Origin of the sequence: Enterococcus sp. DIV0574, assembly GCF_051711125.1 — a bacterium.
Classification (GTDB): domain Bacteria; phylum Bacillota; class Bacilli; order Lactobacillales; family Enterococcaceae; genus Enterococcus_D; species Enterococcus_D gallinarum.
Genome location: NZ_JBIOMA010000001.1, coordinates 3,322,641 through 3,380,311, shown reverse-complemented (window position 1 = coordinate 3,380,311; position 57,671 = coordinate 3,322,641). Strand labels below are relative to the sequence as shown.

Below are 57,671 nucleotides of genomic sequence, written 5' to 3'. Positions count from 1 at the left end.
CGTGCCTTGGAAGAAATCATTTATTTTGCTTCTTATGTCGTGATCGAGCCAGGAAACACTAGTCTTGAGAAGAAACAATTATTGACTGAACGGGAATACCGTGAAAAACGTGACCAATACGGTCAAGAATTTTCAGCAGCGATGGGTGCTGAAGCCATCAAACAATTGTTGGATGGTGTGGATCTAGACGGCGAAGTGGCCGAACTAAAAGAAGAATTGAAAAATGCGACCGGACAAAAACGGACACGTGCGATCCGTCGTTTGGATATCTTAGAAGCTTTCCGTGCTTCAGGAAACAAACCAAGCTGGATGGTCATGGATGTTATTCCAGTTATCCCGCCTGATTTGCGCCCAATGGTCCAATTAGAAGGTGGCCGTTTCGCAACAAGTGACTTGAACGATCTTTATCGCCGTGTAATCAACCGGAACAATCGCTTGAAACGTCTATTAGACTTAAATGCACCGAATATTATTGTTCAAAATGAAAAACGGATGCTCCAAGAAGCAGTGGATGCCTTGATCGATAATGGTCGTCGCGGTCGTCCAGTTGCTGGACCAGGTAACCGTCCATTGAAATCTCTTTCTCATATGTTGAAAGGGAAACAAGGTCGTTTCCGTCAAAACTTGCTAGGTAAACGTGTTGACTATTCTGGTCGTTCCGTTATCGTCGTTGGTCCATTCCTAAAAATGTATCAATGTGGATTGCCAAAAGAAATGGCGATCGAATTGTTCAAACCATTTGTGATGCGTGAATTGGTTTCTCGTGAAATCGCGTCAAACATCAAAAATGCGAAACGTAAAATCGAACGCCAAGAAGATGAAGTTTGGGATGTCCTAGAAGACGTCATCAAAGAACACCCTGTTCTTTTGAACCGGGCACCTACGTTGCACAGACTTGGAATTCAAGCATTTGAACCTGTATTGGTTGAAGGCCGTGCGATTCGTTTGCACCCACTAGTCTGTGAAGCATACAATGCCGATTTCGATGGAGACCAAATGGCTGTCCACGTGCCATTGAATGAAGAAGCGCAAGCCGAAGCACGGATGTTGATGTTAGCAGCACAAAACATCTTGAATCCGAAAGACGGTAAGCCAGTTGTAACGCCATCTCAAGATATGGTCCTAGGGAACTACTACTTGACGATGGAAGAAGAAGGCCGCGAAGGGGAAGGCATGATCTTCCGCGACATGGACGAAGCAGTAACTGCTTGGCGCAATGGTTACGTGCATTTACACACCCGTATTGCGATCAATCCAAACACATTAGGAGACAAACCATTTACTGCAGAACAAAAAGAACGCTTGATGGTAACGACTGTTGGGAAAGTGATCTTCAACTCGATCATGCCAACAGAATTCCCTTACTTGAATGAACCAACAGATTTCAACTTGACAGTCCAAACACCAGATAAGTACTTTGTCGAAGCTGGAACAGATATTCCTGCTTTCATCAAAGAACAAGAACTAGTCGGACCATTCAAGAAGAAAAACTTAGGAAATATTATTTCTGAAGTCTTCAAACGTTTCCGCATCACTGAAACATCACGGATGCTTGACCGCATGAAAGACTTAGGGTATAGCCATTCTACAATGGCCGGTATCACTGTAGGTATCGCAGATATCATGAACTTGCATGAAAAACATGACATCATCGAAAATGCCCACAAACAAGTTGAAACGATCACGAAACAATTCCGTCGTGGTTTGATTACTGATGATGAACGTTATGAACGCGTAATCGGTGTCTGGAATGCCGCGAAAGATGAGATCCAATTGAAACTGATGGAATCATTGGAAGCGAAAAACCCAATCTTCATGATGTCTGATTCTGGAGCCCGTGGTAACATCTCCAACTTTACTCAGCTTGCTGGGATGCGTGGATTGATGGCTGCGCCGAATGGACAAATCATGGAATTGCCGATCATTTCAAACTTCCGTGAAGGACTTTCTGTCTTAGAAATGTTTATCTCTACTCACGGGGCTCGTAAAGGAATGACCGATACCGCCTTGAAGACAGCCGATTCTGGTTACTTGACTCGTCGTTTGGTTGACGTGGCGCAAGATGTCATCATTCGTGAAGAAGATTGCGGAACCGACCGTGGCTTAGATATTCAAGCCATTCGTGAAGGTAACGAAATCATCGAATCATTGGAAGAACGCTTGATTGGACGTTACACACGTAAATCAGCGATCCATCCAGAGACTGGTGCAGTCATTGTCGGACCAGATCAATTGATCACTGAAGACCTTGCCAAAGAAATCGTTGACGCAGGAATCGAAACTGTTTCGATCCGTTCCGTCTTTACATGTAATACAAAACATGGTGTATGTAAACATTGTTATGGCCGTAACTTGGCAACTGGTTCAGAAGTTGAAGTTGGTGAAGCAGTTGGTACGATCGCTGCCCAATCAATCGGTGAACCAGGTACTCAGTTGACCATGCGTACATTCCATACCGGTGGGGTAGCCGGTGATGATATCACTCAAGGTCTGCCTCGTGTCCAAGAAATCTTTGAAGCCCGTAATCCGAAAGGTCAAGCGGTCATCACTGAAGTTACCGGTGAAGTAATCGATATCTCTGAAGATGCGTCTACTCGTACGAAAGAAGTGACGATCAAAGGGGAAACTGATACTCGGACCTATACTGTACCATTTACCGCACGTATGAAAGTGGTTGAAGGAGACTTTATCCATCGTGGTGCACCATTGACAGAAGGATCAATCGATCCAAAACAATTGCTGCAAGTACGTGACGTCTTGTCTGTTGAAAACTATCTATTGCGTGAAGTACAACGCGTTTACCGTATGCAAGGGGTAGAAATCGGCGACAAACATATCGAAGTAATGGTTCGTCAAATGTTGCGTAAAGTTCGTGTCATGGATCCAGGTGATTCAGACATCTTGCCAGGAACATTGATGGATATCGCTGACTTTAAAGACCGCAACTACAACACATTAGTTGCCGGTGGGGTTCCTGCTACCAGCCGCCCAGTCTTACTTGGTATCACAAAAGCATCCTTGGAAACAAACAGCTTCTTATCTGCTGCATCCTTCCAAGAAACAACGCGCGTGTTGACAGATGCTGCGATCCGCGGGAAGAAAGATCCATTACTAGGATTGAAGGAAAATGTTATCATCGGTAAGATTATTCCTGCAGGTACTGGTATGGCTCGCTACCGTGAAATGGAACCAAAAGAAGTCACTGTTGCGAGTGAAAATGTCTATAGTATTTCCGACATTGAAGCGCAAATGGCTGCAGAAGATGCATTGAACAACCAAAACTAAACAAAAGCCCGCTGTTTCGCTAATGAAACAGCGGGCTTTTTTGTTAAAGGAAACGCACGATGACTAATGCTAAACTCAAACAAGGAACAAAGGGCAGCATTCGTAATTGGTTTCTGACAAACAGCTTATGCAATGAAAAAAACAAGAGCCCGCAGCAGCTAGCGATAATCAACAGCCACAGGAGTTGGTGAGTAGACAGCCAAGGCGCCCAACCACCAATCAAGAATAAGTCACCATCTCCTAGCTGTTCTTGCCAAACGAAAAAGAATAATGGCAGAAGCAGGAGGAAGTTCTGCCAATGAAAAGGCTGTGCGTTCATGAGATTGGTAAAAGCCAATAAAAACAAAGAAGGATAGAGAATCTCTCCCTTAACACTATAGTCGTAAAGATCTGTCAGAGTGAGGAGGTAAGCACTGTTCAACCAGACCAATGCCAGCCAACACTCCCCTACGGATGGTTGTAGGAAAGCAAGCCAGATCAGCCAAGCATAAACGCTTTTTGCCAATAAACTAGCAGCAGTGCAATCCAATAAAACTTGAGCATGCTTGATAAAAGGAAAAAATGCCTGTTGGGCCACGGAATAGAAAATAGGAGGTTTTCTATGAAAATCATCAAAATATTCGCTTGGATCATCTTGCCAGTAAGTGGTTTGAATAAACGCATATACCGCTGCACCTAAAATATACCCCCACATCAGATACACTGTCTCCTCCTCCTTTGCCTCATAAAGAAATACGTGAAAAGCTGAGAAATTTTCTCAAGTAGTAGGTTTTGGTGTACTTTTTTTTAGATTCATACTATGCTTGAAATAGAGAATTTAAAGGAGGAATCGTAATGAAATTTGAACAAACAAAAGAAGTGTTGAATCAACTCGTTGCTGACTTAAGTCAAATGGCAATGGTCGTTCACCAAACACACTGGTACATGCGAGGACCTGGCTTTTTAACTTTACATCCAATGATGGATGATTTTATGGATGATTTGAACGACCAATTAGATGTGATCTCTGAACGCTTGATCACATTAGATGGCTCACCCTACTCAACATTACGGGAAATGGCAGACAATACACAAATCCCTGATGAAATCGGCAACTGGGATCGTACGATCCCAGAACGTTTAGCTACACTTGTTGAAGGTTATCGTTATCTAGCTGACTTATACCAAAAAGGGATTGAAGTCAGTGGTGAAGAAGGCGATGATCCAACGCAAGATATCTTTATCGGTTTCAAAACGGATACCGAAAAACGTATCTGGATGATCCAAGCGCACCTAGGTGAAGCGCCTCAAATCGATCCAGCAAAATCACGTGTGCGTCATTGATTCAGTGAGCATAAAAAAGCGAAGACCTAAATCTTCGCTTTTTTTTATGCCAATGCCAGGGATTGTTTGGCGGCTTCGATCTGTTGTTTGACTTGGTCAAATCCGGTACCGCCGTAAGAATGCCGGTTCTTGACCGCCGTATAGGAGTCTAGTTTATCGTAAATGTCAGCTTCGATTACGGGCTGGACTGCTTGATACTCTTCTAGTGGGATATCCTGCAAATAAATGCCTTTACTGAGGCACTCACTCACCAATTTACCAACGATTTCATGGGCTTGTCGGAAAGGAATTCCTTTACCTGCTAAATAATCCGCCAGTTCAGTGGCATTGGAAAAGTCTTTTTCTGTCGAACGTTTCATTCGCTCATGGTTGACTTGCATCGTTTGGATCATTCCTGTCATGATCTGCAAGCTTTTCACAATGGTTTCGGTGGTATCGAACATGCCTTCTTTGTCTTCTTGGAAATCTTTGTTATAAGCCAAAGGCAGACCTTTCATGACCGTCAATAAACTAAAAAGGTTGCCATAGACACGTCCTGTTTTGCCGCGGATCAATTCCGCCATGTCAGGATTCTTTTTTTGCGGCATGATTGAACTACCTGTAGAGAAAGTATCCGTCAATTCCACGAATTGAAACTCATGACTGCACCAAAGAATCAACTCTTCACAAAAACGAGAAAGATGCATCATCAAAATCGCGGCATTACTCAAAAATTCCAGAATAAAATCACGGTCACTAACGGCATCCAGACTATTGCTGTAAATCGAGCCAAAACCTAATTCTTCCGCACTATAGGCACGGTCGATAGGGAATGTGGTGCCAGCCAATGCAGCACTGCCTAAAGGCATGATATCGATCCGAGTGAGACTTTCTGTAAACCGTTCTTGATCGCGGGTCAACATGCTGTAATAGGCTAACAAGTGATGGGCAAATGAAATCGGCTGTGCATGCTGCAGGTGAGTATAGCCAGGCATGATCGTGTAGATATTGCTTTCAGCTTGCTCCACTAGTACGTGACGGAACGCCGCAATCAAGTCGATGACTTCCTTTACCACATCCTTCAAGTACAAGTGCATATCCGTCGCAACTTGATCATTCCGACTCCGGGCCGTATGCAATTTGCCAGCGACGGGTCCAACTTCTTCATGTAAAAAGGTCTCAATATTCAAATGAATATCTTCGTTCTCAATCGAAAAGGTCAGTTCTCCAGCTGCTAATTTCTCTTGGATCGCTAACAAGCCTTGAATGATTTTGTTGCCATCTGCTTCATCAATGATCCCCGTGTGGATCAGCATTTTGACGTGAGCCAAACTGCCTTGAATGTCCTGTTTTGCCAATAATTGATCGAAAGGAATCGACGCTCCAAAGGCATCGATCCATGCTTCATTTTTGCCGTCGAAACGACCGCCCCATAATTTTGCCATTTTGCTCACCTCGAAAGAAACTTGACTTCACCCTCAAAAGGAAAAAGTCACCTCATTGACTAAATCAGTGTTTCTGTTAATTGCTGTTGTGCCTGAATCTCTGCGTGGACCTTGCTAGGCAGTCCCCATAATTTAATGAATCCGATCGCTGCATGTTGATCGAAGGTATCGGCAGACGTATAAGTCGCCAAGTTTTCATCGTAAAGACTGTTCTCCGACTTACGTCCTTCACAGATGACATTGCCTTTGAACAATTTCAAACGCACGACACCATTGACATAGACTTGTGTGCTTTTTAGAAAAGCAATCAAGGCATCGGTTAATGGATTGAACCAGAGGCCGTCATAGATCACTTGCGCCAGTTGCTGTTCGATGATTGGTTTGAAATGGGCCAACTCGCGAACAAAAACCAAATCCTCTAATTCTTTATGAGCTGTTATTAGAGCCATCGCTCCCGGACATTCGTAGACTTCACGAGATTTGATTCCCACTAAACGGTTTTCGATGTGGTCGATCCGACCAATACCATGTTCGCCGGCTAGACGATTCATTTTCATAATCAATTCGGCCAGATTCAGTGTTTCGCCATCCAATGCGGTAGGAATCCCTTGATCAAAAGTAATCTCAACGATCGTCGGTACATCAGGAGTATCTTCCAATTCTTGCGTAATGGCATAAGCGCCTCTAGGGGGAGTTGCCCATGGATCTTCTAAGACCCCGCATTCGCAAGCCCGGCCCCAAAGATTTTGATCGATCGAATAAGGGTTATCCAAATCGGCAGGAATCGGCACCCCTTTTTCAGCGGCATAGGCAATCTCTTCTTCCCGGGACCATTTCCATTCCCGAACCGGAGCAATGACTTTCAAGTGAGGGGCTAATGCGGCAATCGCGACCTCGAAACGGACTTGGTCATTTCCTTTACCAGTACAGCCATGAGCAACGGTAGTCGCCCCTGTAGCGATGGCTAATTCTACTAGTTTCTTGGCAATCAGCGGACGAGAAAGGGCAGAGACCAGCGGATAGGAGTTCTCATAGAAGGTATTCCCTTGTAAGGCAATCAATGCAAAGTCCTGAGCAAACTCTTCTCGGGCATCAATCGCATAGGATTCGATGGCACCCACAGCGAGTGCTTTGTCTTTGATCGATTGTGTATCACGGCCTTCGCCAATATCCAAACAGCACGCTACCACATCATATCCTTGATCTGTCAGCCATTTAATCGAAACAGAAGTATCAAGTCCACCAGAATACGCTAAAATTACTTTTTCTTTCATAATGATTAACTCCCATCCTTAAATTCAAGTAAGATGAAGCTATCGTAACAGAATAAAAATAAGAAATCAAGAGAAAAAGTAAATATTTATACATTGGATTCTTCTTGTCTTTAGCAAGGATATAGATACAGATTGATATAATAATAAAAACCAGAGATACTTATTGCAGGAAGTATACAAATTATGCGCAAAATGTGTATAAAAGTGCAGGCTGTTTGGTCAGAATAACAACTGAAAGTTTTCGGAAAAGAATTGAATGGAAATTTCAAAAAAACTGCGAAACACGTTGACATGTGGCGCTTAAGACGGTATTATGTTATATGGTATTGTTTGCCCCACGAGAGCCCCGGAAACTCAAGTGTATGTCAAACATTCGTGAAATTGAATTGGAGGAAAAAAATCGTGCGTACAACATATATGGCCAAACCAGGCGAAGTAGAACGTAAATGGTACGTAGTAGATGCAACGGATGTTCCTATGGGACGTCTTTCAGCAGTTGTGGCATCTATCTTACGTGGTAAAAATAAACCAACATTCACACCTCATGTGGATACAGGTGATTTCGTAATCGTCATTAATGCAGAAAAAATCAAATTAACAGGTAACAAAGCAAGCGATAAAATTTATTACCGTCACTCAAACTTCCCAGGCGGATTGAAATCAGTCTCTGCGGGAGAACTACGTGCTAAAAATTCTCGTCGTTTGATCGAAACTTCTGTTAAAGGCATGCTTCCTAAAAACACTTTAGGACGTAAACAAGGAATGAAACTTCATGTTTATGCTGGCGCTGAACACCCACATGCTGCACAACAACCAGAAGTATTGGACATCACAAACTTAATCTAATAGGAGGGAATTTCATTGGCACAAGCTCAATATATCGGCACAGGCCGTCGTAAAAATGCAGTAGCCCGCGTACGTTTAGTACCAGGTACTGGTAAAATTACTGTTAACAAAAAAGATGTTGAAGAATACATCCCACACGCTGACTTGCGTGAAGTAATCAACCAACCATTCGGCGTTACAGAAACTAAAGGATCATATGATGTTTTTGTAAACGTAAATGGTGGTGGATATGCTGGACAATCAGGTGCAATCCGTCACGGTATCGCACGTGCATTGCTACAAGTAGATCCTGATTTCCGTCTAGCTCTTAAACGTGCTGGCTTACTTACTCGTGACGCACGTATGGTTGAACGTAAGAAACCAGGTCTTAAAAAAGCACGTAAAGCTTCTCAATTCTCTAAGCGTTAATCATTGTCATATCAAGCTTTACGAGGTGTTTCTCAATTCGAGAGACGCCTCTTTTTTTGCTTTTGACCATACTTTTGACCATACTTTCAAAAGTTCATATATGCGGCATATTTTTCAGCAGTCTGTTCTTTAGTTTTTTCGGTTACATGAGTATAGATGTCCATCGTGGTTTTTATATCGGTATGTCCCATTCGCTCTTGCACTTCTTTAATGCTGACACCAGCTTCAAATAATAAGCTACAGTGAGTATGCCTAAAACCGTGAATAGTAATCTTCTCTAAATTGTGTTCTTTCAAAAAAGTTTTCATAAAATTATTCAGATAATCGAGATAAAGATGTTCATTATCAATGTCGGTAAATAGTAGTTGTTCAGGTTTGAGAGTATTAATTCCTAATTTGAGGTATCTTCTTTGTTGCTCTTTTTTCCAAGATAAAAGGTACTTAAGTGTTACCTCATCAATCGAAATAGTTCGCCGACTATGTTTTGTTTTTGGGGTCTGGAATATTTCTTTACCGTATTCATTTTTAGCCAACGTCTGATTGACTGATATGGTACCTTTTGATAAATCGCAATCTTTCCAACGCAAGGCTTGTAATTCTCCTTTTCGTAAACCTGTGAATGATAATAGTCTGAACATAGTAAATAATTGTATGTCTTCATTTTGTTTAAGGATATCTAGGAATTTTTTTAATTGCTCTTTCGTATAAAAAGGTGAGATATATTTTTCTTGATCAATTCTTTCAGATTTTCGTGGGCGTATAACATGGTTCATTGGATTAGTTGATAGAAGACCTATTTTGATACCGTAATCAATTATTCGTGTTGTTAATCCGATTAGATTCGAATACTTTTTATAGTATGAGAACCAATCATTTACCTGATATTGACAATAAGTAACGGTTATTTTGTCTAATGGGAGTGCTCCAAATTTTGGTAGAATATGTTTTTCAATCGCATTTCTTTGCACAAACAATGTGCTTTCTTTGACGGTATTTTTGTATTGTTCGTACCAGAGATCATAAATTTCTTTGAAAGTAGGAATTTCTTTTTTTTCAACAGAAAATCCGTTTTTTTCAATTTCTAGTTCCAGTCTTGATAAGGCTATTTTTGCTTCCTTTTGAGTCTTGAATCCTCTCTTAGTCGTGTATTTCTTTTTTCGTGTGATAGGATCGATCCCGAGATAAGTTTTAAAATACCATGCTTTTTCTCCATTTTTCTTCTTGTATTGTTTTATCATTGCCATATTTCTATCACTCCTGATCAAATTCCATTTCAGCAATTCCGTCATTGAACATTTCAATAAAATTGTTTTCGTCCATAAAATCTATCCACTTTTCTTTACCATTGTATTTAGGTACTCCGACATGAGGTCGAATTTGATTGTATGCATTAAGCGATACTTGTTTCCATGAGTCATTAACACTTTTTTCTAGTTTTGCATCATTCCAACGTTTAGCTGGTTGTCTTTTTTTATTTTTAGCTTTTTCATTCTCTAAAGCTTTCTCAATAAACATTTTATATCCGTCAGCGTTTTCTTCTAAGTATTTTTTGAATTCTGGATAAAGCATATAAATCTTCCCTTCCTCGAATGTATGTTCTATTTTTGCTAAAAAAATATATTGTCGGAATTGGCTCCAACGAGATACTTTGCCATGAATTGTTTAACAAATCGTTCGTATCTTAATTCGATTTCGTAGCTCTCTAAAAAATTCACATAATTAAATGAACTAGGATCAAAGTCCGGATTGTTTACTGTTACTTCAAGCATCTTCTCAATCATAAATTCTTCTGCTTCGTTTTCCATTTTTGAATGAAGTGCAAAAGTTTTTTGGTAAAGTACATAATTATTTTTATGTTTAGCTGCATGGCCTAATTCATGAAGTAGTCTCAGCGTTTTGACATGATCAGATAGACGAGCATCTAACACAATCGTATTTATCATAGCTATATACCTAGCATCAGAATCGAGCCTTGGCGTTTCTATAATAGTGACGCCAAGCTCGTCTATAATCTCATTTACTTCATTATTTAAATCCAAACAAATCACCTATTTAGTATCAGAATTATTCTCAAGATATGCTTCAATAATACCAGTCAAAACTTTACGGTCATGCTCAGTTAAAGGCTTGCCATCACTACTCATGACAGATTCAAGTGCTTCTTCGACAGTAAATGGGGGAGTCTTAGATAGACTTGTTGCAGGATTATCAGTTCTTCCTAGCAGATAGTCTGTAGAAACATCAAAATAATCTGCTACTTTCTGTAGCTTATCTGCTGAAGGCGTTCTTTTGTTCCATTGATAAATGGTATTTCTACCTATGTCAATTTCTTCTTCTAGCTGATAAATAGAAATATCTTTTTGTTTAGCGAGTTTTTTTATGCGCTCTAAAAGGTTCATACAAATCCATTCTCCTTTTAGCTTACTGTTATTTACAAAAAAAGTTAGGTATATCGATTGACATTTACAATATACGTTAGTATTATAAACACGTAAGCTAATTTAATAAGCCAATAAGCAATAAGAAAGATACCCGTTTAAAAATAAACAATTCGACGCTGCCAAACTAAGAATGTTGATTTTATAGGGATAATTCTGTGCTTATTTAACTATGAACACATTTTACAATATGTGTTAGTAAGTGTCAACGATATTTAGCGAATTTAATTAGCTTACAAATTATATGAGAAAGGAGATTTAATAATATGTCACAAGATTTTATTTTAAAGGTCAGAATCCAATTAGCTAAGTATAACAAGACGCAGAATTGGTTGGCGGATACTATCGGGATTTCCCGAGCGTACATGTCCGATATCATGAATGGCAAAAGAAAACCGGATAAACAAGTTAAGCCGATTGAAGAGGCACTAAGTGCATTGAAAGAGGGGGAAGATTGATGAAGATACGTATTCCTGATGATGTCGTTGCAGATCAGATTATTCCTCAGTTTGTTCAAATAGCAGTCTCTGAATTTGAAAAGAGGATGACGATGCTGACAAAGACCATGGAACTACCACCATACCCGAATAAGACTGAAGTCAAAACTATTTTAGGTATGGGAGACGACATGCTAAAAGATTGGATTGCAGATGGACTTCCGGTTATTCCTTGGAGTAAAAAGGAAGATCGATTTGACCGTGATGATATTAGAGCGCACATAAACAATATGAAGAGTTAGGGGCGTAATCATGCCATACACCTATTCACAAGAACTCTTAATCAACACTCTAGCGAAAGAAAAAGTTCGCGACCTGCAACAGGAGCTTTATGGCAAAGGCAGTGTAATAAGCGACAGACAGCGAGAAGCGCTGATTCGTGAATGTAGAGAGTACCAAGAGTTGCTTTATCAAAACAGGCTTAATCGTCAAATAGAAGTGAGGTGAGAAGGTGGGGGTTAAAAAAGGTAAAAAAAGATTAGCATTAACATCGGTATTAACGCTAATCATAACTTTTTTTCTAGATAGTTTTCTTACCTTCGGCGATATAGATTTTTTGATAATTTATTTACTTGTTTATTTGGTGGCAAATCTACATTTGTCAGAGTAAATTTTTCAGCCAATTAAAAATGTCTTCTCCAAAGTATTTAATTATGAATCCTAAGATTATTGTAATTAACGAAAATACTCTGGATGCAATCGTATCTAAAGATAGACCAAACCAAGCCAAAATTTTACTAGGTATAAGAAAAATTTCTTTTAGAGGATTAATTGGATTAAAACAAGATTTCATTCGATAGATATGTTCGTTATATGCGGTAATTAGATCGCTAGACAATTCACTGTAATTTGTAATAATTCGGCGAGCATCATATTTAGTGCTGAATCCGGAAGAATATGAACTAGGTAGTAATTCTCTTAACCTTGGCATCTCACTCATAAGATTTTTCAAAATTATTCTACGGGCATCTTCTTCGAATTCGCCGTTATACCTTATATCTACAGCATTTCGACGCTCTTTAAGTTCATTATCCGTTTCTTGAAACTTGGAGATGGTACTTATAAATTTTGATTTAGTCAAAAAATAATTCAGTATTTGATAACCATAAAATAAAAGATATAAAACGATAAAAACTGCAACCAATATTATTCACCTCCTTATCAATTATTTCAGCCTGTCACACTGATAAGGAAATTATACCAAAGGCTCGCACAACAAAAAAAAGACCGCGTGAGCGATCATTTCTTGTCGGTGCGGCCCACGAGGTAGTCGATAAAATATTTAGCTTATCAGTAAATTTAAATATTTTTATTTTTTAAAAGTAAATAATAAGCATACTCAAAGAAATCTTTGATTGCCAATTCATCATTGCGCATAGTGATGAATTGCTTGGCAAAATCATCATTTTCATCAAAAGATAAGGTTGCATACTTTTCAATCTTAAACAAAATCTTTCTATAAGATTCGAATTGTTTTTTTGTTTTGTCAGTCTCGTAAAGATGGAAGTATCCCTCAGCTATAGAAGCAAAAATATTAATTAAATCACCAACTATTTCTTTGTCAGGATTATTAAGAAAATCAATTAATTTTTCTGTATTTCGATTAGTAATTGGTGCAAAAAATTCGATTATTTTAGTTTGTAGATCTTGATGTAATTCATTCCACTCTTTTTGAGTACCGTCATAGAGCCCCATTAAATATGGGATATCTACCTCAAAAAAATCAGATAAAATTTCCCAGACTTCTTTTTTTCTGGGGGTTCGCTTAGAATTTTCATAATTTGTCAAAGAAGTTTTTGGAATTCCAGTTTCTTTACTTAATTCTGCAATAGTTAATCCTTTTTTTATTCGTAATTGTTTTATGCGATTCATTGCTAGTTCCCCCTTTTTAAAATCATGATAACAGAAATATATATAAAATAAAATCCTTTTTTGAGATTTTACGTGCTTGACAATCCTTTTTCGAGATTATAAAATCTTTTTGTAATCTCGAAATGAGACCGAAAGAGGAGGTGTACAAATGTTCGAGATTGATATAGAAATGGCAGCCAAAATAAGAGAACGACGAGCAAGAAAAAAACTAACTCTTAATCAAGCTTCTAAAGAAATAGGAATCTCTGCTAGAACGTTAGGAATGATTGAGAACGAAAAAATTAATTCAGTCAAAAAAACTGTCTATAAAAAGTTAGTCGATTGGCTCATAAATGAAAAAAAATACCAGGGAAGATAGCAGTGTTGTAAAGCACTGTTTGATAAAAATAAAAAGAAAGGGAATCGAAAGAATGACAAATTTAGCAATCACGAAAGAACTAGTCAAAGTGACTACAAACGAAAATGATGAACAATTGGTAAGTGCGAGAGATTTGTACAAGGCTTTGGAAGTCAAAAAAAGATTTTCTGCATGGTGGGAACAAAACTCGCACTTACTGATTGAAGGAGAAGATTTTACAAGTGTACTTTCAGGTACAGTTGTTAATAATGGTGCCGTTAAGCCGATTCAAGATTATTCATTAACTTTAGATACCGCAAAGCACATTGCTATGCAAAGTAAAACGCGAAAAGGAAGAGAAATTCGTTCTTACTTTATTCAAGTTGAAAAAGCTTGGAACGATCCAGAAATGATTGTGCAACGGGCTTTACAAATCCAGACACGTAAAATTGAAGCATTGCAACTAGAAAATGAACAACTCAAACCTAAAGCATTGTTTGCTGATTCAGTTAGTGCAAGTCATACAAGTATTTTAGTTGGAGATCTAGCAAAACTGATTAAACAAAACGGCGTGGAGATTGGTGCAGGAAGATTGTTTAAATGGCTTCGAGAAAAGGGATACCTTATTAAAAGAAAAGGTACAGATTGGAATATGCCTACTCAAAAATCTATGGAACTTGAATTGTTTGAAGTAAAGGAAACAATTGTTTCTCACTCGGATGGACACACTTCAATTAACAAAACACCGAAAGTCACAGGGAAAGGTCAAGTGTATTTTATCAATAAATTTTTAAATCAAGACATTGCATAGGAGTATTGAACCATGAAAAAAATCTACTGGATCCGGCGGACCGCATTTATCCTAACGATTTTTGCGCTTGGCGCACTAATCACGGGACAAGTACCTATGTGGGTTAGAATCGGCTATCCTACAGCTGTTATGTGGTTGTTAATGATCTATGACGAAGCTATGTTTGAGCGAGAAATGGAAAAAATATCTAATAAATGATGAAAAGGTGAGAGTGCATGAGTGAGATTTTACGTCTATCAGACAATGTTGAAAGAAACGAATCACATCTTTCATTACACAAAATAGATAGTGAGTTGATGATAGTAAGTCAAAATCAGAATGATAAAGAAACAGTAGCTATCTATTTACATGATTTACAAGCATTAGAATTGCTGTTACATCTAGCGAGTTATTTAGGTAAAAAAAGTGCTCACACCAGTTTCCGCTAGTGTGAGCCAAACAAAACTACAACAAAAAATCTATACAAAGGAAGTATAACAAAATGAACGAAAAAATTCAAAGATTAATTGAGGAACTAGCAGAAGAATGCAAGAAGGAAGATGTCGGCTTATCTTTAGCAACATTGAGTGTTACTGGCGAAATAGCATTAGCACAAGTGGGAAATAGAGCGCTTATCGCACTTGCTGTCCTCGAACAATACGATCAAGAAAAACAAGATTTACTAGAAAGTGATTGTACTTGTTATGGACATAGAACACTCAAACGAATGTTTGGAATTGATACAGAAGAGACATCAAACAACACCCACACATTCGTGACAGACGACCCAAACGATGTACTTGATATTCTTTCAAATATTTTGCGAGGTGAGTTTAATTGATTGATACGTTTGAAACTGCATTAGATCAATATTTGACAACACCAGGTTGGGGACAGCCGACTGAGGGAGAGGAGTCAGAAAATGATGAGTAAATCAACTCTTGAAATGACTCATGACGAATGGTTATTGGATCGTCGAAAGGGTATAGGTGGCTCAGATGTTGCTACAATCCTTGGGGTGAACAAATGGAAGTCGCCATATCAATTATGGCTAGAAAAGACTGGTCAAATCGATTTAGAACACAGTGAGAGCGAACCAGCGTACTGGGGGAATGTTTTAGAGGAAGTTGTCGCTAAAGAATTTCAAGAAAGAACAGGTAAAAAAGTTCGCCGAAGAAATCAGGTATTCGAGCATCCGTTACATCCGTTCCTGCGAGCGAACATCGATCGGGATGTTGTTGGGGAAAATGCTATTTTGGAATGTAAAACAGCAAATGCCTTTCTAGGTAAGGAATGGGAAGGCGAAGAAGTTCCTCTTAGTTATTTGTGTCAGGTTCAGCATTACATGAACGTTGTGAATAAAAAATATTGTTACATTGCCGTTTTGGTTGGTGGACAAAAGTTCATTTGGAAACGAGTTGATCGTGACCAAGAACTAATTGATATGATTACTGAACGCTTAGTTTGTTTTTGGGAGGAAAATGTTTTAGCTGGCAAAGAACCAGAAATAGATGGTAGCGAAGCAACGTCAGACTTTTTGAAAGATCGGTATTCAGAACTTGATGAAACAGAAACCACATTGCCATCTTCATTTGATGATTTAGTTGACCAAAAAAGAGAACTTAAGAAAGCAAAAAAGGAGATCGAAACAGCCATTCGCCAAGTGGATAACGAAATCATCAGCGCACTAGGTAAAAGAAATGCGAGTATCGGTATCGCTCCAAAGAACATTGTATCTTGGAAGTTAGTATCCACTAGAAGAATGAACATCAAGAAACTTGCTGAAAAATATCCTGAAGTAGCAAAAGATGATGAAATATACACCGTTATCGAATCACGAAGACTTACAGAAAAGGAGATCAAATGATATGGCAACAAACGAAGAACTAAAAAATCAATTAGCAGCAAAAGAAACACAGATCGTTGATCCAACGAAATTAGGCTTTAAAGCTTTGATGAACACACCATCGATGAAAAAGAAGTTTTATGATATCTTGCACGAAAAATCAGATTCGTTCATGGGATCGCTTATGACGCTTGTTGGCGGCGATAACTATTTATCACAAGCCGAACCGATGACGATCATTGCATCAGCTCTAAAAGCAGCAACGATGGATTTGCCAATCGATAAAAATTTAGGTTATGCCTACATCGTACCATTCAATCGCTACGAGAAGCAGGGACAAAAATGGATCACACATAACGAAGCACAATTCATTCTAGGTTACAAGGGTTACATTCAACTAGCACAGCGCAGCGGTCAATATAAGGCGCTTAATGCTATCGAAGTATATGACGGACAGCTGATTGATTGGAATCCACTTACAGAGCAATTTACGTTTGATTATAAAGCACGAAATTCAGATAAAGTAATCGGATATGTGGCTTTCTTCGAACTTTTGAATGGCTTTAAGAAAACCGTATTTTGGACAAAACAAGAAATCGAAAATCATCGTATCAAGCACTCAAAGGCTAAGGACAAGCAAAGTCTAACGGGTGCTTGGGCGGATAACTACGACGCAATGGCGATTAAAACAGTGCTTCGCAACATGCTTTCCAAATGGGGAATTTTATCTGTAGAAATGCAATCAGCAATCACTTCTGATGAGAAAGTCTTTCGTGTAGACGAAAACAACGATTTGATTGAAGAAACTGATTTATCAGATATGGAGCCATTACCTCATGATCTTAAAGAAGCAGAAAAAGTTGAAGACGATTCAAATGAATCGGCGGCTTTTGATGAATATAAAGCAACAAGCACGACAGGAGACGTGCAAGATTCATTATTCGATGATATGAATCCATCATTAGAAAAATAATATTGAGGGGATGATTCCCCTTATTAGATTAGGAGGCTACACATGGCAAGACCGAAAAAGAACGGTCTTGATTATTTCCCTCTCGATGTTGATATCTTCGAGGATGAGAAAATAGAGGCTATTGCCGGGGAATTTGGCACAAAAGGAGAACTTGCGGTTATCAAACTGCTTTGTGCGATATACAAGAGAGGATATTTCATTCTGTGGGATGATCTCACGCAAGCAACCCTTTTGAAACGCCTGCCCGGGTCAAGTAAGGAAATGATTAACCAGATAGTAAACCGCTTGGTTTCATGGGGATTCTTTAACGAAGAACTGTTTAACTCGGTTAGGGTACTAACTAGCGAAAATATCCAAGCCACTTATCTTGAAGCGACAAAAAGGCGGAAATTGCCAAAACCGACGAAATACATTATTAATGTAGACAATAATCAACAAACAAGCGCAGTTAATGTCAACAATAATCCACAAAGTAAAGTAAATAAAAGTAAAGTAAATAAAAGTAAAGCATCATCTATCTCTAATCTAGATCTTAATCCAGATAGTGCGCGCGTATTTTGGTTGAATCAGGTAAACCCTGTTGAAGCGCCGATGATTCTAGAGTCAATCGATTACTGGGTCAGTGACTTTAACGGACAAGACTTGATTGTGATTGAGGCGATTAAGGAAATGCTGAGGAATAATGCGAAAAGTTACAAATACCTCGACAAAATCCTGAAAACTTGGGAAAGTCAAGGACTTAATACGCTCGAAAAAGTTGCGAAATACTTGCAGGGGGATTACTCGAAAAAGCCTAAAAACAAGTATCAAGGTCTAGAATATGAGAATCTTGATGAGTACGAAGACCTATAATCGAAGGAGGTGTCAGAGTATGCAGTCGGTGGCTTTGGGGATTAGTCAATTGATCGATAAAGTGTTAATGAAACGAGGAGTCTGTCCAGAGTGCAATGAGCCGCTTTATAGTTGGCGGATGAAGAATCCAGACGGATCAGCTCGCTGTGCGCCAACATGCATGCAATGCGGATATTCCGATCTCAAACTCAAGGAAGATCAGCAAACAGCCCGTATCTACAACGAGAGCTTGAAAGCACAAGCAATCAGCTTTTTCAAGAACGGATCGGTCGTTAGTAATAAGTCGCTCTTTGATTGCAGTTTAAGAAATTTCAAGGTTGTTGATCAGGAGACGAAAATCGCACTAGAGGCAGCAAAACGTTATATCACGGCTGTTCTGTTAGGAAAGCCTGTACATCTAGTCTTAAGTGGAAAAGCGGGTGTTGGCAAGAGCCATTTAGCAATGTCGATCGCATGGGAAGTTTTACAACGATCAAATTATGCGAAGAAAATCTTGTTTATCAGCTATCAAGAGATGCTTGAACAGATTCGATTTTCATACAACAATCAAGAGTTACGGCGTATGATCGAGGGCTCTTTGGTTGCAGATATTAAGACTGCTCATCTAGTTGTGATTGATGATATCGGCGCAGAGCTTGGAAAATCTGCTGGAACAAGCCGCGAATTTGGAGCTAGTACGTTGAATTCATTTCTTGAGGCACGTCAAGACCGTGCAACAGTAGTTACGACGAATCTATCAAGTAAAGAGCTGAGCGAATCATACGGTTCAAGAATTGTTTCACGTCTATATAGCCATTCTGATGGTTTTAGCATCAAGATGAATCGTACTGCTGATAAACGAGTTCATGGAGTTAGCGCTTGAAACAACAGACCAACCAAGGTAGGAGGCACAAAAACTGTATGCAAAACTCAAAAGACCGTCAGCACAAGCGGTATAAGCTTCAACGAATTGTGGAGTTGGCGGAAAGCCCTGATTTTGAATCTAATCCAGCTGTACAGGAAGAATGGGAAAAGCTACGAGAGGAATTGTATTTTTCCCCTGACCCAGAGAGCCGCTTGATTGAGGTCCTTTACAATGACGAAGTCATTTATACCGGTGTGAAAAAAGAGGTCGAGAAAAAATGCTTGAAATCAAGAAGCGCAATAAATAATCTGTTGCGAACAGGCAAGATGGACAAACAAAAACGAACGTATCGTTGGAAAGAAAAATAACAATTCTAGCGCATGAGAAAGATTTTGAGACGCTTTTTTTTGAGAAATAGTATAAACACTCGAGGTCGCGGCTGCATTAGCGAGAAATGACCAAGATGCACTACGTGATGGTATTGGTGATGTAGTAGTGACACTGATTATCCTAGCATTACAGAACGACATGGACCTATACGAGTGTTTGAATTGCGCTTATGACGAAATCAAGGGGCGCACTGGACAGATGGTTAACGGAGTGTTTGTTAAGTCTAGTGATTTGTAAAATAACTAGGAGGCTGTAATTTTGAAAAAGAAACAAGTAACAAAGATGTTAAAAATACTCGCCCTAGTATCTATTGGCGTAGTAATAGGGCGAGTAGTGGATATTGAATTTGAATTCTGTGATTAAACTATCCTAGTTTTTGATCCACAACTAGGACATGTAACAGTGCTGGAAACACCGTTTGGTAGTTTTCTGCCGCAGTTGGAACACACCAAGACTTTACGGACAGCTCTAGTAAGCTCTCGCTTAATTTTAGCTTTACTAGGAGTTTTGATTTTTACCCTAACTCTAGCCATAAGTTAACTCCTTTCTGATTAATTATGAATAATGCTCAGTTGGTATTGGGTCACTATTCAATAATAAATGTAGCACAATATACAGAGTTGTGTTTTACATTAACACTACATGTTGTGTTATTTTATTTACAAATGTTACGAACGTATGTTTTCGGAGGTGCGAAGATGTGGAATGAAATTGAACAAATATTAACTGAAAAAGATATATCACAATATGAACTAGCGAAGAGAATGGGAGTTTCAACTGGAACCATTACAGAGTTAAAAAAAGGCAGAATAAAGAAGCCTAGTTTTGAACTGATTAAAAAAATCGCTGATGCTTTGGACGTTAGTATGGATAGGTTTAGATGATTCCACAAGTCCAGTGATCTGAAATAATTCAGGAAGCGGAAGAGAAAGGTAATCAAAAAAGGAGGATTATTATGGATAAATTATTTATACCAGTTGAAATAACAAATATGGAAGAATTAAAAAAACTGATCAATCGGGCCGGATACCAAATTGATCAGTTAAAAGATACTTTAGAAAAAATCGAAAAATTTAAAGCCCAAGCTGTTTTTTGTCCAAAGACCAGCAGCTTTAGACTTCATAGAGTTCCAAGAATCAAAACTTGAATTTTCTTTTATGAAAGAATCTAATTCATTTTCGTCAATTGATTCCATGTTAGAAAAATCAAAACCTGACTTTTCAACAAATTCATCAATGTTAGAAAAAATTTGACTAATGATGAACAAATTGAAATCCTTCGAGAATATTCTCAATGGGCTTTGGAACAGGAGGGATAAGCATGAATAAGCAAGATTTAATTAAAAAATACATCGCAAAAAATGAGGAGTTAAGACCAAACTGCCCTAACAGAAATAGAAAAAATGAAGAATTAAAACGCAGCATTTACGAAGAAATTATTGAGGATTTGGAACAGCTTTACGAGCAAGAAAAAGTAGTTGTCTCGAAATGACAGTTGCAGTGTCGGTGGTATCCGATGAACCGTAGACAATTTATCATCATAATGATCATGGTTGTAGTAGCACTCAGTTGCTTGACCTATACAATTATTGACCAACAGAAAAAAATAAATCAGTTAGAAAAACAATTACAAGAAGTACAACTGAAGTACGAAATTATCAAAAACGATCCGTTGGCTAAGGATGCGTTTGAAGCAGGAGGGTAACTAATGACTTTTATAGTGTTAGGCTTCGTAGCAGTTGTTGGGATTATTTTTGTAAGCATTATAATCGGTAAGTCTGTTGATGAAAAGGAGCATGATTTTATTGGGAAAGACGAAATCAAAAATCAAGAAGAAAAAGCGTAAACTGTTGGAGAAAGCACAGGCAAATGGAACAATAAGTAACAAATATCTAAAGAAGGAGAAGTCATCAAATGGAAACACCACAAATTTTTAGTTTTGAAGACAATCAAGTTAGAACAATTCTAGTGAATGATGAGCCATATTTTGTAGGGAAAGATGTGGCAGAAATTCTTGGTTATAAAAACACGAGTAAAGCACTTAAAGATCATGTCGACAATGAAGATAAAAGGGGGGAACGAATCGTTACCCCCTCAGGAGAACAAGTTGCCACCATAATCAATGAATCCGGACTATACAGCTTAATCTTAAAATCAAAACTTCTAAATGCAAGGAAGTTCAAGCGTTGGGTTACAAGCGAAGTGCTGCCACAAATCAGAAAACACGGTATGTACGCTAAAGATGAAATACTTGAAAATCCTGATTTGTTGATTGAAGTAGCTACGAAACTGAAAGAGGAACGAACGAAACGATTAATTGCGGAACAAAAAGTCGCTGAATATGAACCGAAAATCACCTATCTTGATACAATTCTAGCATCGAAAGATGCAGTGACTACCTCACAGATTGCAGCGGATTATGGGATGTCAGCAGTTAAATTGAATAAGCTATTGCATCAATTAGGTATACAGCGAAAAGTAGGCGGTCAGTGGTTACTTTACAAGAAGCATATGAATTGCGGATATACAAAATCTCATACAGGTGAAATTCTTCAAACAGACGGAACGAAAAAAATTGTGATGAGTACCAAGTGGACACAAAAAGGAAGGCTGTTTATTTATGATTTGTTGAAGGAAGAAGGCTATTATCCTCAGATGGACCTGTGGGAAACAGCATAAAAAAAGAACCTTCTAAGGAGAGTGACCTACATGATAGATGTGTGTATAGAAGGTTCGAAAAAAGGCTACAGAAAACATCAACAAACGTGGGGTTGTTTTTATACATGTATATAAAAGGGTCCAATAAAGGAAAAAGTAGCCTTTTCTATTAGATTAATAGATAAAATTAAATAGTCAATATTATTTAATAAAAAATAGGCAACCGACCACTGGCTGCCTGTACATAGAATATTTAATGGAATCAAAATCTTTTTTCATTATACCATATCTTGGAGTGATTTGTAATGATTAAAGAAGCTGATATCAAACAGACAAAGGCAAATGCAAAGGCTATTTTAAAACAGTATCGGGGATTGGAACGCAAGGCTGGACGAAGTCCGATAGATATTCGTTCCCCATTTATGAACGATATGCCTAAAGCACCAAAGCGTGGAAATATGGTTGAAGATGCATTGATTCAAAACATCGAAATAAAAGAGAAAATTCAAGCGATAGAATATGCGTTAAGTCGGTTAGGACTGATGAGCAGACAGGTATTATACTACACTTATTGTATGAAAGAAGTTATGACAAATGATGAGATTGCGGATAATCTCGGCGTCGCAACCCGCACACTGAATCGGATGAAGTCGGAGGCTTTGTTGGAGTTTGCGGATGTATTTGGAGTGGTTGCTTATCGCTGAAAATTTTGGCGTAAATGGCGTTTTTGGCGCAAATTTGGCGTTTTTGGCGCAGATTTGGCGCAAATAGTTCGATTTTAGATGTTATTATAGTAGTGTCAGAAGATTAGGAGAGACGGTTGTTGGACTACTCACAATAATTCAAAAACCGAAAGGGGGAAAGCTCCTTATCGCTAATCCTTCTTTGGCAGAAAACAGCAAATTAAACAAGAATGGAGTTGAGTTCACTCCTTATCTTCATTCTTGGCGTCTTTACATTATTTAAAGATTGAAAACTTAATAGATTGTGAACCTAGTGTAGAACGTTTGAACAGCGTGCTAGGATAGCATGGCATAAATCTGAATATGATTAAAGGTGCGATAGTGTCTTTGATTGTAGGTATGTTGCATGGTGACATGTGAGGAACTATTAGTAAAAGCTAATATCAGTTAAGTGCTATGTGGAGTGCACATGGATTGTAAGGTACAAGACTCTTGGGGGATACAATAGACGCTCCTGTGGAGAAGAATCTAAGTTAGGTGAAGTGTGAGAAGCTTGGCAGACCTTAGAAAACTCAAAAGACTCCCTTTGACGAGAACTGCAGAAATGCAGGTTTAACAAGAGAACTTGGTACAAGTAGCCTAAGTCAGTTTCAGGGATATTATTATAAAAACAGATGGGTTTATGTAATAAATACTTTAAAAGCTGAATGTTTAGGTGAACGTTGTTAGCCACCGTGCTAGACTATACATGAAAAGCAAAGAGAAGCTATTGGGTAGCTCCCGATAGTTCAGCCTCTTTGAGTATGTGACTGAATGCAGTGAGTGTGTATGAAGCAGGAAGAAAAGCCCACAATCTGTTAAGTTTTGAGTTTTTAAATTTGTCACTGTGGCGGAAGATCCGCACAATCTGGGCGTGAGAATTCACGAGATATAGAGTGTAATCAACGGAGCAGAGAGGTCCCAGTCCGTATTACTGAGGGGGGCAGTACCACTCCAGTGACATAGGGTTTATAGTTATCCCGACTGCCTGTCAGCGAAAACTTGTTACATAAGCCACACTGCGGAAACAGTAAGTGGCGAGCAACCTAGTATTGTTAAATATGTGTCAGATTGGCTAGGCGATTTGGCACAATTTAATCTAGTCTGAGAAAGAAAATTTCGATATAATATCCATTGTAGAAAAGTGAAAAGATGGTGGCTAATCTCTTAACAAAGGGGTGATGCCTATGGTTCATAGCTTTATCCCTAGAAGGGAGTAGGCATGTCTGTATTTGAAGCATTAACGCTGATGATTGCTTTTGCGACGTTAGTGTTGCTGATTACAGATCATAAGAACAAAAAATAACCATCTAACACTTTAGCAGGCGTAGATGGTTATCAAAACTATTTACTAAGCTACCGTCTTTTTAACGGTTCTACTTAGGGCGTGTTTGCAGCACGTCCTTTTTCTATGTCTATTATATCATGAAATAAAATAAATTCAATCAAGATCGCTTCGGCGGTCTTTTTTTGTTGTAAAGGAGCTTAGTGAATGAACAAGAAGAGTAGTCATGCAAAGAAATCAGAATCAGACTATTTTGGAATTTTAAGAGATATTCGTGAGTCAAAAGATTTGGGGGAGATTGCTGAATTGTTTATGACAATCATTGGAATCTGTGGATTGAAAATGGATGAAGTTTCTGCCCTTAATTATTACATTATTGAACGAACATTGAAAGCTAAACACAATGATCAGTTCTTAAGAGAGCGAATGGGTATTGATATCAATGATTTAGGTATCGATGGAATCTTACAAATACAACGAGCATTAGTAAATATCTACGTTGGTAAACTAAAGAAATGATTCCGATTGTCAAAACAAAAGCGGATCGGGCAAGGTTTTATGGATCGACCAAGTGGCGCAATCTAAGGCAGCAAATACTTGAGAGAGATCACTATGAATGCCTATGGTGTAAAGCAGAAGGCAGACTGACTACACAGTATGATTCGATACTGGAGGTTGATCACATCAAAGAATTGGAAACAAATCCAGAGCTTGCGTTTGATCCAGACAATCTAAGGACGTTATGCAAAGACTGTCACAACAAGCGACATGATCGAATGAACTATCGTGGCCAACCAAAGAAACGAAAGTGGGATGACGAATGGTGGTAAACGTAATAATCAAATCCCAAAATTAGACTGAATAACGAACTAAAGTGGGGATCAACATACCCCCGGTCGAATTATTTTGGGGTCAAATCCCAATCTAGGGAACCGGTGGAAGGGGTCAATTCTGCAAATGCGACGAATTTTTTGTACCCCTCCCCCCTCTACCCCTAAGTTAGTAAATATTGAAGGAAGGTGATTAGTTTGGATTCTAAGTTAGTTGGGACGAGAATGAAGCAAAAAAGACTCGAAAAAAAGATGACTCAAGTTGATGTAGCAACAAAAAGCGGGATTTCTAGTAAGTATTACGGAAGTATTGAGAATGGAAAAAATTCGCCGAGTATTGAAAAGTTAAGTGCTATTGCAAAGGTGCTTGGATGCAGTTTACATTTCTTACTAAATGATCGTATGGACGACATGGAAAATCGTGTGAAATTAGAAACTAACCGGCTTCAAGAAATTTTTGAAAAAATTCCTCGGGACAAACTTAGTTTGGTTGAAGGACTAATTACACAAGCTGCGCGACTAAGGGTCTTGCTAGATGATAATTGGAAGGACATCCTCGAAAACGGAGAGTATGAAAAATTCAAGCAAAGCGAAAATCAAATGGCATATGATAGGAAACGGCCTATTGTCGAGAATTACGATAATAGAGATAAAACATACCAAACTATTATCAAACAACTCACCGATTTATTACCTCCAAATGTGAAAGTAGATAAAAAAAGTAAGTTGCTTGGTAGGAAATAGAAATGCTTTCTAACAAGTATGTTGATCAATATATTCGTAAATGGAAATCTGGTGAGTTAATCCTTAACGAAAAAAGGATACTTCTTTTAAAACTAATAGAAAAAGAAATTTTACCTCGCAGCGATATTTATTATTTCGATGAGGAACAAATAAATAATTATATTGAGTTTAGTCAGGCTTGGTATTTTGAGTTGGATGAATGGGAAAAATTTATTTCCGCATTCATTTTTTTGTTTTACAAAGAAGATGATGAAGTTGTTTTTGATGAATTTGTCATCAATATGGGACGCGGTGGCGGAAAAAATGGTTTCATTTCAACTCTTTCAAATTACTTTGTCAGTTCACTTCATGGGATTGATTACTATGATGTTTCGATTGTAGCTAATAGCGAGAAACAGGCCAAACGAAGTTTTCAAGAATGCTATCGAGTTATTAATAAAAAAGGCAATGAAGATTTGAAAGAAGAGTTTGAAGCCTATAAAAGCAGCTTGACAGGTTTAGAAACGCAATCTGTTTTTGAGTATAAAACGAGCAATGCAAGTTCACAAGATGGCGGCCGAGAAGGTGCAGTAATCTATGACGAATATCATGAGATGGAAAATACAGATATTGTTGATGTATTTTCAGGCGGACTTGGGAAGGTAGATCATGGACGACAGTTCTTCATTGGTACCAAGGGATTTGTACGTGAGGGATATTTTGATATTAAATATCGCGAATGTGAAGATATTTTGAACGGTCTAACCGAATTTAAAGGGGTGTTTCCTTATATCTGTGAGTTGGATGCCATTGAGGAAATGGATAATCCGAAAAATTGGCCAAAAGCAAACCCAGCATTGCAACCACCTTTGAATAAGCGTGGAAAGCGTCTTTTTAATGAAGTTATGAAAAAGTACAAGAAGTTGGCTACTGAGCCTTCTGGACGTGCTGCATTTGTTACTAAACGTATGAATTTTCTTGAGGACAATATGGAGAATTCTGTTGCTACAAGGGAAGAGATGATGGCAACGAATCGTCCTTTCTTTGAGCTGGATACAGTACCAATCGGGTCAATTGACTTTGGTAGTGTTCGAGATTTTGCTACTTGCGGTTTACTATTTAAAAATCGTAAGAAATTGGAATATGCATTTAAGACATTTACGTTTGCGATGAAACATTTTTGTGACGTTCACTACGGATATTCATTGAAAGAGCAATTAGTTGGTAGTGAAAAACGCGCACCAATAAAAGCTTGGGAAAGAATGGGACTGATGAAAGTTATTGACGAACCATCTTTGAATCCTAAGTATATTGTTGACTGGTTTATTCAAGCAAGAGAAGAATATGGCGTGAGAGTAATTGTCATGGATAACTACAAGGCAGATATTTTAGGACCTATGCTTGAAAAAGAAGGATTTGAAGTAGTCCGATTGAAAAGGCCGTCTAACTTGCACCCATTATTAGCTCCTCGTGTAGAAGATGGATTTGCAAATCACAAATTTATCTTTGGTGATAATCCATTAATGCGATGGTTTACCAATAATGTATATGTAAGGGAAACGCAAGCGGGAAAACAATTCTTAAAAAAAGAAGAAATTAAGCGAAAAACAGATGGATTTCAAGCATTTGTCCACGCGTTATATAAAGCCACAGAGTTAGATGATCAGATTGATTATGACGAAGCTTTTGATATGCTTGATGGCATTGATTTTTAGAAAGGTGGTGAAATTATTTGGGAATCTTAGACATTTTTAAAAAGAATAATGAGATCGATTGGATGCTAGATTATGAGTTTGTAGAAAACTTAGCGCAACGATCTTATTTAAAAACTATGGCTAAAAATACTGTTCTTGATTTTGTCGCAAGAACGATGTCGACATTGGAAGTGAAATTCCAGGGTAAGAATAACACAACCGATTGGAATTATATCTTAAATGTACGCCCTAACTTGGATATGTCTGCCGCTACGTTCTGGGAAAAATTTTTCTATCGCCTTTTGGATGACAATGAAGTCTTAGTGATTTTTACTGATGATAACCAGATGCTAATTGCAGATGATTATTATAGACAAGAGTATGCGGTATACGAAGATACTTTTTCTATGGTAACAGTCAAAAACTACACATTTAAGAGAACGTATAAAATGTCGGAAGTTATATACCTTGAATACAACAACGAAAAGTTAGAGAAATTTACACAAGGGTTGTTTGATGATTACGCGGAACTTTTTGGACGTATACTGGAAATATCTATGCGTAACAACCAAATTCGTGCATCAGTCGGCATAGATGCCACAGGTGGTATTGGTGATGAAAAAGGAAAAGACGGGAAATCTAAAAGTGAAAGATTACAAGCGTTTATCGATAAAGTTTATAACTCTTTTCGAACCAACTCGGTAGCGATCGTACCAAAATTAAAGGGATTCGAATATGAAGAATATACCAACAAGCAGGGTGTGTCTAATCAGTCATTAGAAGAATTGAATAAAATGAAATCCTCTCTCATTGATGATATCGCCAACGCCATAGGAGTACCTACGGCGCTTATTTATGGTGAGAAAGCTGAACTAGATTCCAATATCAAAGCGTTCCGCCAATTATGTATTGTGCCGCTGGTAAAAAAACTACAAGATGAATTGATCGCAAAGATCATCAGTTGCCAAGAATATACAAACGGTGAACGTATCAAAATTAACAACGTTTTACCTAAAGACATATTAGAATACGCAACTCAGATTGACAAGATTGTTTCATCTGGAACGTTCTTACGAGATGAAGTTCGTGAGCCACTTGGCTTTGACCCATTGCCGAATGGAGAAGGACAGAAATTAATCATGACTAAAAACTATCAAAAAGTATTAGAAGGAGGTGAGGATGAAAATGACGGTGAAGATTAAAATTAACGGTCCAATCATTTCAAGTGATGACAAATGGTTTTATGACTGGTTTGATATGGAAGCAACTTGTCCAAAAGATGTATTATCTAAACTCCCAACAAATGGAGAAGATGTAGAAGTTACAATCAATTCATATGGTGGTTTAGTTGACATGGGGAATGAAATCTATACTGGATTACGTGCTTACAGTGGTAAAGTGATTGCTAATGTTGTAATGGCTGGAAGTGCGGCAAGTATTATTGCAATGGCTGCGACCCAAATAAAAATTAGCCCAGTCGGTCAAATCATGATCCATAACGTTTCTATGGGGTCACAAGGCGATTATCATGAAATGGACAAATCCAGCGAGATTCTACAAAAGGCTAATCTTTCTCTAGCTAATGCATATGTGGCTAAAACTGGTAAAAGTAAAGATGAAATCTTGTCACTGATGGATAAAGAGACTTGGCTCACTGCTGAAGAAGCTGTTGAGTATGGTTTTGCAGATTCGATTATGTTCGAAAATACAGAACGTCCACAACTTGTCGCTGATGGAGGTAGTGGATTGATTCCGTCTAACGTTATCAACGAAGTGAATAAACTTAGAAACCAAAAACCTTTTGCACAAGTTGTGATTGATGAAGAAAAAATGAAACAAATTGTGGATGATAGTATTGAAGATTTAAAAACAAATACAATTATTCAAGGAAAGTCTATCCAAGAGTGGATGGATGAAAAACAAAATACTAAAAACGCGGGACCAACAAATGAATCTCCATTTGCTAGGTTTCTTTTTTAATACAAAAAATGAGGAGGACATAAAATGACTATTAAATTATCACAAGATTTTGAGAACGCAAAAAAAGCATGGATTCAAGCTGTACAAAATAACGAATCAACTGAAAAAGTTGGGGAACTTTACGGTGAAATGTTGGATCAAATGATTTCAGAGGCGAAAAAAGCCGGTGAAATTGCTGCTGAATCATACGCTGCTGGAACTAAATTAGATGCAAAACTCGCTGCCGAACAACGTAAATTCTTCAATGAAATCAACAAAGAAGTTGGTTACAAAGAAGAAACACTATTGCCACAAGAAACAATTGACACTATTTTTGAAGATGTTGTTTCTGAACATCCGTTGTTAGCTGCAATCGGTGTGAAAAATGCTGGATTACGCTTGAAATTCTTGAAATCTGAGACAAGCGGTGTAGCTGTTTGGGGTAAGATTTTTGATGAAATTAAAGGTCAGCTAGATGCTGCGTTCAGTGAAGAAGAGTCAATTCAAAACAAATTGACCGCATTTGTAGTCTTACCAAAAGATTTAACGCAATTTGGTCCAGCGTGGGTTGAATCATTTGTACGTTTACAAATTCAAGAAGCGTTTGCTGTAGCTATGGAATTAGCTTTCTTATCAGGAACTGGTAAAGATCAGCCAGTCGGGTTAAATCGACAAGTTCAAAAAGATGTATCGATCACCGGTGGTGTGTATCCAGAAAAAACACCAGAAGGGACTTTGACAATTGATCCTTTAGCAAATGGAAAAGAAAACCTTTTGGAAATGGGGAAAATTAAGAAATTTCATTCCGTAAAAGAAAATGGGAAACGATTAAACACTGCTGGAAAACTTTGTTTGGTAATCTCGCCAGAAGATGCCACAGATTTAGATGTCGCTTTTACAATTGTCACTAATGCTGGATTGTATGTTAAGAACACACCATTCAATATTCAAATTATCGAGTCAGAGGCGCAAGCAACTGGTAAGTGTTTGAGCTTTGTAAACGGGCGTTATGATGGCTATGTTGGTGGTGGTGTGTCAATCAAGAAATTTGATCAAACACTCGCATTGGAAGATCTAGACTTATATGCTGCTAAGACATTTGCATATGGTAAAGCAAAAGATAATAAAGTGGCGGCTGTTTGGACACTTAATATTACCGGTGGTGGTTCGGGGGAGTAATTCCCCCAACAATTGGCGAAGTAACGCCAACGACTGATGGGGCAGTCATTAATCTTTCATAAAGGAGTGGGACTATGAACGATAAAAAATATATCGATGAGTATAAAGCTCGGTTTCGTATTTTCCACTCGTCAGAAGATGCAGACATCGGCGAACAGCTTGAAAGTGGCTTTTCTGATATTAAATCACTGATTGGTACTTTTGATCCTAGTGAGTACAAAAAAGGGAAAGAGTTAGTTTATGAACGAACTCGTTATTTGAGGAACGAGGCGCTTGAATACTTTTATGACAATTTTCAAACTATGATCATGGACGCGTCAATTGACTTGGCAGGTGATCAAGTTGCCGATTAAGTCAAAATATACACGACCTGAAATTGTGGCCGGTGATTTAAATACGCCGGTTACCTTTTTTGAAGTCATGCCAAACAAAGGACCCGAACCAGGCGAACAAGAAAGTAAGAAATTGTTCAACTGTACTTGTTTAGTCTACAGTCCTTCTTCTAAGGATAGAGATATTCTTAGTGGAAAAGGCACAAAGAAAGCTGTCACAATAAAGATTCGAGACCCATTCACAGACTATTTGCCAGACAATGGCCATAAAGTAGTCTTGGATGATTATCGATATAAAGATGATGTCTGGGATATTGTAGATTTTGCGCCAGATATTGAGAATAACGATTTCCTTAAAATCATCTTGGGGGTGACCTCATGACATTTTCTATCAATGGTGTAGATGATATCTTAAAAAATCTAGAATCTAAATTAGGGGAAAAACGAACTACAAGAGTCGTGAATAAGGCTCTAAGAAAATACGGTGAAACACTCAAGAAGGATGTTGAAGAAGCGACAGCATCTTATATGGACACAGGAGAAACACACGATACAGTCATCGTTTCAAATGTGAAAAAAGGTCCTCCAAAACAAGTTCAAGTCGGTTGGGGGCAAGGATCAAGATGGCGTTTAGTCCATTTGAGCGAGTTCGGATATACTCGTTTTGGTAGATATATCAGTCCTCGTGGGAAAGGAAAACTACAAGCTGTGGCAGATAAAACAGAAACAACTGCTTTGCAAGAATTACGAACTGATTTGGAGGAATTAGCACAATGAAAGATATGATGATGGAAGTCTACAATGCTTTGATCGCTAATCCTCTGATTGAAGAAAAAGTCACAGCTGAACAAATCAAGTTTTATGAAGCGCCCGAATCATTTGACAGATCAAAAGCGTTTATTATTATTGATACTTTTAGCGGTCCGCCGACACCTGCTTACTTTGCTGCGAATAAAGAATTGTCGCAGAAGTTCAGCTATCAGATCAATGTTGAATCAGCTAGTCGTATGCTGACTAAAGAAATTGCAAAAGCTGTCAAAGACACAATGTGGGAATTTGGCTTTTCTCAGTTATCAGGTGGATTAGACGAGTATTTCCCGGAAACAAAACGTTTTGTTGATGCAAGACGATATCGAAAAAATACAAAAATTTATGACACTGATTATTGATCGGTGTCTATTTTATTAGGAGGAATTAACTATGGCAGTTCCATACGGATTTTCAAAAGCAACAATTTTACGTTTAGGTGATGATTTGAAACCAGCAACGAGTGCTGAAAAAGTTGAAATTAAAGGCGTTCCTCGTGAAGGAGCGACCGCCAGTTTTGAAATTACCGGTTTAACAAAAACACCAGTTAAAGTGTTTGGATCGAATATCGCTTATTTCTTAGCACGAAAAGGATATGGCGATGTTGCAGCAAATTTAGGCTTGTTAGATGTACCATACGAGCTTGACCATGAGATGGCAGGACACAAGAGGTCTAAAGAAGAAGGAGGAATTCCTTTAGTCGGTAATGACACTGAGCCACCGTACTATGCAATTCTATTGGAATCAGAAGATGCCTCAACTGGTGATGTTTTGGGTACAGGGATATTTGCGGCAACATTTGGTCGTGATGCTTATAAAGCTGCGACAATTACAGATGAGGATTTTACGCCAGAACCTGACGAGTACGTTTGTACGCCAGTTGCTAAAAAATTAGATGGCATCGACAAACCACAAATCGTTGGCTTTGCACAAGGTGATGCCGAAATGACAGAGCTTAAAAGCTTATTGTTTGGAGAAACAACGCCGGGGGAGTAACGGTCCCTGTCGTTGGAACAATTACACCAACCAATGATGGGGCCACAGTCGAATTATCATAGAAAGGAGCAAATGAAGATGGCAGATACATTTCGAATTTACAAAGGTGATACTAAAATTGTTGAGGGAGCAAGTCCTTTATCGATTACAGGTATAGAGCCAGCTACAGAAGTGGCAGCCGGGGAGTATAAAGCAACAAGGGTACAAAATGGTAAAGAATCGGCAAAGGTCGATATTCCAGCATTTACTGTTAAGTCCGCAGAGACGTTTAGTGCTGATGTGGATGTAAAACCGACATCCTCTAACACCGTTGAAGAAATCAAAACGTGGTTAACAGCACATCACATTGATTATGCTGGAAAGACCGTTAAAGCAGATCTATTAGCTTTAGTACCGAAAGACTAGTCGATGTGACTAGTCTTTTTATATTGATTTTAGGAGGATTTATTGATGACTGAAAGAACAATCAAATTACGCTTACGAAATGCTAAAGGTGACGTTGAAGAATTTTTTCAAGACTTCGTACCTTTTTCGAAACGATTAGATTATATCCGACTAGAAAAGGAATTGGAAAACCGCAAAGACGAAAGCGGAGAATTGATCAAGCCGACAGAGTCGGACTACATGGAACTACAAGCAGAGTTTGTCGCTAGCTTATTTAACGATAAGAAAGTCAATAAGAAAGCGATTCTGGAAGGATTGGATACGCAAGACCTTGACGTGATTTATGATATTGTCCGTTATCGTGTTCTTGGTTTTTCAAAGGAAGAGGACGAAGCGTTAAAAAAAGCTCTGGCAGCGGAAATGTCAGCTGGTCAGAATTCTACGACTTAGAAATTAGCTTTATTCGTGATGTAATTTCCGCTATGCCGTCCATGACAATCAAAAATCTAATGGACACTGAGTGTTTGGACGTAGACGAGATTCTGCTGAGTTCAGAATCAAAAAAGAAAAAAACGAAAAAACGAAAAGAGATACGTCCGATGAGCGAATTGATCAAAAATATGAGAGGAGGTAACTAATTTGAGCGGTGCTGCTACACCATTAGGTAATATGGTCATTAAGCTAGGACTTGACGATGCGGACTTTGGACGTGGAGTCCAGAATGCAAAGAAACAAGTCACCTATCTTGCAAAAGAAATGCAAGCAAACATGAAGATCGCTGATATGGCTGGAAATCAGCTAGGGAAACTAGGGACTCGTTACGATGGTTTGACGAAAATAATTGGCGCACAAGAAAAACAAGTTGCCTCACTCAAGAAAGCTTATGATGAGTCTTTTGTCGATGGGAAAGCCACCGATTCCACAAAGCGGTTAGCAGCCCAATTGCAAGATGCAAATGGAAAACTAGCTAACTATAAACAGCAATTGATTAATACTGCCGGGCAGATGGCTGAACTACAAGTGCGAACTACTGGTGTCACTGGTCAAATAGCCAAAGTTAGTGCTGAAATGGTCAAGCATGGTGATCGTATGCAGTCGGTTGGATCAGCAATGACTAAAGGATTGACTGTACCGATTGCAGGATTGGCAACGGTGGTAACAAAAGCAGCTATTGATTGGGAATCCGCATTTGCTGGTGTAAAGAAAACAACCGATGAGGTTGTGGATTCTAACGGTAAGGTTGTTTACAGTTATGACGATTTAGAATCTAGTTTACGCAGTATGGCAAATGAATTACCAGCAACACATACTGAGATTGCAAATGTTGCTGAAGCAGCAGGGCAATTGGGGATTCAAACAGAAAATGTTTCGGCATTTACTAAAGTAATGATCGATTTAGGTGAGTCAACAAACATGAGTGCTGAAACAGCTGCTACTGAGTTGGCTCGTTTTGCAAATATTACTCAAATGTCACAGGACAAGTTCTCTAATTTAGGATCTGCATTAGTAGATTTGGGTAATAACTTTGCTACAACTGAATCAGAGATATCTGCAATGGCATTACGTTTAGCTGGTGCTGGAACACAGATTGGGATGTCCGAAGGTGACATCTTAGGCTTTGCGGCAGCCTTGAGTTCCGTTGGTGTTGAAGCAGAAGCAGGTGGATCCGCTTTTTCTAAAGTAATGGTTCAAATGCAGTTAGCTGTAGAAAAAGGATCCGGAGCTTTTGAAGAGCTAAAAGGTCACGCTGAGGACCAAGGTGTTTCATGGGAACGTCTAGTTTCTGCTGTTCGTAATGGTGGCAAAGAATTAACTGGTGTTTCTAAAGAGATGGGCTTCACATCGTCTGAATTGAAGAAGATGTACAAAGAAGCTGATAAATCCAAAACTTCATTGGAACAATTTGCTGATGTTGCTGGGTTAACAAGTGAGCAGTTTTCGAAGATGTTCAAAGATGATCCCAGCACGGCAATCATGAAATTTGTTGAGGGACTTGGTAAGGCTGAAAAAAATGGTACTTCTGCTATCAAAGTCTTAGACGACATGGATATTAAAGAAGTGCGACTTCGTGACAGTCTATTACGTGCGGCGAATGCTTCTGATGTTTTCTCTGGCGCAGTCGAAATGGGTAACAAAGCGTTTGGCAAAAATAACGCTCTTGCTGAAGAAGCAGGTAAAAGATATGAAACAACCGAATCTAAATTGAAAATGCTGAGAAATGAAGCAACCAATGCTGCAATTGATTTAGGTGGACCTTTTGTTGACGCATTGCGTGACGGTTTAGAATCATCTAAACCGCTAATCAAAGGCCTAGGAGATTTGGCTAAGAAATTTAGCGATATGGATCCTAAAGCTCAGCGAACGATTATCAAATGGATAGGCTTAACAGCTGCCGCTGGTCCGTTGCTATCAATTACAGGTAAAGTTACATCTGGAATTGGCAAGCTCGGTGGCTCTTTTGTTGATCTTTCAGCAAAAATGGCTAAGAAAAAGGCCATTGCAGAATTTACAAAACAGTTTGCTGACGGCGCAGTAGATGTGGATACTTTATCAGTTGCGTTAGGCGGAGGAGCTTCTAAGTTCAAGTTATTCGGTGGTGCTGCTGCAACTGCTAGTGGAACAGGCGGTTTAGGTGCAATGACAGCTGCTTTAGGACCTTTGGGACCAGCAATACTTGGCATTGTCGGTGTAGGTGGAGCGTTGGCTGTAGGCTATGGTGCATGGAAGTTGTTTGGGGAAGAGGCTTGGAATTCTAGTCAACGTGTGAAACGTTGGGGATCAGATGTGGGTTCAGCCACAGACGAAACATTAACAAAAATCCAAACGAACACACAAAAAGCATCCGGACAATTTGGTTTAATGGCTGACGGGTTTTCTACAGATTCTGAAGCGATGGTTTCAAACTTTGAAAAGATTGGTCAAACGATTGAAGATAGTTTGGTTAAGAAAATAACTGGGCTGGACAGTCTTTTAAAAGAGTTGCCAGAAAGCGTTAGTGATTCTTTAAAGCAGATGGTCACAGATGAAAAAGAAAGTGCTGAGGGCGCTCTTAAGACGGTTCAAGAGAATACTGAAAGAATCACCGAGATTAAGAAGAATGCTTCAAAAAATAATCGAGAAATAAGTGCCAGTGAAGCCAAAATCATTCGTGATCTCGCAAAAAATACGACACAAGCTTATGTCGAAACACTTGATGTTTCAGCGAAAGAAAAACAAAAAATTCTTTCTGCCATGACTGGTGATGTAGCAAATGCGACTGAGGAAGAAGCGAAATTATGGTTACAGTCACTCGGTAAGCAAAGACAAGCCGCGCAACAAAATGCAAAAGCTAGTCGCGAAGAAAAAGAGAAGTATTTAGAAGAGCTTGGTTATAATCTTGACGGAGAGTTTGCTCAAAAGTACCTGAAAGCTTGGGATGAGATAAACGCCACTACAACACAAGGTTTTGACCAGCAAATGGCAACTATATTAGAGAAATATCCTGAATTACAAAATGAAGTAGCTCTTGCAAATGGGCAATTGATTAATGGTACAGACAATGCGGCACAAGCATTAATTGAAAGCAATAAACGTATTGTTGAGAACGCAAGAACATTATCATCTGAATTGGCAAAGAATGCTGAGGCAAATGCTGAGAAGATGGCTTGGACTGCTTCTGAAGTAAGTGCATCAGGCAAGAAAGCAGCACAGACATGGAATGACTTAGTCTTTGATGAAAAAACAAGTGAATTAAAATCCAATGTTCGTGAAACAGTCATTGAAGCAACCAAGGATTCAAAAACATGGAATGATTTAAAATTAGTTGTTCACGATGCAGATTTGGATTCAAATGCTAAAAAAGTAATTGGGGAAGCTGCGATTGTCAATGGATACTGGGATGGGATGGCTTGGGAAGATAAACAAGCTATTTTGGAAGATGAATTTAGCCAAACAATGTATAAGGCATTGGATGATTCAGGTAAATGGAATGAGTTAAGCATTGATGCCAAAACCGCGTTGTTATATTCAAATACTCCAGAAACAATGGCTGAAACTATGTTGAATTTAGGGTTGTGGGATGATTATCAACCTGAGATAAAAGATTTAGACGCTAAGAACTATAAATTTCTTACTACTCTGAGCGAGTCAGAAGATAAATTGAAAAATTGGAATGACTTACCAGACGAAACAAAAGAGCTATATGCTGATAACTACGATTTCTTGACTAAGATTTATGAATCCGAAGATTCGTTTAATCGATGGAATCAACTACCGAACAGCGATAAAAAGTTGTTAGCTGATAATACTGATTTTCTCAATAAGATACTTACCTCTGAATCAAGTTGGAACCAATGGACGGCGCTACCTGAAGCGGAAAAGAAAATTTTAGCGGATAATACCGACTTAATGACAAAAGTATTTTCTTCTCAAGAATCCTATAGTGCGTGGTCAGCGTTGCCGGACAATGTGAAACATATGCTCGCAAATAATGAAGATATATTATCTAAAGTTCGAGATGGAACAATATCTGTTGAAGATTATAACCAGAACGTACTTCCAGCCTTGAAAAAATTATTGGGGGACAATAGTGATATCATTCAAAAACTATCACAAGGTGAAAGCAGTTTGAATTCTTATGATAGTAATAACCCAGCGATGAAGATTCTAAACGGTGATTCGTCATCTACTCAACAAGCTGCTAAAACAGGCGGTAGTGCATTAAGTATTTACGATCGTAATAATCCAGCCATGAAATATTTAAAGGCAACGGATAATGCGAGTGGCCCAGCATACCAAGCAACGGAAGGTGTAAAAGCCTTCAGACAACAAAGAGACCATACCGTCACATTAACCAGTATTGTTAAAAATGTGACACAATGGATCACTGAAAAGATTTCCGGACACGCAACAGGAACAAATTTCCACAAAGGCGGACACATGATGGTCAATGACCAAAAAGGTCCGCTCTACAAAGAACTAATTGTTGAACCAGACGGCAATGCCTATATTCCAGAAGGTCGGAATGTCATTATTCCTAATGCGAAAAGAGGAACAAAAGTATATACCGCAAGACAAACAAAACAAATGATTCCACAGTATAAAAATGGTGTTGGAGTTCCTAGAGATGCTACATTGATTCGCAATTTGCAGTCTGTTCGCAATAGTGAAAGCACACAAACAATTACTGTTGATAATAGCGATTTAGTGCAATTGATGCGTCAAATGCTAAATGCAATTAGTAGATTAACTCCAGAAATAAATGTGTATCCACAAAACTGGGATACTAAAAATGATATTCGGCGAACTGCGCAAGAATTGGCTTTATTAACTCAAATCGAAGGGAGAGGAGCATTAGAATGACCTATGGATATTTTGAAATTGACAATCAAAAGTCAAGTGATTTTGATTTGTATATCGATACAGAGATCTCTTTTGCCTCTCCTGGGGTTAAAGGTGAATTTGTTGAAGTAAGTGGTCAAGATGGTGAGCCGTTTTTGACAGACGGCAAATTAAAGAATGTAAACAAGAGCTTTCCGGCATACTTAATACCTACAGAAGTATCTCAGCAGCAACGAGCAACAGAGATATCGAACTGGCTTAAAAACAATGTGGGATGGAAAGAGTTATTTTTTAGCGGAGACAAGGAATATATTTATCAAGCAATTTATACAGCCGAATATGAGGTAGAAGCGAATATTGTTGAACATGGAAAAACCATACTAACGTTTAGCGTTAAGCCATACAAGTTTTTAAAGTCTGGCCTAGTTGAACAAGTTCTATCAACATCGATTACCAACCCTACTAATCGAATTTCAAGACCTAAAATCACGATCAGAGGGACAGGCAATATAACACTACAAATAGGATCGTCAACATACAAATTAAGAGGTGTAGATGGCGGTGTAATTATTGATGTATTGTACGATCAAGTGAAGTCTCTTGATGGTACTCGCCCACAGTGGAATAAGATCACTACTTATCCTTTGCCTGGGATTAATCCTGGACTTAACAATGTGCTGACTACTGGATCAGTAACTGAGATGAAAATTGTTCCTCGCTGGGAGGTGATTGTGTGACCTATCCAATTTTGTATGAGGCAAACGAAATAGATTTTTTTAGTTTGGGTTTAGGTCCAATCAAAACAGCAACAGAAGCTTTTGTCACAGAAGAAAGAAATGGTACCTTTATTCTTGAAGCTAAAGTGTTAGTTGATGATGAAATCTATCCGTTGTTGCAAGAAAACCGAATAATCAAAGCTGATGCAAGTCCGACACTAACTGATCAACGGTTCAGAATCAAACGGATTGTGCCAAATCATGACGGACAAGCTAAAATCTACGCAGAACACGTTAGCTACTTGAGTCAAGAATTACCAATGAAGCCAGAAGTATTTATCAGTGGAAACGCAAGTGCAGCTTTAAATGCTTGGAAGTTAGCAATTTTAGACAACAATCCATTTATTGTGGACTCGGATATTGATACAAGCAACAAAACGAATTGGCGAATCGACAAAGTGGAAAATCCTCGACAAGCCTTAGGCGGCGTGGAAGGTTCTATCTTAGATGTTTGGGGTGGTGAATATCGTTTTGACAACTATCACATTAGTTTGTTAAAGAAGCGTGGAACTACCGCCAACACTATTCTAGCATACGGTCGTAATATTACGGATTTTGAACAGGAACGTAATATCATGACGACTTATACAACAATTTATCCGTATGCTATTTATACGGATGACGATGAAAATGAACAAATAGTTACTATTGATGGATATGTAGTTGATTGCGAGAATATTAATGAATACCCAAACCGTAATGTGTTGCCAGTTGATTTTAGTAATAAATTTGAACATGATGAAGTTCCAACCAAGGTAAAACTAAAACAATTGGCTCAGGATTATATCAAAAATAATGATATTGGTATTCCAAAGACATCAATTAAGGTGTCTTTTTTGGATTTGGCACAGACCGCTGATTATGCTGATATTGCTACATTGGAGACTGTCGAGCTATGCGATGATGTTCGAGTATATTATGAAAAGTTAGGTGTAGACACGACTGCTAAAGTGATCAAAACAAAGTGGAATGTGTTGCGTGATGCCTATGATGAAATAGAAATCGGTGAAAAACGTACTACTTTATCATCGATCATAAATGACACTCAAACATCGATCAAAGAAATAGGAAATCAAATGGATTCAGCAATTACTGCTGCGAATGGAAAGAACATGATTTTCCATGGTCTCTTTGGTAAAAATGGTGAAGGAGAACCAACAGCAACACGTGTCGGGGATATGTGGTACAAACCAAGTGGTGAGGATATTGAATTTTATATTTGGGATGGAACTGTTTGGACATTCATTATGTCTACAGCGAAGTTTGATGAAATCGCTAATAAAGTGAGTGAGGTAGAAAGTGATACAAAACGAGCTGTTGAGAAAGCAAATAATATTCAAATCAATGTTAACCATCTTGTCTCTGATATTTCTGCGATGAATCGGGATATCAGTACAATCAGTTTTAAAGCAAGTGAAGCATATAGTAAGGTACGATCCGTAGAGGGCAAGACTGTTTCAATAGAAAAGTCAGTTGATGGTTTAAAAGGAAGGATCACGACAGTTGAGACTACATCAACAAGTACAACAAAGAAACTCAACGAGTTAGAAATCACAGTAGATGGGCAAAAGCAGACTCTTGCTACTATGCAAACGACAGCTAATAGTGCGTTAAGTAAAGCTAGCGTTCTACAAACAACAGTTGATGGTGTAACCCAGACTTTGGCAAGTGTCGAACAATGGCAAAACAATTTTCAAGTTGGTGGTAGAAACTGGGTTAGTGAATCTGAATCTCCAAAATTTAGACCATATCAAGGTGCTTCAATTACTCATTCAATAGTTCAAGTTCCTGAATGGAATGCAAAAAATGCAGTTAGGCATGTTGTTACGGGCGGTACTGGTACAATTTGTGGTACTCTTCCCGGAAATATTATTACTTATGTTAAAAACAATACGAGCTATGTTCACTCTATATATGTTAAGAACAATGGAGACAAACGTATTAGGTTTAGTAATAATTTAGGTAAGACTGATTATGTTGAACCAGGTCAATCTAAACGTATTTCAATGGTAGCTAAACACCTTGAGAATTCAGCAGCAATGCAATTTGTACTATATCGATCCACGAATGCTGACAGCCTAGATTTTACCGTATGGCGTGCTCAGATTGAAGAAGGAAATCAGTTGACTGACTGGTCTCCAGCACCTGAGGATAAGGCACAAATAACCAAAGTTAACGAGATTGAGACAACAGTAGACGGTGTCAAAACGACAGTATCTTCTGTAAAAACAACAGCAGAGTCAGCTCTCTCAAAAGCTGTTCAAACTGAAATAACAGTGAACGGTTTAAAGACAACTATTTCAAGTGTTCAGACTTCAGCAAACTCAGCACTGACAAAAGCTACGCAGCTTGAAACTACTGCTAATGTTATTAGACAGACAGTTACAGAAATTCAAGGAAATATTACGGATATCACAAACAAATTTCCTAATCCAAACTTCAAAAAACAAGAGCCAAAGCCAGCTGTTGAAGGAACAGGAATTCACATAGTTTATGATAGTCAAGGAATGACTATTAATAATAACGGAGGAACAACAAGAAACAGAGCTTACTGGGGATCACCACCACTTTCCTTAGAAATCGGGAAAACATACAATATTAAAATGTATGTAAATGTGGGGGTTAACTCTGGGAGGAAACCCATAGAGGTAGGAACAAGTGAAGGAGAAAATTTTACGTTCTCTCTTCCTAATACGAATCCTGTATGGATATATGGAACAATTAAATTGACAAAATGGACTGACTTGTCATTTTGGCTGCCACCAGCAACTACGATTAAGATTCGTCAGTTATATATTTATGAGGCAAATACTAATATTACTTCATCACAGATTACCCAACTATCAGATACAATTAATTTAAAAGTTTCTAAAAATGATGTTGTTAATCAAATCAATATATCTAATGAATCAATATTGATTGCTGGTAATAAGATTCACATTACAGGTCAGACATCAATTGATAATGGAGTGATCAAAACCGCTCAAATTGCGGATCTTTCAGTATCGACAGCTAAAATTGCGAACGCAGCAATTACTGATGCAAAAATTGCGTTTGTCGATGCTGCAAAAATTACAACGGGCTATCTTTCTGCACAACGGATTCAAGCTCGATCAATTACTGCAGATAAATTAGCAGTCAATGCGATTCAAGTTGGTTTTAATAATTATAGCCAGAATTTAAAGATAGACCCTTACACCTTAAGTTTCTTCAATAAAAATCAATTAAGTGGAAAGTTAACCAGTGAAGGAATGGAATTTTGGCATGGAACAAGAAAAATAGGAAGAATAGGTGAAAATTCAAAAATAGGAAATGAAACTATCCGTGGTATTGCAATGAACTTAGAGCATGAGGGGGATTATATCTCCTGGTCTTATCGAAAAGCTCAAAACGATAGTGCATTTTCTTCTTTATTCATGCTTGATCCTCGTGGAAAATTTTCAGGAAAAGCAGGAATTCATATGGATGCAGATGTTCATATGATCAAAGTTAAGCCAGGAATTCCTAGTGCAAGAGAGTTTTTACGATTTGGTGTAGTGAATTATAATAATACCTTTTATTCTGCTCTATTAAACGATAGTGGAAAAAGCGGTGTAATGTTTGGTAGCGGTTATTTGTATTTTCTGCATAATAATGTTGTATTACCTGTGGAAGATATAAGAAATATTGTTCGTGCATTAAAAGGATTAGGCACATTACAACTGCCAACTTCTATTCGTACTTCTGGTCAAGGTAGCGGAACAGTAGCGTCTTTTAAAACAGTAAAATTATAAAAGGAGATAGGAGAATGAAAATTACATTGAAGAATAATGAGTTAGTACCAGCAATCAACTTTTTGGAATCTATCGAATTATCTACAAAAGATAGCCGACACCGAACAAAGTTGATAAAACGTATTCGAGAAGCGCTCATAGAATTTTCTGACGAGGAGAAGTCTTTGATGGAAAAATTCAATTTGCTTGATGAAAACGGTCAACTCAAAGATAGCAAAGAACAAGACACAAAAGATGTAGCTATATTTAATAAGGAACAAGCGATATTGCTTAATGAAGAAGTTGTGATTGAGGGAGGGATGTATGCCCGAAATTTTGATGAAATACCGCGTATTTTAGAGGAGTATGACGGAATGATATCTGGAAAAGATGCCGAGATCTACGATCGTTTGTTAGATGAGTTTGAAAAGGAAGCTGTTGAATAGATCAGTATTAAAAAAGGAGGAGTTTATTATGGCGTTAAATACTAAAAAATCAATCAGCATTACAGGAGAATCGAAAATTAATGGGCAGCAAGTTATTTACTTGAATGCGGATGTTACAACGGATAGTGCTGGAAATACAAATATTAACCAATCGATTACGGATCAAAATCTATATCGGCAGAATCGTGTGGAATGCCGCAAAGACGTGGATGATTTTCAAGAAAGAGTTTGGGCAATTGAGGATGAATTATTAAATGAAGTGGAGGAGCAGGCGTAAAGCTTGCTCTTTTTAGTTTATGAAAGTAGGTGGCACATGTTAAACGTAGGGGAGTTAGCAACTTGGGCTGGCTGGATTATGACAATTATTGGATTAGTTGCATTTGTCATCAAACCGATAATGTCAAACTTTACAAAAATAACGGAAAATCTAACGAAACTAGGGCACAATCTTGATCTTCTAACAAAAGATTTAGAGTCAAGTAAATCTGATCGAGTAGCAATACATGATGAATTAAAGAAGCATGATGAACGACTAGACAGACACAACGAACGACTAATTGAACATGGCGAACAATTAAAATCTTTATGGAAAGAAAGAAGGAAGTAAAAATGGATTTGAATTTCTTGCAAGAGTATTTAGTACCAGTGATCGTAGTAGCGTGTTTGGTAGTGGGGTATTTGATCAAATCAACGCCGGTATTTGCAGCAGTGGCCAATAACTACATTCCATTGATTGTTATCGTCTTAGGAGCGATCCTAGGAGCAATCATTAACGGGCTGACAGTTGAAGCCATTGTTTACGGTGCGGTGAGCGGGATTGCATCCACAGGGATGCACCAATTATTTGTACAACTTTTAAATTTAAGTAGTGATGATCAGAAACCCGATTATGGCGATGGACAGGAGTTTACAGAACGGAGAGATGAAAAGTGAGTGGAAGTATCAGAAAATTTATCGAACGCATGAATTATTGGTGCCAAACAGTTAGCCTTGGCTATGACCAAAGCAATCGGCAAGATTTCCGAGATGGTGGAGAAACGGACTGTTCGGCATTAGTGATCCATGCATTGAAAGAAGCAGGTTTTGATATAGGATCAGCTACATATACCGGCAATATGCGCTCTAATCTGACAAAACGTGGCTGGAAAGTTGTAGCAAACAATGGTCGACCTCAAGCAGGAGATATCTTGTTAAATGATGTGCACCATGTGGCTGTGTATATCGGCGGTGGGAAATTGGCGCAAGCATCGATTGATGAGAGAGGTCGAATCACAGGTGGTCGTGGTGGAGATCAGACAGGATGGGAAACCAATGTCCGCTCCTATTACAACTATCCGTGGAATTGTTATTTGCGGTATGTTGGCACACAAACAAGTACCAAACCGACTTCAAACGGTTGGATTGCGGAAAAGGGACACTTTAAACTGAATACTGCGATCAAGCTTCGAAAGGGACCATCAACGAGCTATGGCGAAATTGCGACAATATGCGCTGGTTCTGTGATCATTTACGATGCGTATAAAATCGATCCAAATGGTTACGTGTGGATTCGTCAAAAACGTGGAAATGGTTATGGCTATATGGCGACTGGTAGAAGTAAAAACGGAAGACGTATTGACTACTGGGGAAGATTTTATTAAGAACAGAAACAAATAGCCCGCTTCGGCGGGCTTGTACATAGAAAAATATTTTACTGTGGATAATTAGATTGTATCTGATATGTTTAAGGCATTACAGCAAGTGCTTAACAATAGTAAAATACCTTGGTAAAAAATTGCTTGAAAAAATAAAAATTTTTCCAAAATGTATTTTTCTTCATTAAAAATTGATATATAATTTTGTTGAAAAATATTTAAGGAGAATATTTTGACTACACAAGTTGTTTTACCTAATAAATTTACAAAATATGAATTAAATAATTTTCTAGGGAATATTATTTCAGAAAATTTAGAACCACTGGACAATCAATTTATTATAGATTTGACTAAACTAGAATTCATTGATACAGGTGGTGTGGCATGCTTATACAATATTTGTATGTGGTTAAAAGAAGTTGTTTCAGTAGAAGCCATTTTTAAAATAAACACTATCAATCCAACATCCGAAAATAAATTGTCTATGTGTTATCTTGAAGACTGTGGTTTTTTTTCTCATTTTTTTGATGGGGAAAACTTTTTTGGTGTCGGTAGAATGAGGTCAACTACGTTACCAATTAAGCTTTTAAAAGTATCAGATAGCTACCAGTGGAATCAATTTACGCTTAAAGTCTGGCTTCAATATTGTACAAAAAGAAATGCGGAGTTTTCAAACATTCAGGTAGGTATTGAAGAAATCTTCAATAATATTAAAGACCATTCATCTCAAAATATTGGTTGTGTTTTTGGTCAATTTTTTCCGAAAAGAACAAGCCATCAAATATGTATAACTATTTCAGATTTTGGTAGAGGAATTCCAACAGTGATGAGAGAAAAATTTGGATATCAGGATGATTTAAAATTGTTACTTATGGCTTTGAAAGAAGGTATTTCTACAAAATCAATCCCACGAAATAGAGGTGCAGGGTTACCTAATGTAATTAGAAGTTTGACTAATGCGAGTGTTGGCACTGTACATATTCTGTCAAATCATGCTAATGTTGTCATCAAAGATGGAGAAATCTCAAAAATTTTTAGACATCAGAATTACTATCCGGGTACTTTTTTCGAGGTATCAATTAATATTGATAATGAAAAATTGTATGAGGGTGAGGAAGAGGAGGAATTTGAATGGTAAAAATCAGTATTATGAAAGAATTAAAGTCTTTTTCAACCAATGATGATGGCGATATTTTATTTGAGATTTTAAAGAAAAATTTGGATGATGGGAATAAGGTAGTAGTATCGTTCGAGGGAATACACGGACTGAATTCTTCTTTTGTTAATTCGGCGTTTATTCAGTTATTAGACTTATATTCTTTTGACTTTATTAAGCAAAATATAGGATTTGAATCTACAAATAAGCAAATTAATAAATTGATTTTAAGCCGATTTGCGTTTGAAACATCTAAATGTACTGTGTAAAAAAAATGAAGTGAATGTAGCATTCTATCCCACTCTTCGGAGTGGGTTGTTTCGTACCTTTAGCTCAGTTGGTGAGAGCAGACGGCTCATAACCGTCCGGTCGTAGGTTCGAGTCCTACAGGGTACATAGTATATTATCAAGTCCATGCGAACAGAAAGAGAACACAAAAAAGTTTCCTTACTCAATTATGAGTGGGAAGCTTTTTTTGTTTGTATTCAAAAGTTACTTTACTTGTAGTAACTATGTTTATACTATAGATTAGTAGGTGCGTGCAATACTCTACGAGGAGTATTAGGCGGTAATACTTGGGGAAGTGTGCCTAGTACTCCTCGATTTTTTTATTTTAGCATTATTTCAATGTAATAGATATTATGGATTAGAAAACCGTCATAAATTTGTTGGGTTTGGTCAATAGTTACATAACTTGTATAAAGCAGTTAGCCGTAGTTAGGACTATTTTTTTCAAGTATACTCTCTTCGATAGCTTGTATACAATCTGTAATTACTATTGAAAACAGAATGTGTGTTTGGTATAATTCTAATGTAATCCTCAATAGATTATATCTGCTATAGGAAGTCTAGAAAAACTCTTGTTTTTCAGACTTCCTTTTGTTTTAATTTAATTAGCAGATAAAAAAGTAAAAGTGGGGATATTAATTGTTGAAATTTGATGATTATCCAGAAAGCTGTCCTCCAGCCGAGGCTATCCCAATTGATGGAGTTTTTTTCAGACTATGTAAGGGAGAAAGCTTCTGCAAAGAAGATTTTTTGACTCATTTTGAATCTGGAAAAAGTTTTCCGGATCATAAATTATGTGAAGCTATGGCATTATCTTTTTTTGATAGTTATAAACATGCAGAAAGTTTAAAAAAAAGATATAGAAAAAAATTTAGAACACACTCTATTAAACCTGTTGCAATCATCAAGGATTACGGGGTAGGAGCTTTAGAAGAAAAGTCAGGCCATCTTAATTTATGGGAGTACAGGAACATTGATATTTTTGCCGACTTAACGAAGGAGGAAAATGGAAAAGATGAATAACCTAATATTTTCAGATATGGAATATATTTTCATTTTTGACTATTATGATTTTCCATTGTTTTTCATTTCTCAAAGTCGGAAAAATAGTAATTACTATTTATTCTATTCTATAAATGACGATGTATATTTTTTCAGTGAGCTATCTGCTTCTGATATTAATTACTTATTTAGTAATCCTAATGGATATGATATTCTTCATTATCTTAAAAAGAAGTCTAAATTGAAATTTGTTGTGATAAATAATGATTCTTTTGCTGTCAATAATTTAAATGAATATGTGAACATCTTTAATGAGGATGTTAGCGAGGCATTGCCTTTAGAAAAGTATCCAATAGAGTTTGAGTTTGTGAATAAACTAAATTTTGAAGACATAAGAAATAATTATAAAAGTTATTTTCCAAATGTTTATGCTAATGATCAATTGACATTACGCATAAAAAATAAAGAAAATAGTAGTTCATTAAATATTGATATTGTTTATAGTGCTTTAGAATTTATAAGAAGTACATGGCAAAATATAAGTAACAGACACGCAGAGTTTGGAACCGTGAAAACACTCTTGATGTCTGCACCTTCAAAAGGATCACTTAAACTTGAGTTTGAATTAGAAAAAGAACAACAAACGGGATTATTCACTGATGAGGCATCTTTTTCTGAACTAATTGATTTTGTGGATAATTTGAATTATGTACCAATGTACGATGAAGAAGAACTATTAAATGAAAGAAAGCTCATTGAAGAAACTGATAAGTTGTACAAAATAATTGAAGAAAATGATTTATCAATTGATTTAATTTCCAATCAAGTAAAATTAGGTAACATAAAAAAATCGGCAAATATAAAAAGAAATTTAGATGTCATGCTTTCGAAAGTGAATAATCTGATTGAGAAAAGAAATGTGTTAACTGAGGACATTGAGATAGAGGGAGAGGTTTTGGCTGCAAATATAAGTAAAAATTATTTCAAAATTAGATCTCTAGTACAAGGAGATATTTCTGGTACATTTGAAAGACAGTTATTTAAGAAAATAAAGACTTCTGAGATGCAGATTATCGTTTCCAAAAGTATTCATGCTCATATTACTAAAGAACAAACTACTGATATTGATACCAACAAAATGAAAATAAAGTATACATTAAATTCTTTTACTCAATAACGTATTTTCTTTCCACCCCATCCCACTCTACGAGTGGGTATTTTTGTTTCTATAAAAGCTATAAAAAACGTCTATTTTGTTAAAATAAGTATTGAAAATTGCGAAATCACGTTTTAAAATATACTCAGCTGAGATTTTTTCATTTTGACCTTCTTTCACGAATACCTACCTCTTCAGAGGTAGGTATTTTTGTACCTTTAGCTCAGTTGGTGAGAGCAGACGGCTCATAACCGTCCGGTCGTAGGTTCGAGTCCTACAGGGTACATAGTATATTATCAAGTCCATGCGAACAGAAAGAGAACACAAAAAAGTTTCCTTACTCAATTATGAGTGGGAAGCTTTTTTTGTTTGTATTCAAAAGTTACTTTACTTGTAGTAACTATGTTTATACTATAGATTAGTAGGTGCGTGCAATACTCTACGAGGAGTATCAGGCGGTAATGCTTGGGGAAGTGTGTCTGATACTCTTCGATTTTTATATTCTATCATGATTACTATTTAATAGATATTATTGATTAGAAAACCGTCATAAATTTGTTGAGTTTAATCAAGTAGGAGTTTTTTTGTTTAGCTATGATGTATTCCCAGAATATTTTACTGAGAACACTATATTGTTTAAAATGACCATACTTTGACCATACTTTTTAGGGTAAAATGGCATATGTTAGAAAAGTTAAAACCACAAAAATCTTATTATATCAATATTTAGAGATGTTCAGAATTGGTTAGAAGATAACCGGATTAAAAACCAGGTCTTAAGAAAGCACGTAAAGCTTCTCAATTCTCTAAGCGTTAAAAAAAGCTTCATATCAGTACTTTCAGGCGTTTCGCAATTCACTTTGCGAAGCGTCTTTTTTTGAGTTGACACCATTGTTGACACCATTCCGGTCTGACTCTTTTTGAGACAATTTACGATAGGCAATTTCTCCAATGGGCATTTGAATCACATTTGGTGTATTCACATAGGTTCTGGTAATGTTGGTATCACTGTGCGTCAATGCCTCAGAAATCTGTTCCAGAGCCACACCAGATTGTTTGGATAAAGTTGCCCCAGTATGCCGTAACTTATGTGGAGTCGCATGGGTAAGGTGCTTATGTCGTCGCTCAATGGATTTCATACGGTAGTTCAAATAATCTGTATGAAGTCTTTGATTGATATTCCCTTTATCATCAAAGAAGGTAAAGAGTAGCTGTTCTTCGGTTTGTTCGATTTCAAATTGAGATAGTTCTTCTTTTTGTTGGACTTTCCACTGTTGAAGTAATTGCTTTAGTTCATTTGGAATATGGAAAATTGTCGTTTTATTCCCTTTTGTGCTTTTTTCATTGCCAAATTTATCCAAGGCTTTACCAATCGTAATCTGGGAAGTAGTGAAATTCACGTTCTTCCATTTGATGGCATAAGTTTCTGATTTGCGATCAGATAAAAAGAAGGTAGTCAGAAATAATACATAGTCCTGTAAAGTCAGTTGCCCACTTTCATAATCGTTTTGGACGGCAGTTAGCCATTCTTGAAGTTGTTCAAAGGAGAGGTATAAATCTTCTTCTTTTTTAGCTTCTTGCAATTGGTTTTTCTTAGTAGCGTTAATCCGTTTGAGCGATTTTTCTAGTTTATTCCGTTCAATGTATTCAAGCTCTTCCGCCCAATCGAAAATAGAATTAACGTAGCTACGTAGTATTTTGAAGTTTGCGTATTCGGCAGCCTTTTGTGTCATAATTTTTAAAACAAAGGCTTTGTTTTGATTCAGATAGTTCAACGTGTATTTTCCGAACATGGGTAAGATGTGAAGTCGGAAAATATCTTTTGTATTCGCAATTGTGACAGGAGTAGGAGACTTCGTGTTTCGAGAAGTTAAACCAGCTATATAAGCATCAATCCAGATATCTTCATAGAAATCTTTGAACAGTGCTTCGCCACCTAGTTCAAAAGCATTCTTTTCTTTGTTTTCCCGTAGCGCTTTAATCTTGGCATAAAAATCGATTTCTGCTGCTTTTGCCTCCTTTCTAGTTTTGAAAGTTTTGGAATAAAGTTTGTTTACACCTATCATCTCTTGGATATCTTGTGGATAGTAAAGCCGTAAACGGTAAGTCTCATTTTCTGTTTTGCTAATTGCCATAGTATTTCCCTCCGAGTTTGCGAGCCGAAATCAAATACTATATATGGAGTATAACGATGTCGGAATTATTTTGCTAGGCTTGCAAGCCATTGATCAATGGCGATACGGTCAAATCTATTTGAACCGTGGATTTGAATAAGGGGCAAGCCCTCTTTAATCCAGCCATCTAACGTATTATTGGAAACTTGTAGATAGTTACAAGTTTGTTTTTTATTCATATAGCGGTGTTGCAGGTTTTCCTGTGTCTTGATTTTTTCGATTTCAGTTGTGATTAAATCAGATAGTTGAGTAGAAATGATGCCCATCTGATCATCACTGAGTAAAATTTTCATTTCGGTCATATTCTCACTTCCTTTGAATTTTGCGTAGGGAATAATGAATTATTTTTTTATCTTGGTATAGCGAACAGTGCTTTCTTGAAAATCCATCACTTGTTCTGGATTCCCACCTTCATTTATCGCACTGTAAAATATTGGACGTCTTACAAGATATTCACTGGTATAAAGTACCTCTTGATTTGTGATGTCAAAAGGTTGATCCACGAGTTGCTTTGTGACGCTGGGTACTTTTAGGTTACGGGATTTGAAGAATGCCTTCTTCTTATGCTCTTTCAAATCTAAGTCCTTATCAAAGTATTTACTAATATAGCGCCCGCGATTTTCGATGCTATCTACATCAATCTTGTTGATTTTGATAAATCCATGTCCCCAGATGGTTGTAAGGCGATTGATAGAGATAAAGGGAAAATCAAATAAAATGATATGGTAATGGATAGCACCTCGTTCTTGTTTTTCCCACGTGGCTAGGTATTTTAGTTGTGCTTTTTTTATGTGATAGAGTTCGTAGTTTAGTCGTTTGATAAATTTTTTGAATTCATTATTCGCATAGGCAATGTCTTGAATGTTTTCTCTGAAAGTGAGGGTTAAAAATTTTGTCTGATTGTCAAAGTTCATATCTACGAGTCGGGCAATTTCAAAACGCATATTTTGATAGTATTTTTGTTTTCGTTTTAAGCTGTCGTATTGTCCTTGAGCAGATAATTCATCATAGTTTTTTCTTTTATCGCTAGTTGGATTTTCTTCTTCATAAAGCCAAGCTAATTCTTTTTTTCGTTTTGGATTGGTTTCATTTTTGTCTGATTTTTGTTTAGGAGTAATGATTGCTTCATAATCATAAATTTCAAGGTACGTGGGAGTTTCAATGATTTTTTGATTATAAGCTTTCAAAAATCATCACTCCTTGATGTATATACAGTTGTCAAAGAACCATCATTTTTCGCCTGATGTTGTTCTATAAATCAAGTTAAGGGGAAGGGCTGCCAGCAGTCCTTCCAGCTTATGAGTTTATTGGGCGGTCTTAACGGACAGAAACGGCTCTGTGGCGCTGCCCCGCCATTTCGTCCTAACCACCCAACAAACTCATAGGAAAATTAGTTTTGCGTAGTGGACCCTTGTTTTTTCGGAATCAAGGTTGTCGAATCTGCCGTTGCTGATAAGCCATAGCTGATAAATTGACCATTCACACGCCCCCACGGACTAATGACTAAATTCGAAAAGGTTACAACGGCTAATCCCTGTTGATCCAATTCTTCTTTTGTAATGACTGGATTTTCCGACTTGACTTTCACGCTGATTTTTTCGTAGCGAAGTTTGGGTAGGAGGCATTCATAGCTCCAACCTAGAATTTCGCCATCCTTTTGCCAGCGAGAGACATTAACGACTTGGTATTCTTTTTCGAGTTTTTCTTTTGGTAACATGAGATCGTTGATTTTAATTGGCATAATAGCCCTCCTTGTTATATACGAAAATTTATACGTTGGTTTTAAAAAAATAGATGGCCATCTACGATTTATATTTTATACGTTTATTTATACGAAGTCAAGAGATTTTTATAAAAAATATATACGAAATTTTATACGAGTGGTATAATAGAAAAAAAGTGACAGGGAGGAAGCAGAATATGTTTGGTTTAGTGCAACCTGATAAAGTGAAGGTGGGACAAAGGATCAAAGAAATCAAAGAGGGAATGAATCTCTCTTTTACAGAATTAGGAAATCGATTAGGTTTAAAGAAGCCAACGATCAGTTCTTATGTTCAAGGATATGCGTTAGCCCCTGAAAGTGTCATTAATCAGTTGTCCAGCATCAGCGGAAAACCTGTAGGTTGGTTTTATTTTGGGGACATTGAAGAATATATCGCAGACTACTTGCGATTGAAAGGACAGGCAGCGATTGTTCAAGAACATCCCGAAGTTGTTCGAAAGATCAAAGAAGAATTTTATACTGGTGAATATAAAAATCCAGATTGGGAAAATGAAGTCGGGTACCCTTGCGAAGAATTCATTGACGATTATTTTTATGAGTTGCAACAAGAGGTTATCAAGGAAGAAATCCAAAAATTGACATCCAATGAGATTGAGAACCTACCATTTGTCAGTGAACTATCCGATGCGAAAAAAGACGAAGCAGTCACCGTTATTACGAGTGGTATCATCGAATACATGGATGTAGCTGGCGAATTTAATTATGAAAAAAAAGATGATATGATTAAAATGGTGAATCGAGAAGTCAATAAGTACGATTTTTTTGCGGATAGTAATTTTGAAGATCGGTATTTAGTGGGAAAACTAATAAATATCTTGGCAGATCAACAAAAAACCAGCGAATTAATCAATCATTTATCTGAAGAGTTGACAGATAGGGCATTTACAGGATTGTTTGGTGGGAAAGAGTTGGTAGAAACGATTCAGACGTTAAGACCAGCGTTAATTAATCTGTCCAATAAAATTAGTGCTGATCAGCTTGAGGATTGGTTTGAAAAGTATAATTAATTTAAATTAGGGATTGATGATATGTCGCTAGGGGATCAATTGAGACTGAACCGATAATAAATAGGGCTATAAATTGGCTTAATATTCCCCGTCAGATTATTTCAAAAAAATTGTATGCTTACATTTGCATGGTATAATCACTGATAGTTAACATAAGGTATATTTCAGTTTTTTTAATTGTGAAAAGACGATAAGACATTATTTTCTATTAGCGAAAATCAATCAGGTTGTTTTGAAATATCGCGGATATTGTTTCGTCTTTGTCTATTAAAGTGTTCATAAATACACTAATTTTTTCAAAAGGAGATTGTAGATAATGGATGATATAGGGGTATTTATTTCCCATTTAAAAAAACAATACCAAAAGTTAGGAGTGGTAGTATCTAGCCAAGGTAAAGAAATTAATATGGATAGAGTGGAATTCGTAAAATTGAACCTACCTTTAAGCGAATTACTTCTGGAAAAGAGTCGGCGAAGTTGGTATCTGGTTGCTTCTGATTTTATCAAAGGAATAATAGAACATTCTTCAGAAGAAGTTGTTCTGTTTGATAACTTTGAATTGATAATGAATCCAGAATTAGGTGTCAACTTTATGGATTTATTGCTAGAACTAAGTAAGATAAAAATTGTTTTGATTGCATGGCATTATGATGTTGAAGGGACCACTCTCATATATGCAAAACCTGGGCACAAGGAATACCGCCGAATTGAAATGAAAGAAGATCAATTATTTTTTGGATAGGAGAAGAAAATGCTGTATAAAGAATTAGTAAATTTTGAACCAATTGATTCAGTCATCCAATTAACAGACGCAAATTCAACAGAAAAGGCAATGCACCTGTTGGATACATACGTAATCTCAGATCGCATGGCAGAAACAATTAATGAAATTATTTTTAAGCAACTACAATACACTAGACCAGAGGACAACAAGGGATTATTGGTCGTTGGTAACTATGGCTCAGGTAAGTCACATTTGATGTCAGTGATCTCAACAATTGCTGAGTATGAAGGTGCTAGTAAGCATATTGCAAATAAAGAAGTAGCTGAGCACGCTAAACAAATTGAAGGACAATTCAAGGTAATCAGGTTTGAGATTGGTGGGGTAGATCGCCCGTTCAAAGATATTATTATTTCACAACTCGAAAAAGGCTTTATTGAAATGGATGTCAACTTTGAATTTCCAGAAGATGATTCGAAGTTAACCAATAATAAAGAATGGCTACTGGAAATGATGGATGCCTTTAATACAAAATATCCAGAAAAAGGGTTATTAGTAGTCGTTGACGAACTTCTGGATTATCTTCGTTCACGTAAAGAGTTAGAAATGACATTGGATTTAGGGTTCTTACGTGAGTTAGGTGAAGTAGCGTATGATAGCCGCTTTAGGTTTATGGCCGGGATTCAGGAGATGCTATTCGATAATCCACGTTTCTATTATGTAGCGGATCCACTGCGACGGGTAAAGGAACGTTTTGAGCAAGTACGTATTGTAAAAGAAGATATTGCCTATGTTATTTCACAACGATTACTTAAGAAAAATGATTTACAAAAAGCTAAAATTCGTGAACACTTAACGGAGTTTTCTAAGCTCTATGACCGACTAAGTGAGAATATAGAAACATATGTTGAGTTGTTTCCAATTCATCCAGCATATTTATCGACATTTGAGAATGTTCATAATATTGAAAAACGGATAGCATTAAAAACCATTACCAATGAAATGAAGAAGATTATTAATCACGAAGTGCCGATAGATGATCCAGGATTAGTTTCCTATGATAGTTATTGGACATACATTGAGGAAGACCCATCTTATAAGACAATTCCTGAAGTTCGAGAAGTGATGGATAAAGTATCAATTTTGAAGGATAGAATCAATAGTGCCTTTCCTTCAACAAAAAGACGCTATCAAAAAATGTCTATTCGTATAGTGAATGCTATGGCATTGAATCGTCTAACTACTGATGATATCTATTCTAAGGTAGGGATGACTTCTGATGAATTGAAAGATGACCTTTTTCTAACAATTCCTGGTCAGATGGATATGCTGCTTGAAGATCCTGATCCTGCTGGATTTTTGAAAACAAATATAGATGTGGCTATTAAGACAATTATGGAAACCGTTAGCTATCAATATATTTCAGTAAATGAAGTCAATGCACAATATTATCTAGATTTGAAAAAGGATATTGATGTAGATAGTTTGATTGCAGATCGTGCTGAAATTATTGAAGCGGACACAATGGACCGCTACTATTTTGATTTATTACAAAATGCGATTGCTTTGGATGATCTTACTTATATTTCTGGTTATAAGATTTGGTCATATGAGCTTCCTTGGGAACAACGCCGAGTAATGCGAAAAGGATATCTTTTCTTGGGTTCTCCCAATGAGCGATCTACAGCGCAACCAGAGAGAGATTTTTACATTTACATGTTACGACCATTTAATACCGTAAACTATAAAGATGAGAAGCGCTCGGATGAAGTCTTCTTCAAACTTAATTTAGAAGACGATTACTTTGAAAAGACATTACGAAAATATGCTGCAGCAAAAGAGCAGTACATTGAAACAACACAAGCTCAAAAACCTTTATTTAAAGCTAAGTATGATAGCTACTATAAGCAATTGAATAAATGGCTGTTCGAACATTTTGTAGATGTATTCAAGGTGGTTTATAAAGGTAAAGAAGGATATCTTTCTGATTTTGGAATGTTCCTTCCGCAAGAAGATACTTTGAAAGCAATGGTCAACTATGCTTCTGCAGAGTTCTTGAATGATGCCTTTCAAGAGAAATACCCAGATTATCCAACCTTTAAAGAATATAAGCCAGGATATCTAACAAATGATAATATCAAAACTTCCGCAAGTGATGCCTTGCAATTCTTAAATGGACGTTCAACAAAAACTGGGGAAGCCATACTGAACGGCTTGGTTATGGAAGATAGCACTGGGAAAGTCACTGCCGAATCCATTTCTAATTCTGGCTTTTCACGATGGATTTTGGAAATGCTAGAAGAAAAAGGTAACGGCAAGGTGGTTAATAATAAGGAAATATATGATCAAGACGCCTTACGCGGTACAGGTGATAGACGACTTTCAAAAGAGTTTAAATTGGAGCCCGAATTAGTAGTTGTCGTGATTGGGGCGCTTCTTTATGCAGGAAAATTAGAGATAAGCGTAGCTGGAACGAACTATACAGCAATGAATTATCGAGAGTTTGCTGCCGAAAATATCGAGGTATTGTCTAATTTCGACTATATCAAAAAGCCATCTGGTCTTCCAATTAATGAAATCAATGCGGTACTAAATCTATTTGATGAGTACGCCCCAAACTTTGATGAAAAGATTCTAGAAGGATATATTAGGCGCCTTAGCAGCAAGTCAATTGAAGAAGTGAGTCATACCTTAAATACTATTGAGATGGTCAAGAAAGGTTTTTCTATTGGCGGCACAGAAGTTATGGATGCAAATACTCGACAAGATACAATTATGAGACTCACTTCTTATAAAGATTTTTGTGAAAAAGTCCAACGGTATAATACCGTTGCTAAAATGAAAAACTTTTCGGCTAGCGTTATTGAAATCTCAGAACAAGAAGAAAACAAGAAATTAATTGATTCAATTGAACAGATGAAGAAAGACGTTGACGAAGTCGGTACACTAGTGACATACATTACACAGGCTACTTACAACTATGGCCTTGAGAGTGATTGGACAAAGAATGCCCAAGAAGCGATTAATGCTGTCGTTGAAGCCGTGAAGAAAGGTGCTGGATTCAAGTCGCAAATGGATGACTTGAAAGAAATTAAAGAGCACTATATAGATGAATATTATGATATTCATCAGAAATCTCGATTAACAAGTAAAGAGGAAATTAATCGTGATGCGCTACTTAATTCAGTTGAGGCAGATGTATTAGCTACACTAAAGGCCAATATCGACATTCTTCCGGGTCAACAGCTTATTGATTGGGTCCGAGAGCTACGTGCTGCAAGAGCTTGTTTTTCACTAACAAAAGCTGAACTAGAACAATATCCGACATGTACTCATTGTAATTTCGAAATTGGAAAAACTGATCGGAATTCTAAATTGGTTGTATCTAATGGTAAAGAAAAGTTAACTGGAATTTATGAAAATTGGATGGAGATTCTTGTAAGTAGCTTACAACAGGGAGACATTGTTGAGAATCGGGAACTCTTGAATA

The 57,671-nt window shown here is 37.4% G+C and carries 67 protein-coding genes, 2 tRNA genes and 1 pseudogene (2 of these 70 cut by a window edge); 57 read left to right on the top strand and 13 right to left on the bottom strand.

The window, feature by feature from the left end; genetic code table 11:
• Positions 1-3,285, top strand: the 3' portion of a protein-coding gene (gene rpoC, locus IGJ45_RS16190; protein ID WP_003128876.1) for a DNA-directed RNA polymerase subunit beta'. It extends 366 nt beyond the left edge of the window; 3,285 of the gene's 3,651 nt are visible here — the last part of the coding sequence; its start codon lies off the left edge, out of view; its stop codon occupies positions 3,283-3,285.
• Between the two features lie 43 nt (positions 3,286-3,328).
• On the opposite strand, the gene IGJ45_RS16185 is transcribed toward rpoC, so the two are convergent.
• A complete protein-coding gene (locus IGJ45_RS16185; RefSeq protein WP_409531173.1) occupies positions 3,329-3,979 on the bottom strand; it encodes a hypothetical protein in 651 nt (216 codons plus the stop codon).
• Positions 3,980-4,119: 140 nt separating this feature from the next.
• On the opposite strand from IGJ45_RS16185, the gene IGJ45_RS16180 reads away from it, so the two are divergent.
• The gene (locus tag IGJ45_RS16180) at positions 4,120-4,608 is read left to right on the top strand and encodes a Dps family protein (protein ID WP_003128880.1); all 489 of its coding nucleotides are present in this window, start codon (positions 4,120-4,122) and stop codon (positions 4,606-4,608) included.
• A gap of 44 nt (positions 4,609-4,652) precedes the next feature.
• Here the strand turns inward: IGJ45_RS16180 and argH are convergent, their stop codons facing one another.
• Together argH and IGJ45_RS16170 are read right to left on the bottom strand one after the other, a co-directional pair.
• Positions 4,653-6,032 carry an argininosuccinate lyase gene (gene argH / locus IGJ45_RS16175; RefSeq protein ID WP_409531060.1) on the bottom strand — a complete coding sequence of 460 codons (1,380 nt, stop codon included), beginning with the start codon at positions 6,030-6,032 and terminating at the stop codon, positions 4,653-4,655.
• A 59-nt stretch (positions 6,033-6,091) separates the two neighbouring features.
• Positions 6,092-7,306: an argininosuccinate synthase gene (locus IGJ45_RS16170; RefSeq protein ID WP_409531061.1), complete on the bottom strand. Its 1,215-nt coding sequence runs from the start codon at positions 7,304-7,306 to the stop codon at positions 6,092-6,094.
• Positions 7,307-7,705: 399 nt separating this feature from the next.
• Here IGJ45_RS16170 and rplM point away from each other — a divergent pair, with 399 nt between their 5' ends.
• Positions 7,706-8,152, top strand: coding sequence for a 50S ribosomal protein L13 (gene rplM, locus IGJ45_RS16165; RefSeq protein ID WP_301337271.1), 447 nt, complete (start codon positions 7,706-7,708; stop codon positions 8,150-8,152).
• Between the two features lie 15 nt (positions 8,153-8,167).
• Positions 8,168-8,560, top strand: a complete 393-nt coding sequence (gene rpsI, locus IGJ45_RS16160; protein ID WP_003128901.1) for a 30S ribosomal protein S9 — start codon at positions 8,168-8,170, stop codon at positions 8,558-8,560.
• A gap of 86 nt (positions 8,561-8,646) precedes the next feature.
• Here the strand turns inward: rpsI and IGJ45_RS16155 are convergent, their stop codons facing one another.
• The 4 genes from IGJ45_RS16155 to IGJ45_RS16140 are packed head-to-tail and all read right to left on the bottom strand — an operon-like array spanning position 8,647 to position 10,959.
• The gene (locus IGJ45_RS16155; protein ID WP_071870142.1) at positions 8,647-9,804 is read right to left on the bottom strand and encodes a site-specific integrase; all 1,158 of its coding nucleotides are present in this window, start codon (positions 9,802-9,804) and stop codon (positions 8,647-8,649) included.
• Between the two features lie 7 nt (positions 9,805-9,811).
• The gene (locus IGJ45_RS16150; RefSeq protein WP_060815532.1) at positions 9,812-10,129 is read right to left on the bottom strand and encodes a hypothetical protein; all 318 of its coding nucleotides are present in this window, start codon (positions 10,127-10,129) and stop codon (positions 9,812-9,814) included.
• A gap of 38 nt (positions 10,130-10,167) precedes the next feature.
• Entirely contained in the window at positions 10,168-10,608 is a 441-nt protein-coding gene (locus IGJ45_RS16145) for an ImmA/IrrE family metallo-endopeptidase (RefSeq protein WP_249024295.1), read from the bottom strand.
• Positions 10,609-10,959: a helix-turn-helix domain-containing protein gene (locus IGJ45_RS16140; protein WP_060815529.1), complete on the bottom strand. Its 351-nt coding sequence runs from the start codon at positions 10,957-10,959 to the stop codon at positions 10,609-10,611.
• Positions 10,960-11,264: 305 nt separating this feature from the next.
• Here IGJ45_RS16140 and IGJ45_RS16135 point away from each other — a divergent pair, with 305 nt between their 5' ends.
• The 3 genes from IGJ45_RS16135 to IGJ45_RS16125 are packed head-to-tail and all read left to right on the top strand — an operon-like array spanning position 11,265 to position 11,942.
• On the top strand, positions 11,265-11,456 hold the full coding sequence (locus IGJ45_RS16135; RefSeq protein ID WP_060815527.1) for a helix-turn-helix transcriptional regulator: 192 nt from the start codon (positions 11,265-11,267) through the stop codon (positions 11,454-11,456).
• Positions 11,456-11,737, top strand: a complete 282-nt coding sequence (locus IGJ45_RS16130) for a hypothetical protein (protein ID WP_060815526.1) — start codon at positions 11,456-11,458, stop codon at positions 11,735-11,737. Before IGJ45_RS16135 ends, IGJ45_RS16130 begins: the two co-directional genes overlap by 1 nt.
• 10 nt (positions 11,738-11,747) lie before the next feature.
• The gene (locus IGJ45_RS16125) at positions 11,748-11,942 is read left to right on the top strand and encodes a hypothetical protein (protein ID WP_438768731.1); all 195 of its coding nucleotides are present in this window, start codon (positions 11,748-11,750) and stop codon (positions 11,940-11,942) included.
• Between the two features lie 154 nt (positions 11,943-12,096).
• Here IGJ45_RS16125 and IGJ45_RS16120 read toward each other — a convergent pair whose 3' ends face one another.
• Both IGJ45_RS16120 and IGJ45_RS16115 read right to left on the bottom strand, forming a co-directional pair.
• Entirely contained in the window at positions 12,097-12,639 is a 543-nt protein-coding gene (locus tag IGJ45_RS16120) for a hypothetical protein (RefSeq protein WP_368264746.1), read from the bottom strand.
• 155 nt (positions 12,640-12,794) lie between these two features.
• Positions 12,795-13,367: a helix-turn-helix domain-containing protein gene (locus IGJ45_RS16115; RefSeq protein WP_368264773.1), complete on the bottom strand. Its 573-nt coding sequence runs from the start codon at positions 13,365-13,367 to the stop codon at positions 12,795-12,797.
• A gap of 148 nt (positions 13,368-13,515) precedes the next feature.
• On the opposite strand from IGJ45_RS16115, the gene IGJ45_RS16110 reads away from it, so the two are divergent.
• The 47 genes and pseudogenes from IGJ45_RS16110 to IGJ45_RS15880 all read left to right on the top strand — a co-directional run bounded on the left by IGJ45_RS16110 (position 13,516) and on the right by IGJ45_RS15880 (position 48,782).
• Entirely contained in the window at positions 13,516-13,725 is a 210-nt protein-coding gene (locus tag IGJ45_RS16110; protein WP_252712702.1) for a helix-turn-helix domain-containing protein, read from the top strand.
• A gap of 52 nt (positions 13,726-13,777) precedes the next feature.
• Entirely contained in the window at positions 13,778-14,515 is a 738-nt protein-coding gene (locus IGJ45_RS16105) for a phage antirepressor KilAC domain-containing protein (protein WP_368264774.1), read from the top strand.
• Positions 14,516-14,527: 12 nt separating this feature from the next.
• Positions 14,528-14,713, top strand: a complete 186-nt coding sequence (locus IGJ45_RS16100) for a hypothetical protein (protein WP_438768730.1) — start codon at positions 14,528-14,530, stop codon at positions 14,711-14,713.
• 17 nt (positions 14,714-14,730) lie between these two features.
• Positions 14,731-14,943: a hypothetical protein gene (locus tag IGJ45_RS16095; protein WP_438768729.1), complete on the top strand. Its 213-nt coding sequence runs from the start codon at positions 14,731-14,733 to the stop codon at positions 14,941-14,943.
• 53 nt (positions 14,944-14,996) lie between these two features.
• Entirely contained in the window at positions 14,997-15,335 is a 339-nt protein-coding gene (locus IGJ45_RS16090; protein ID WP_438768728.1) for a hypothetical protein, read from the top strand.
• An 84-nt stretch (positions 15,336-15,419) separates the two neighbouring features.
• The gene (locus IGJ45_RS16085) at positions 15,420-16,361 is read left to right on the top strand and encodes a YqaJ viral recombinase family protein (RefSeq protein ID WP_409535958.1); all 942 of its coding nucleotides are present in this window, start codon (positions 15,420-15,422) and stop codon (positions 16,359-16,361) included.
• A gap of 1 nt (position 16,362) precedes the next feature.
• The gene (locus tag IGJ45_RS16080; RefSeq protein WP_368265059.1) at positions 16,363-17,313 is read left to right on the top strand and encodes a recombinase RecT; all 951 of its coding nucleotides are present in this window, start codon (positions 16,363-16,365) and stop codon (positions 17,311-17,313) included.
• Positions 17,314-17,355: 42 nt separating this feature from the next.
• The gene (locus tag IGJ45_RS16075; RefSeq protein WP_368265060.1) at positions 17,356-18,165 is read left to right on the top strand and encodes a Lin1244/Lin1753 domain-containing protein; all 810 of its coding nucleotides are present in this window, start codon (positions 17,356-17,358) and stop codon (positions 18,163-18,165) included.
• A gap of 19 nt (positions 18,166-18,184) precedes the next feature.
• Positions 18,185-19,027 (top strand): ATP-binding protein, encoded by an 843-nt coding sequence (locus tag IGJ45_RS16070; RefSeq protein WP_311828382.1) that lies wholly within the window; start codon positions 18,185-18,187, stop codon positions 19,025-19,027.
• Between the two features lie 38 nt (positions 19,028-19,065).
• Positions 19,066-19,377 (top strand): hypothetical protein, encoded by a 312-nt coding sequence (locus IGJ45_RS16065; protein ID WP_311828378.1) that lies wholly within the window; start codon positions 19,066-19,068, stop codon positions 19,375-19,377.
• A 61-nt stretch (positions 19,378-19,438) separates the two neighbouring features.
• Positions 19,439-19,636 (top strand): annotated as a pseudogene (locus IGJ45_RS16060) (MazG-like family protein); the annotation flags it as partial.
• Positions 19,637-20,097: 461 nt separating this feature from the next.
• Positions 20,098-20,283, top strand: coding sequence for a helix-turn-helix domain-containing protein (locus IGJ45_RS16055; RefSeq protein ID WP_376715992.1), 186 nt, complete (start codon positions 20,098-20,100; stop codon positions 20,281-20,283).
• 71 nt (positions 20,284-20,354) lie between these two features.
• Complete coding sequence (locus tag IGJ45_RS16050; RefSeq protein WP_311828379.1) at positions 20,355-20,546, top strand: hypothetical protein; 192 nt, start codon at positions 20,355-20,357, stop codon at positions 20,544-20,546.
• Between the two features lie 173 nt (positions 20,547-20,719).
• Positions 20,720-20,890 (top strand): hypothetical protein, encoded by a 171-nt coding sequence (locus IGJ45_RS16045; protein WP_164981819.1) that lies wholly within the window; start codon positions 20,720-20,722, stop codon positions 20,888-20,890.
• Positions 20,891-20,914: 24 nt separating this feature from the next.
• Positions 20,915-21,103, top strand: coding sequence for a hypothetical protein (locus IGJ45_RS16040; protein ID WP_208775491.1), 189 nt, complete (start codon positions 20,915-20,917; stop codon positions 21,101-21,103).
• 3 nt (positions 21,104-21,106) lie between these two features.
• Entirely contained in the window at positions 21,107-21,244 is a 138-nt protein-coding gene (locus IGJ45_RS16035) for a hypothetical protein (RefSeq protein WP_154731721.1), read from the top strand.
• A gap of 68 nt (positions 21,245-21,312) precedes the next feature.
• Positions 21,313-22,077 carry a phage antirepressor gene (locus IGJ45_RS16030; RefSeq protein ID WP_311828381.1) on the top strand — a complete coding sequence of 255 codons (765 nt, stop codon included), beginning with the start codon at positions 21,313-21,315 and terminating at the stop codon, positions 22,075-22,077.
• A 284-nt stretch (positions 22,078-22,361) separates the two neighbouring features.
• Positions 22,362-22,760, top strand: a complete 399-nt coding sequence (locus IGJ45_RS16025) for an ArpU family phage packaging/lysis transcriptional regulator (protein ID WP_123836414.1) — start codon at positions 22,362-22,364, stop codon at positions 22,758-22,760.
• A 1,240-nt stretch (positions 22,761-24,000) separates the two neighbouring features.
• Entirely contained in the window at positions 24,001-24,084 is an 84-nt protein-coding gene (locus IGJ45_RS16020; RefSeq protein ID WP_277814692.1) for a putative holin-like toxin, read from the top strand.
• Between the two features lie 186 nt (positions 24,085-24,270).
• Positions 24,271-24,582 (top strand): hypothetical protein, encoded by a 312-nt coding sequence (locus IGJ45_RS16015; protein WP_311809950.1) that lies wholly within the window; start codon positions 24,271-24,273, stop codon positions 24,580-24,582.
• Positions 24,579-24,893, top strand: coding sequence for an HNH endonuclease (locus tag IGJ45_RS16010; RefSeq protein ID WP_311809951.1), 315 nt, complete (start codon positions 24,579-24,581; stop codon positions 24,891-24,893). Before IGJ45_RS16015 ends, IGJ45_RS16010 begins: the two co-directional genes overlap by 4 nt.
• A 189-nt stretch (positions 24,894-25,082) precedes the next feature.
• On the top strand, positions 25,083-25,637 hold the full coding sequence (locus IGJ45_RS16005; protein ID WP_123836396.1) for a helix-turn-helix domain-containing protein: 555 nt from the start codon (positions 25,083-25,085) through the stop codon (positions 25,635-25,637).
• 2 nt (positions 25,638-25,639) lie between these two features.
• Positions 25,640-27,331, top strand: a complete 1,692-nt coding sequence (locus tag IGJ45_RS16000; RefSeq protein WP_311809954.1) for a terminase large subunit domain-containing protein — start codon at positions 25,640-25,642, stop codon at positions 27,329-27,331.
• Positions 27,332-27,348: 17 nt separating this feature from the next.
• A complete protein-coding gene (locus IGJ45_RS15995) occupies positions 27,349-28,512 on the top strand; it encodes a phage portal protein (RefSeq protein ID WP_311809955.1) in 1,164 nt (387 codons plus the stop codon).
• A complete protein-coding gene (locus IGJ45_RS15990) occupies positions 28,496-29,290 on the top strand; it encodes a head maturation protease, ClpP-related (RefSeq protein ID WP_311809967.1) in 795 nt (264 codons plus the stop codon). Before IGJ45_RS15995 ends, IGJ45_RS15990 begins: the two co-directional genes overlap by 17 nt.
• Before the next feature lie 24 nt (positions 29,291-29,314).
• Positions 29,315-30,448 carry a phage major capsid protein gene (locus IGJ45_RS15985; RefSeq protein WP_311809956.1) on the top strand — a complete coding sequence of 378 codons (1,134 nt, stop codon included), beginning with the start codon at positions 29,315-29,317 and terminating at the stop codon, positions 30,446-30,448.
• A 74-nt stretch (positions 30,449-30,522) separates the two neighbouring features.
• Positions 30,523-30,801, top strand: coding sequence for a phage gp6-like head-tail connector protein (locus tag IGJ45_RS15980; protein ID WP_311809957.1), 279 nt, complete (start codon positions 30,523-30,525; stop codon positions 30,799-30,801).
• The gene (locus tag IGJ45_RS15975; protein ID WP_409534376.1) at positions 30,770-31,162 is read left to right on the top strand and encodes a phage head-tail adapter protein; all 393 of its coding nucleotides are present in this window, start codon (positions 30,770-30,772) and stop codon (positions 31,160-31,162) included. Before IGJ45_RS15980 ends, IGJ45_RS15975 begins: the two co-directional genes overlap by 32 nt.
• Positions 31,159-31,557, top strand: coding sequence for an HK97 gp10 family phage protein (locus IGJ45_RS15970; RefSeq protein ID WP_311809958.1), 399 nt, complete (start codon positions 31,159-31,161; stop codon positions 31,555-31,557). Before IGJ45_RS15975 ends, IGJ45_RS15970 begins: the two co-directional genes overlap by 4 nt.
• A complete protein-coding gene (locus tag IGJ45_RS15965) occupies positions 31,554-31,949 on the top strand; it encodes a hypothetical protein (protein WP_311809959.1) in 396 nt (131 codons plus the stop codon). The genes IGJ45_RS15970 and IGJ45_RS15965 overlap by 4 nt, the downstream gene beginning before the upstream one ends.
• Before the next feature lie 31 nt (positions 31,950-31,980).
• On the top strand, positions 31,981-32,583 hold the full coding sequence (locus IGJ45_RS15960) for a phage tail protein (RefSeq protein WP_311809960.1): 603 nt from the start codon (positions 31,981-31,983) through the stop codon (positions 32,581-32,583).
• A 78-nt stretch (positions 32,584-32,661) separates the two neighbouring features.
• Positions 32,662-32,988: a hypothetical protein gene (locus IGJ45_RS15955; protein WP_252651062.1), complete on the top strand. Its 327-nt coding sequence runs from the start codon at positions 32,662-32,664 to the stop codon at positions 32,986-32,988.
• 45 nt (positions 32,989-33,033) lie between these two features.
• Positions 33,034-33,417, top strand: a complete 384-nt coding sequence (gene gpG, locus IGJ45_RS15950; RefSeq protein ID WP_123836386.1) for a phage tail assembly chaperone G — start codon at positions 33,034-33,036, stop codon at positions 33,415-33,417.
• A 219-nt stretch (positions 33,418-33,636) separates the two neighbouring features.
• Positions 33,637-38,307, top strand: a complete 4,671-nt coding sequence (locus tag IGJ45_RS15945) for a phage tail tape measure protein (protein WP_438768770.1) — start codon at positions 33,637-33,639, stop codon at positions 38,305-38,307.
• Positions 38,304-39,023, top strand: coding sequence for a hypothetical protein (locus IGJ45_RS15940; RefSeq protein ID WP_438768680.1), 720 nt, complete (start codon positions 38,304-38,306; stop codon positions 39,021-39,023). Before IGJ45_RS15945 ends, IGJ45_RS15940 begins: the two co-directional genes overlap by 4 nt.
• Positions 39,020-42,835, top strand: a complete 3,816-nt coding sequence (locus IGJ45_RS15935; RefSeq protein WP_438768727.1) for a phage tail spike protein — start codon at positions 39,020-39,022, stop codon at positions 42,833-42,835. Before IGJ45_RS15940 ends, IGJ45_RS15935 begins: the two co-directional genes overlap by 4 nt.
• 14 nt (positions 42,836-42,849) lie before the next feature.
• On the top strand, positions 42,850-43,260 hold the full coding sequence (locus IGJ45_RS15930; protein WP_129194897.1) for a DUF1617 family protein: 411 nt from the start codon (positions 42,850-42,852) through the stop codon (positions 43,258-43,260).
• Between the two features lie 28 nt (positions 43,261-43,288).
• Entirely contained in the window at positions 43,289-43,537 is a 249-nt protein-coding gene (locus IGJ45_RS15925; RefSeq protein WP_123836382.1) for a hypothetical protein, read from the top strand.
• A gap of 36 nt (positions 43,538-43,573) precedes the next feature.
• Positions 43,574-43,867: a hypothetical protein gene (locus IGJ45_RS15920; protein WP_123836381.1), complete on the top strand. Its 294-nt coding sequence runs from the start codon at positions 43,574-43,576 to the stop codon at positions 43,865-43,867.
• 2 nt (positions 43,868-43,869) lie between these two features.
• Positions 43,870-44,193, top strand: a complete 324-nt coding sequence (locus tag IGJ45_RS15915) for a phage holin family protein (RefSeq protein WP_123836380.1) — start codon at positions 43,870-43,872, stop codon at positions 44,191-44,193.
• Complete coding sequence (locus IGJ45_RS15910; protein WP_221180309.1) at positions 44,190-44,900, top strand: NlpC/P60 family protein; 711 nt, start codon at positions 44,190-44,192, stop codon at positions 44,898-44,900. Before IGJ45_RS15915 ends, IGJ45_RS15910 begins: the two co-directional genes overlap by 4 nt.
• Before the next feature lie 226 nt (positions 44,901-45,126).
• The gene (locus IGJ45_RS15905; protein WP_123836316.1) at positions 45,127-46,032 is read left to right on the top strand and encodes an ATP-binding protein; all 906 of its coding nucleotides are present in this window, start codon (positions 45,127-45,129) and stop codon (positions 46,030-46,032) included.
• On the top strand, positions 46,026-46,319 hold the full coding sequence (locus IGJ45_RS15900) for an STAS-like domain-containing protein (RefSeq protein ID WP_123836317.1): 294 nt from the start codon (positions 46,026-46,028) through the stop codon (positions 46,317-46,319). The genes IGJ45_RS15905 and IGJ45_RS15900 overlap by 7 nt, the downstream gene beginning before the upstream one ends.
• A gap of 53 nt (positions 46,320-46,372) precedes the next feature.
• Positions 46,373-46,446, top strand: a tRNA-Ile gene (locus IGJ45_RS15895).
• Positions 46,447-46,980: 534 nt separating this feature from the next.
• Complete coding sequence (locus IGJ45_RS15890; RefSeq protein ID WP_244323467.1) at positions 46,981-47,361, top strand: hypothetical protein; 381 nt, start codon at positions 46,981-46,983, stop codon at positions 47,359-47,361.
• Positions 47,345-48,517, top strand: coding sequence for a hypothetical protein (locus IGJ45_RS15885; protein WP_244323468.1), 1,173 nt, complete (start codon positions 47,345-47,347; stop codon positions 48,515-48,517). Before IGJ45_RS15890 ends, IGJ45_RS15885 begins: the two co-directional genes overlap by 17 nt.
• 191 nt (positions 48,518-48,708) lie before the next feature.
• Positions 48,709-48,782, top strand: a tRNA-Ile gene (locus tag IGJ45_RS15880).
• Positions 48,783-49,335: 553 nt separating this feature from the next.
• Here IGJ45_RS15880 and IGJ45_RS15875 read toward each other — a convergent pair.
• The 4 genes from IGJ45_RS15875 to IGJ45_RS15860 all read right to left on the bottom strand — a co-directional run bounded on the left by IGJ45_RS15875 (position 49,336) and on the right by IGJ45_RS15860 (position 52,411).
• Positions 49,336-50,631 carry a site-specific integrase gene (locus IGJ45_RS15875; RefSeq protein ID WP_409531062.1) on the bottom strand — a complete coding sequence of 432 codons (1,296 nt, stop codon included), beginning with the start codon at positions 50,629-50,631 and terminating at the stop codon, positions 49,336-49,338.
• Between the two features lie 65 nt (positions 50,632-50,696).
• Positions 50,697-50,972 (bottom strand): helix-turn-helix transcriptional regulator, encoded by a 276-nt coding sequence (locus IGJ45_RS15870; protein ID WP_002340127.1) that lies wholly within the window; start codon positions 50,970-50,972, stop codon positions 50,697-50,699.
• A gap of 39 nt (positions 50,973-51,011) precedes the next feature.
• Entirely contained in the window at positions 51,012-51,857 is an 846-nt protein-coding gene (locus IGJ45_RS15865) for a rolling circle replication-associated protein (RefSeq protein ID WP_409531063.1), read from the bottom strand.
• 203 nt (positions 51,858-52,060) lie between these two features.
• Complete coding sequence (locus IGJ45_RS15860) at positions 52,061-52,411, bottom strand: hypothetical protein (protein ID WP_347935126.1); 351 nt, start codon at positions 52,409-52,411, stop codon at positions 52,061-52,063.
• Positions 52,412-52,590: 179 nt separating this feature from the next.
• Here IGJ45_RS15860 and IGJ45_RS15855 point away from each other — a divergent pair, with 179 nt between their 5' ends.
• The 3 genes from IGJ45_RS15855 to IGJ45_RS15845 form a co-directional block, all read left to right on the top strand.
• Positions 52,591-53,460: a helix-turn-helix domain-containing protein gene (locus IGJ45_RS15855; protein WP_409531064.1), complete on the top strand. Its 870-nt coding sequence runs from the start codon at positions 52,591-52,593 to the stop codon at positions 53,458-53,460.
• Positions 53,461-53,776: 316 nt separating this feature from the next.
• Entirely contained in the window at positions 53,777-54,202 is a 426-nt protein-coding gene (gene brxF, locus IGJ45_RS15850; RefSeq protein ID WP_347935124.1) for a BREX-3 system P-loop-containing protein BrxF, read from the top strand.
• Between the two features lie 9 nt (positions 54,203-54,211).
• Positions 54,212-57,671, top strand: the 5' portion of a protein-coding gene (locus IGJ45_RS15845) for a DUF6079 family protein (RefSeq protein WP_347935123.1). It continues 260 nt past the right edge of the window; 3,460 of the gene's 3,720 nt are visible here — the first part of the coding sequence; it begins with the start codon at positions 54,212-54,214; the stop codon falls past the right edge of the window.

Coding starts and splice junctions, on each gene's coding strand:
- IGJ45_RS16185 (WP_409531173.1), bottom strand. CDS start 3,979: ATGTGGGGGTATATTTTAGGTGCAGCGGTATATGCGTTTATTCAAACC.
- IGJ45_RS16180 (WP_003128880.1), top strand. CDS start 4,120: ATGAAATTTGAACAAACAAAAGAAGTGTTGAATCAACTCGTTGCTGAC.
- argH (WP_409531060.1), bottom strand. CDS start 6,032: ATGGCAAAATTATGGGGCGGTCGTTTCGACGGCAAAAATGAAGCATGG.
- IGJ45_RS16170 (WP_409531061.1), bottom strand. CDS start 7,306: ATGAAAGAAAAAGTAATTTTAGCGTATTCTGGTGGACTTGATACTTCT.
- IGJ45_RS16155 (WP_071870142.1), bottom strand. CDS start 9,804: ATGGCAATGATAAAACAATACAAGAAGAAAAATGGAGAAAAAGCATGG.
- IGJ45_RS16150 (WP_060815532.1), bottom strand. CDS start 10,129: ATGCTTTATCCAGAATTCAAAAAATACTTAGAAGAAAACGCTGACGGA.
- IGJ45_RS16140 (WP_060815529.1), bottom strand. CDS start 10,959: ATGAACCTTTTAGAGCGCATAAAAAAACTCGCTAAACAAAAAGATATT.
- IGJ45_RS16135 (WP_060815527.1), top strand. CDS start 11,265: ATGTCACAAGATTTTATTTTAAAGGTCAGAATCCAATTAGCTAAGTAT.
- IGJ45_RS16130 (WP_060815526.1), top strand. CDS start 11,456: ATGAAGATACGTATTCCTGATGATGTCGTTGCAGATCAGATTATTCCT.
- IGJ45_RS16125 (WP_438768731.1), top strand. CDS start 11,748: ATGCCATACACCTATTCACAAGAACTCTTAATCAACACTCTAGCGAAA.
- IGJ45_RS16115 (WP_368264773.1), bottom strand. CDS start 13,367: ATGAATCGCATAAAACAATTACGAATAAAAAAAGGATTAACTATTGCA.
- IGJ45_RS16110 (WP_252712702.1), top strand. CDS start 13,516: ATGTTCGAGATTGATATAGAAATGGCAGCCAAAATAAGAGAACGACGA.
- IGJ45_RS16105 (WP_368264774.1), top strand. CDS start 13,778: ATGACAAATTTAGCAATCACGAAAGAACTAGTCAAAGTGACTACAAAC.
- IGJ45_RS16100 (WP_438768730.1), top strand. CDS start 14,528: ATGAAAAAAATCTACTGGATCCGGCGGACCGCATTTATCCTAACGATT.
- IGJ45_RS16095 (WP_438768729.1), top strand. CDS start 14,731: ATGAGTGAGATTTTACGTCTATCAGACAATGTTGAAAGAAACGAATCA.
- IGJ45_RS16090 (WP_438768728.1), top strand. CDS start 14,997: ATGAACGAAAAAATTCAAAGATTAATTGAGGAACTAGCAGAAGAATGC.
- IGJ45_RS16085 (WP_409535958.1), top strand. CDS start 15,420: ATGAGTAAATCAACTCTTGAAATGACTCATGACGAATGGTTATTGGAT.
- IGJ45_RS16080 (WP_368265059.1), top strand. CDS start 16,363: ATGGCAACAAACGAAGAACTAAAAAATCAATTAGCAGCAAAAGAAACA.
- IGJ45_RS16075 (WP_368265060.1), top strand. CDS start 17,356: ATGGCAAGACCGAAAAAGAACGGTCTTGATTATTTCCCTCTCGATGTT.
- IGJ45_RS16070 (WP_311828382.1), top strand. CDS start 18,185: ATGCAGTCGGTGGCTTTGGGGATTAGTCAATTGATCGATAAAGTGTTA.
- IGJ45_RS16065 (WP_311828378.1), top strand. CDS start 19,066: ATGCAAAACTCAAAAGACCGTCAGCACAAGCGGTATAAGCTTCAACGA.
- IGJ45_RS16055 (WP_376715992.1), top strand. CDS start 20,098: ATGTGGAATGAAATTGAACAAATATTAACTGAAAAAGATATATCACAA.
- IGJ45_RS16050 (WP_311828379.1), top strand. CDS start 20,355: ATGGATAAATTATTTATACCAGTTGAAATAACAAATATGGAAGAATTA.
- IGJ45_RS16045 (WP_164981819.1), top strand. CDS start 20,720: ATGAATAAGCAAGATTTAATTAAAAAATACATCGCAAAAAATGAGGAG.
- IGJ45_RS16040 (WP_208775491.1), top strand. CDS start 20,915: ATGAACCGTAGACAATTTATCATCATAATGATCATGGTTGTAGTAGCA.
- IGJ45_RS16035 (WP_154731721.1), top strand. CDS start 21,107: ATGACTTTTATAGTGTTAGGCTTCGTAGCAGTTGTTGGGATTATTTTT.
- IGJ45_RS16030 (WP_311828381.1), top strand. CDS start 21,313: ATGGAAACACCACAAATTTTTAGTTTTGAAGACAATCAAGTTAGAACA.
- IGJ45_RS16025 (WP_123836414.1), top strand. CDS start 22,362: ATGATTAAAGAAGCTGATATCAAACAGACAAAGGCAAATGCAAAGGCT.
- IGJ45_RS16020 (WP_277814692.1), top strand. CDS start 24,001: ATGTCTGTATTTGAAGCATTAACGCTGATGATTGCTTTTGCGACGTTA.
- IGJ45_RS16015 (WP_311809950.1), top strand. CDS start 24,271: ATGAACAAGAAGAGTAGTCATGCAAAGAAATCAGAATCAGACTATTTT.
- IGJ45_RS16010 (WP_311809951.1), top strand. CDS start 24,579: ATGATTCCGATTGTCAAAACAAAAGCGGATCGGGCAAGGTTTTATGGA.
- IGJ45_RS16000 (WP_311809954.1), top strand. CDS start 25,640: ATGCTTTCTAACAAGTATGTTGATCAATATATTCGTAAATGGAAATCT.
- IGJ45_RS15990 (WP_311809967.1), top strand. CDS start 28,496: ATGACGGTGAAGATTAAAATTAACGGTCCAATCATTTCAAGTGATGAC.
- IGJ45_RS15985 (WP_311809956.1), top strand. CDS start 29,315: ATGACTATTAAATTATCACAAGATTTTGAGAACGCAAAAAAAGCATGG.
- IGJ45_RS15980 (WP_311809957.1), top strand. CDS start 30,523: ATGAACGATAAAAAATATATCGATGAGTATAAAGCTCGGTTTCGTATT.
- IGJ45_RS15970 (WP_311809958.1), top strand. CDS start 31,159: ATGACATTTTCTATCAATGGTGTAGATGATATCTTAAAAAATCTAGAA.
- IGJ45_RS15965 (WP_311809959.1), top strand. CDS start 31,554: ATGAAAGATATGATGATGGAAGTCTACAATGCTTTGATCGCTAATCCT.
- IGJ45_RS15960 (WP_311809960.1), top strand. CDS start 31,981: ATGGCAGTTCCATACGGATTTTCAAAAGCAACAATTTTACGTTTAGGT.
- IGJ45_RS15955 (WP_252651062.1), top strand. CDS start 32,662: ATGGCAGATACATTTCGAATTTACAAAGGTGATACTAAAATTGTTGAG.
- gpG (WP_123836386.1), top strand. CDS start 33,034: ATGACTGAAAGAACAATCAAATTACGCTTACGAAATGCTAAAGGTGAC.
- IGJ45_RS15945 (WP_438768770.1), top strand. CDS start 33,637: ATGGTCATTAAGCTAGGACTTGACGATGCGGACTTTGGACGTGGAGTC.
- IGJ45_RS15940 (WP_438768680.1), top strand. CDS start 38,304: ATGACCTATGGATATTTTGAAATTGACAATCAAAAGTCAAGTGATTTT.
- IGJ45_RS15930 (WP_129194897.1), top strand. CDS start 42,850: ATGAAAATTACATTGAAGAATAATGAGTTAGTACCAGCAATCAACTTT.
- IGJ45_RS15925 (WP_123836382.1), top strand. CDS start 43,289: ATGGCGTTAAATACTAAAAAATCAATCAGCATTACAGGAGAATCGAAA.
- IGJ45_RS15920 (WP_123836381.1), top strand. CDS start 43,574: ATGTTAAACGTAGGGGAGTTAGCAACTTGGGCTGGCTGGATTATGACA.
- IGJ45_RS15915 (WP_123836380.1), top strand. CDS start 43,870: ATGGATTTGAATTTCTTGCAAGAGTATTTAGTACCAGTGATCGTAGTA.
- IGJ45_RS15900 (WP_123836317.1), top strand. CDS start 46,026: ATGGTAAAAATCAGTATTATGAAAGAATTAAAGTCTTTTTCAACCAAT.
- IGJ45_RS15885 (WP_244323468.1), top strand. CDS start 47,345: ATGGAAAAGATGAATAACCTAATATTTTCAGATATGGAATATATTTTC.
- IGJ45_RS15875 (WP_409531062.1), bottom strand. CDS start 50,631: ATGGCAATTAGCAAAACAGAAAATGAGACTTACCGTTTACGGCTTTAC.
- IGJ45_RS15870 (WP_002340127.1), bottom strand. CDS start 50,972: ATGACCGAAATGAAAATTTTACTCAGTGATGATCAGATGGGCATCATT.
- IGJ45_RS15860 (WP_347935126.1), bottom strand. CDS start 52,411: ATGCCAATTAAAATCAACGATCTCATGTTACCAAAAGAAAAACTCGAA.
- IGJ45_RS15855 (WP_409531064.1), top strand. CDS start 52,591: ATGTTTGGTTTAGTGCAACCTGATAAAGTGAAGGTGGGACAAAGGATC.
- brxF (WP_347935124.1), top strand. CDS start 53,777: ATGGATGATATAGGGGTATTTATTTCCCATTTAAAAAAACAATACCAA.